A 57295-nucleotide genomic window follows, 5' to 3' on the forward strand; every position below is an offset into this window, starting at 1 on the left:
GCAAGTGCGCGGGGTGATGTTTTGCTCTTTGGCGTACTGCGCGGCGGACTTCTCGATCAGCGGCCGCAGCAGGGCGCGGTCCGATTGAATCCAGTCGCTGATCAGCACCCACTTCTCACCATCCCATTGCTGGAACTTGACCGCGCCGCCACCTTCGTGGTCCAGGCAGTCGAGTTTGATCGGCTGCATCAGCCCGCTAGCACCTAGCTCCTGCAAGCGCTTTTCGTCAATGTTGATGTGTTCGAAGCCCCATTGCGGCTCTTCACCCGTCAGCGCGCGGTTGCCGAACTTTTTCTGCGCTTCACGCACGGCCTCGACATGCAGGATGCCGTCCAGAATGCCCAGGTTGTAGTACACGCTGCCTACCCGTTTTGGGTCTTCCATGTTGCCGTGTTTACCGTTGCTGTACAGGTATTTGCGTACGTCTTGCAGCACCGGGAATTGGTCGCCGGAAGGGTGAGTGGTTGCCGATATGTAGCCCTTGGCAGCCTGGCCAGCCGGAATGGCATCCTCTTCGGAGTTGCTCCAGACGTTGCCGATAATATGGTCGCGCGGGAAGCCGGTCTGCTGGGCGTTTTTCAATGCCACCGGGTTCATCACGCCCCAGCCGCGCAAGATCACCCAATCGGGTTTGTCACGACGGATGTTTAGCCATTGGGATTTCTGTTCGTTGCCGGGGTGCGGTACTTCCACTTGCGTATTGATAAAACCGTATTTTTTGGCCAGCAAATCGAAGATCGGAATGGTCTCGGTGCCGTAAGGGGAGCCGTGATAAAGGGTGGTGATTTTCTTGCCCTTGAGCTTGTCCAGGCCGCCCTCGCGCTGGCCAATGTAGTTGATGATCGCCGATGCTTCGCTCCATGGGTTGAGGATCACCGGGAACACGAAAGGAAACACACGGCCATCGGTGGAGTCGGTGCGGCCGTGGTTGGGGGTAATGACCGGAATTTTGTCGGCGGTGGCGCGCTCAATCACCGCATAGGCGATGCCGACACTGAAGGGATTGAACGTGGTGGCTTCCTTCTTCAGGCGTTCATAGCACTCGACGCCGCGTTCGACCTTGTATTCGGTTTCGCACTCCGACCAGCTCAACTTAACCCCGTTGACCCCGCCGTCTCGGGCGTTGACCAGTTCCAGATAATCCACCAGACCGCCTACCTGCCCAGTCCCGCCTGCGGCGTAAGGTCCGACGCGATAACCGGCAATGGCAAAGTGTTGTGTATCGGCTGGGGCCGCCTGCGCGACGACGGGCGCCGCAAGGCTGAGCAACAGCGCGGCGCTGATCGCTGCCCGGTACGGGCTTAATTGTTCAAACATCAAAACGCTCCTGAATGATGAGGTGTCGTGTCCTCGGAGCAGGATCTATGCCGTGTTTTATTGCCTTGATTTAATGGGGGTTTTTGGTTTTTAAAGCAGTTGTCTGTTGCGTGCCGGACAGTGCTGTTGCATTGCTGGGGGATGAACAACAGCGGGCAGGCGCAGGTTTTTGATCGCGAACTGTTGGTGACGCAACAGATGTTCAGCACGCTGTGCTGGCAAGAGACAGCGGCGGGGTCATGAAAGTTATATAACTTATTGATAATAAACATATTTATTAAATGGCACGGACACTGCTATAGCCCCATTGATCCTTTTTCGATGGAAGCTTCACATGTCCCAGTCATTGCCCCAGGTGTTGTTGCAGCAGTCCCAGACCCGTGGCGCGCAGGTTGCCCTGCGCTACAAGCAACTCGGTATCTGGCAGACCCGTAGCTGGAGCGAGCTGGCGGTAGACGTCAGCCGTCTGGCCGGGGCACTGCATCAAAAAGGGTTTGGTACCGGCCATGATCTGTTGATCATCAGCCAGGCCAGGGCTGAAGCCCTGTTGCTGGCGCTGGCGGCGCATTGGTTGGGTGGCAGCGTCAGCCTGCTGGACCCGGCCGTGGACAATCGGGATTTGCTGGCGTCCCTGGCGCCTGACTTCGCGGTCGCCGAAGGTCTGGAGGCGGTGGTGCAGTTGCGCAGTGCGCCGCCGAACTTTTTGGTTTTTCTGGACAAGCGTGGGCTGAGCGACGCGCAAGACAAAGGTCTGATCGCCTACGCCGAACTGCTGGACGGTGTGCCCGCCGAACCTCCTCGCCCCGCCGCAGATGCCACCGCCACTGCATTCATATTCCCCACTCTGGACGGCGTATTGCCCCAGGTGCTGAGCCATCAGGATTTGCTCTTGGGTGCGCAACAACTGATAGACACCCAGGGGTTGGCAAGCCATGAGCAAGCGCTGGCCGCCAGGGTGTTTGCTGCCAGTGGTCAGGCGCGCTACCTCTTGGCGCCTTGGCTGGTGGCGGGCTTCTGCCTGAATTTCCCCGAGGGATTGAGCACCCGGGATAACGACCGTCGCGAGTTGGGCCCGACGCTGGTGCTGGGCACGCGCGAGTCGTATGCGCGGCTGGAGCTTTGGGCGCGTGAGCGTCAGCCGCTGCCGGGCAGTTTTAGTCACTGGCTTTATCAATGGGCCATGGCCCCGGCGTCCGATGTCTTGCGGCGCTGGCTGGGGCATTGGTTGATCCGTCGCCCGCTACTGGATGTGCTGGGCATGAGTCGCTTGAACAAACCCTTGCTGGTGGGCGAGGCGCTGACGCCACAGAGCGCTGCGTTCTTCAGTGCGCTGGGTATCCGGCCACGCCCGCTGAGCACCTTGGGCAATGCCTCGGTGCCGGTGGATTTGTCGGTGTCTACGTCCCCTCAACTTGCCTGATGAGCCTTTTTTTGATGAATGCAATTGCTCCTTCGACATTACTGACCCTGGACGACATCTCGCTGTCGTTCAAAGGGGTCAAGGCGGTCACGTCGATTAGTTTTTCGGTGGCCGCAGGGGAAATCTGCGCGCTGATCGGCCCCAACGGCGCGGGCAAGAGTTCGTTGCTCAACGTGATCAACGGCGTCTACCGGGCGCAGAGTGGCTCGATCAGCTACGCCGGGCAAACCCGACGCCGCATGCGTCCGCATCAGGCGGCTGAGGGCGGCATTGCCCGCACGTTTCAGAACATCGCCTTGTTCAAAGGCATGAGTGTGCTGGACAACGTGCTCACTGGCCGCAATCTCAAGCGCCGCAGTACCTGGCTGGAGCAAGTGCTGCGGCTGGGGCGGGCCCCGGCTGAAGATGACGAGCAACGCTGGCATGCCGAGCGGGTCATTGAGTTTTTGCGCATCAACCCCTGGCGCCACGCGTTGGTGGGCAAGCTGTCCTATGGCTTGCAAAAACGTGTCGAGCTGGCGCGGGCACTGGCGGCCGAGCCGCGTTTGCTGTTGCTGGACGAGCCAATGGCCGGCATGAACGCCGACGAAAAACTGGAAATGAGCCAGTTCATCCGCGACATCAACCGCGAGTTGGGTACCACGGTGGTGCTGATCGAGCATGACATCGGTGTGGTGATGGGGCTTTGCGATCATGTGGTGGTGCTCGATTACGGCCGCAAGATTGGTGATGGCACGCCGGAGCAGGTGCGCAATAACCCGGATGTCATTGCCGCCTATCTCGGCACCCGGCGCCCGCAATCGGCGAGGAGCCAATAAGTCATGGAGTTTTTCTTTGAAGTGTTGATCGGTGGGCTGTTGGCCGGGGTGATGTACTCGCTGGTGGCCATCGGTTTCGTGCTGATCTACAAGGCCTCAGGCGTGTTCAATTTTGCCCAGGGCGCCATGGTGCTGTTTGCCGCGCTGACGTTCGTCAGTCTGCTGGAGCGCGGCTTGCCATTCTGGTGGGCATTCCTTGCAACCCTGGCCAGCATGGTAGTGCTGGCGTTGTTGATCGAAAAAGTGGTGCTGCGGCCACTGGTCAACCGTCCACCGATCATCCTGTTCATGGCCACTCTCGGCCTGTCCTACATGATCGAGGGGCTGGCTCAGGCGTTGTGGGGCGCGCAGGTTCACGGTCTGGAACTGGGTATTCCAGATGAGCCGCTGGAAATTCGCGGCATGTTGCTGTCGCAGTTCGACCTGTTTGCCGCAGGCACCGCCGCCACGCTGGTCATTGCTTTGTCGTTGTTGTTCAACCGCACGCGCATCGGCCTGTCGCTGCGCGCCGTGGCCGATGACCCCCTGGCGTCGCTGGCCGTGGGTATTCGACTGCCGCGTATCTGGGCGGTGGTCTGGGCTGTCGCCGGGTTTGTCGGGCTGGTCGCAGGGCTGCTCTGGGGCGCGCGGCTAGGGGTGCAGTTTTCCCTGTCCCTGGTGGTGCTCAAGGCTTTGCCGGTGTTGATCATCGGCGGCTTTTCTTCGATTGGCGGCGCGATTGTGGGTGGCCTGATCATCGGCGCCGCCGAGAAGCTGGCCGAGATCTATCTGGGCCCCATCATCGGCAGCGGTATCGAAAACTGGGTGCCGTATGTGTTGGCGCTGTTGTTCCTGCTGGTTCGTCCCGCTGGCCTGTTTGGCGAGCGCGCGATCGAGCGCGTCTGATTTTCAATAAGGATTATTCCCATGCTTTATCGAGAAGCCGGACAGCTCGCGACCACCTACGCCGCCGAGCGCCGTATTTTTCGCCTGCGTCAGGACCGGATCGGGCTGCTTGTCTTGTTAGCCTTCGCGTTTATTGGCGTGCCGTTGTTGGGTAACGATTACTGGTTCAGCGCGATCCTGATCCCGTTTCTGGTGCTGTCGTTGGCCGGTTTGGGATTGAACCTGTTGACTGGCTACGCCGGGCAGTTGTCTTTGGGATCGGCGGCGTTCATGGCCGTGGGTGCATTTGCGGCCTACAACCTGCAACTGCGGATACCGGGGATGCCACTGCTGGTCAGTTTCGTCTTGGGCGGCGTGGTCGCGGCTGCGGTGGCGCTGCTGTTTGGTCTGCCCAGTCTGCGGATCAAGGGTTTCTACCTGTTGGTCTCGACGCTGGCCGCACAGTTCGTGGTGGAGTGGGTGCTGACCAAGTTCAGTTGGTTCACCAATGACAACGCATCGGGGGTCATCACCTCGCCGCCGTTGATCATTGCCGGCCTGAATTTCAGCTCACCTCAAGGGCGCTACCTGCTGACCCTGGGTTTGGTGGTGCTGTTGTTCTGGCTTGGCAAGAATCTGGTGCGCAGCGAGTTGGGTCGCAACTGGATGGCCGTCCGAGACATGGACACCGCAGCGCAGGTCATCGGCATCCGTCTGTTTAAGGCCAAGTTGCTGGCCTTCGCCATCAGCGGCTTTTATCTGGGGATCGCTGGCTCGCTGTGGGCGTTCGCGTATCTGGGCACGGTGGAACCTCATGGTTTTGACCTGAGTCGTTCGTTCCAGGTGCTGTTCATCATCATTATCGGTGGCCTGGGCAGTGTGCTGGGTAACTTCCTCGGCGCGGCGTTTATCGTTCTGTTTCCCATCTTGCTGGGCAATCTGAGTGCGCTGCTGCCAGTCGGTTTGATCGACTCCGGGCAGTTGGAAAATATTCAAAAAATGCTCTTCGGCGCTCTGATCATCGCGTTCCTGATCAAGGAGCCCGAAGGGCTGGCGCGCCTGTGGCAACGCTTCAGGCAGCGTGCGCGGGTGTGGCCGCTGCGTTACTGATCCATTGATTACCTACAACAAATACCTCTCTCAATCTTTAAGGAGTTTGCCGATGAACCACCGAAAATACCTGCGGCGTCTGGCCTTGAGTCTGGCCCTGTTGGGGCCGGGCCTTGTGGCAACGACACAAGCCGCCAACGAACAGTATTTCCCCCTGCAAAGTTATCGGGTGGGGCCTTATGCCGCTGGCGGCACCGGGTTTTTCGGTGGCTTTATCGATTACATGCAGTACATCAACGCCACTGGCGGGGTCAACGGCGTCAAGTTGACCTGGTCAGAATGTGAAACCGAATACGTGGTGGAGAAAGGCGTCGAATGCTACGAACGCCTCAAGGGTGGCCTCAATGGCGCGCCAGCCGCCGCCACCAATCCGCTGTCGGTGGGCATTGCCTACGCCACTCTGGAGCGTTCCACCGCTGACAAACTGCCTCTGATCACCATCAATCACGGGCGTACCGACTCCACTGACGGCAGCGTGTTTCCTTACGTCTTTCCACTGCAACTGAACCCGTATTCCGAGGTTTCGGCCATCGTCAATTACATCGGTCAGCGCGAAGGCGGTGTGGCGTCGCTCAAAGGCAAGAAAATCGCCGTTCTGTTCCACGGCTCGCCGTATGGCAAGGAAACCAATGGTGTGCTGGAAACCCTGGCGAAGAACTACGGGTTTGAATTGACCGCGCTGGAAGTGCCGCACCCTGGCAATGAGCAGCAATCGCAATGGCTGAACATCCGTCGCCTCAAGCCTGACTGGGTGATCCTGCGGGGCTGGGGTGTGATGAACCCGGTGGCGCTGAAATCGGCGCAGAAGGTGGGTTTCCCTGCCGATCACATCATCGGCAACATCTGGAGTAACTCCGAAGAAGACGTGATCCCTGCCGGTGCGGCTGCCAAGGGCTTCATTTCCATCACCACGCATCCGTCCGGTACGGATTTCCCGGTGCTTCAAAACATCAAGCAATCGGTGATCGATAAGGGCCAGGGCAATCTGACCGATGCCAAGCGCTTCGGCACCGTCTACTACAACCTGGGTGTGGTCAACGGGATTCTTAACGTTGAAGCGTTGCGTATCGCCCAGGCCAAATACGGTGACAAACCCCTGACTGGCGAGCAAGTGCGTTGGGGTTTCGAACACCTGAATCTGGACGACGCACGCCTGCAAGCGTTGGGGGCCAAGGGGCTGGTACAGCCGTTGAAACTGTCCTGTGCTGACCACGAAGGCGGCGGTGCGGTGCGTTTCCAGCAATGGGATGGACAGCGCTGGAACCTGATCAGTGACTGGGTGCAGGCCGACCGTGCCTTGTTGCGGCCGATCATCGAAGCATCCGCTGCGCAATACGCCAAGGAAAAAGGCATCACTCCTCGCGACTGCAGTAAGGAGCAATAAGCCCCGATGAGCCAGATCCCGCATGCAAACCTGTCTGCCCAAACGATTCTGTCGGTGGAGCAGGTCGAGGTGTTTTACGAGCAATCAATCCTCGCGTTGCGCGGGATCAGTCTGCAGGTTCGCGAAGGCCAGATGGTTGCGCTGCTGGGCGCCAACGGGGCAGGTAAAAGCACCACCCTCAAGGCGATTTCCAATCTCATACGCGCCGAGCGTGGCGAGGTGGTTAGAGGGCAGATCAACTACCTGGGGCAGTCGATCACCCGTTCTGACCCGGCTGCGCTGGTCCGGGCGGGGCTGGCCCAAGTGTTGGAGGGGCGACACTGCTTTACCCACTTGAGCGTCGAGCAAAATCTGCTGATCGGGGCCTTTGTGTCCAGGCCGTCGCGCGCTGAACTCAAGCTCCGGCTGGAGAAAGTCTATGGCTACTTTCCACGGCTACGGCTGCTGCGCAAGCGCTTGACGGGCTACACCTCCGGTGGCGAGCAGCAAATGGTCGCCATCGGGCGGGCCTTGATGTCCGAGCCGCGTCTGCTGCTGTTGGACGAGCCTTCAATGGGCCTGGCGCCGCAGGTGGTCGAGGAAATCTTCGAGATCCTTGCCCGACTCAACCGCGATGAAGGGCTGAGCCTGCTGGTGGCCGAGCAGAACATCAATCTGGCACTCGATTACGCGCAATTTGCCTATGTGTTGGAAAACGGCCGCGTGGCCGATTCCGGCACAGCCTCCGAGCTGGCTGCGCGTGAAGACATCCAGAACTACTACCTGGGCACGGCTGCGCATTGATTGCGCAGCTGTTCACCCAGCAACAGTGCTCAGGCAATTTGCTTTACAGAACAGTTGCCATACTTTCCTGATTTATCGTTAACACATTGTTTTTTAACGTAAAAAAATTACGGCACGGGCTGTGCAGTGAACACTTGAATGAAGTGTTCATTGCTTCGAACCGTTGCCGACAATCTGGAGTCAGTGCATGACTATTACACACACAACCCCGCCAAAGGCCCACGTCATAAGGTCCGACGCTGAAGCGATCGAGGTCGCCAACACACTGGCCAGCCGCTTTGCTGAAGAAGCCTCGGTGCGTGATCGGGATCGACGCCTGCCGGTGGCCGAACTCGATGAATTTTCCGCCAGTGGCCTGTGGGGCATCACCGTTCCCAAAGCCTATGGTGGCGCTGGCGTGTCCTATGTGACCGTCGCCGAAGTGATCAAGATTATCTCGGCCGCCGATTCATCCCTGGGGCAGATCCCCCAGAACCACTTGGGCGTGCTCGACATCCTGTTGCAGACCGGCACCGAGGAACAAAAGCGCTATTACTTTGGCAAGGCGCTGGCAGGTTATCGCTTCGGCAACGCCTTTTCCGAGTCCAAGAGCAAAAACGCCGGTGCGTTCCAGACGCGGATTCGCTTTGATGGCGAACACGCGGTGGTCGACGGCGAGAAGTTCTACTGCACCGGTGCCTTGTTCGCTCATATCGTGCCCGTGGTGGCAGTCGATGAACAGAACAAGGTGTTCATCGCGTTCGTTGAGCGCGACAACCCAGGGCTGAACATTATCGACAGCTGGGATGGTTTCGGGCAGCGCACTACCGCCAGCGGTGGCGCTGTACTGACGGCGGCTCAAGTCCCTTTGAGTGCGGTTATTCCTGCCCATCAGGCATTCGATCAACCTACCGCCGATGGCCCGATCTCGCAGATCATCCAGGCTGCCGTAGACACCGGCATCGCCCATGGAGCCTTTGCCGAAACCCTCAAGCACGCGCGCTTGGCACGGCCCTGGATCGACAGTCAGCAGGAGTTCGGCTGGCAGGACCCGTTCAGCATCGCAGCCATCGGCGATCTGCAATGGCGCCTGCATGGCACCGACGCGATTCTGACCAAGGCCGGACACGCCGTCGACGAAGCGCTGGCCGAACCGAGCGAAGCGAGCGTGGCCCACGCGTCGGTGGTTGTGGCCCAGGCCAAGGTGCTGTCAGCACAGATCGCCCTGCTCGCCAGCAGCAAATTGTTCGAGCTGGCCGGGACCCGTTCGGTTCTGGGCAAGCTCAACCTCGATCGCCATTGGCGCAATGCCAGAACCCACACCCTGCACGACCCGGCACGCTGGAAATATCACCTGATCGGCAATCGCGTCCTCAACGGGATCGCACCGCTACGTCATGCCTGGAATTGATCGAGGAATCACACCGATGACCCATTCAGTAATTACCGCGCAACTGGCGGTGGCCGCCGAAGACTTGCAGTTGGCCCGCCAAGGCTTGCAACACACCCTCGACTACCTGCGTGAGCAGGGCCAGCCCTGGGCCCTTAGCGGTGTGCAGAGCATCGTCGAAGACCCGTACGTGATCGGCAAGATCGGTGACCTGCACATTCGTCTTGAAGTTGCCGCGGCGCTTCTGGAACGCGCGCAAACCCTGACCGCCGAGCCCGAACCGCATCTGATAGCCAGCACCGAGGCGGTGATCGCCAGCGCCGATGCATTACAGGCGGTGGGCAATATTCAGCACGAGCTGACCGGCCAACGCCAATCGCTGCCACCACAGACCGGCCGTGAGCCGCTGCGCTGGCACTACCAGATTCTCGGCAACCATCGCCTGAACGGCGTGGTGCCACCCCAGCTTCAGGAGTAAATGAATGTCCCGTCAAATTCGTCTCAATGCCTTCGACATGAATTGCGTTGGCCACCAGTCTCCCGGTCTATGGGCGCATCCGCGTGACCGTTCCTGGCAGTACAAGGATCTGGAGTACTGGACCGATCTTGCGAAGATCCTTGAGCGCGGCAAGTTCGATGGCTTGTTCATCGCCGATGTGCTGGGTATTTACGATGTCTATCGGGGCAACGGCGACGCGGCGATTCGTCAGGCCACTCAGGTGCCGGTCAATGATCCGTTGCAGTTGATTACACCGATGGCATTGGTCACTGAGCATTTGGGCTTTGGCCTGACCGCTTCGTTGTCGTTCGAGCATCCGTACCCGTTCGCCCGACGCCTGTCGACCCTCGATCACCTGACCAAGGGGCGCGCGGGCTGGAATATCGTGACCTCGTATCTGGAGAGCGGGGCGAAGAATCTGGGACAAAAAGCCCTGACCGAACACGACGCCCGCTACGACCATGCCGAAGAGTACCTGGAGGTCTGCTACAAACTTTGGGAAGGCAGTTGGGAGGAGGGTGCGGTCCTGCGTGATCGGGAGCGCCGCATTTTCAGCGACCCAAGCAAAATCCACGAGATTGGCCATGTGGGCAAGCACTTCCAGGTCCCTGGTATTCATCTGTGCGAACCCTCGCCGCAGCGCACTCCGCTGCTGTACCAGGCGGGCGCATCGAGCCGTGGCAAACAGTTCGCGGCCGAGCACGCCGAATGCGTCTTCGTCGCGGCGCCGTCCAAGGTGTTGTTGAAAAAGACCGTAGCCGATATTCGTCGACGCACCGCCGAGGCGGGCCGAGACCCATCCAAGGTTCTGATCTTCAACCTGCAGACCGTGATTCTTGGCGAAACCGATGCCAAGGCCAAGGCCAAGTTCGAGGAGTACAAAACCTGGGTCAGCTATGAAGGCGCCATGGCGCTGATTTCCGGTTGGACGGGGATCGACTTCAGTCAGTTCAAGCCTGACGAACCCCTCAAGCATGTCCACACCAATGCCATCCAGTCTGCGGTCGAGGCGTTCTCCAGTGCTGACCCGAACAAGATCTGGACGCCTAAGGAACTGGCTGACTGGGTCGGTATCGGCGGCTTCGGACCGCTGTTTGTCGGTAGCCCGGAAACGGTCGCCGATTTGTTGCAGGAGTGGGTTGAGGAAACCGACGTCGACGGTTTCAACCTGGCCTATGCCCTGACCCATGAAACCTTTATCGACGCTGTCGAGTTGCTGGTGCCTGAGCTGCAAAAACGTGGGGTCTACAAAACCGAATACGCCCCCGGCACGTTGCGCGAGAAGTTGTTCGGCGCAGGACCGCGCCTAGGGGCTGATCATCCGGCTGCGGCCTTTCGCGATCTCGCTGCGCTCAACCGCAGTCGTCAACCCGAAAACGCTTGAAGCCTGAAGGCTTTCGAACAGGTGATGCCATGAGTGTGTATGAAATCAGACGGACCCAGCGCGACGACGCTGTACCCGATGCACTGGAGCGTTTGCGGCATTGGGCTCACGTCGCGCCGCTGGACATCGCACTGCGCCACAAGCGCCACGGTGACTGGTATGCGTGGCGCTGGATCGACGTGTTACATGATGTCGAACAGTGGGTGGATGGTTTGCGGTCGCAGGGTTTTGATGAGGGTTCGCGGCTGGTCTTGAGCGGCGCGTTCGAACCGGACTTCCTGTTGCTGGCGCTGGCTGCCCAAGCCAGCGGCGGCACGCTCGCGGTGGTGCCGGCACCCGCCAGCGCCGAGCAAGCCCGCCAGATTGTCGAGGCACAGCGACCGACTCATGGCTTCGTTCAGCGACGTCGCGAACTGGGGCTATGGCTCGACGCCGCCGATCAGAGCCCGGTGCTCGGTACATTGATCTGCGGCCAACAGCCGCTGATCAAAAGCACTGGCACAGCCATTATCAGCGTGGCGCAGCTGCGGTTAGCCGCCAGTGCGTCCTCCCAGGTACGCGCGCAACAGATACGCAGCAAGGGTATCGAGCAGTTGTGGACCGAGGAGGGCAGTGAATGGCAGGGCGGTTTCGCGGTGCTGCTGGAGCAGTGGCTGGGCACAGGTCAGGCGTTGGCATTTGCTGAGTGCCCAGGCTCGGTAGCGCGTGATCGACGTGATGTCGCCCCTTCTGGATTGGTGATGTCCGCTGAGCGTTTGCAGGTGCTGGCGGACGAAATTGAAAGCCGCCTGCCGCCACAGGGCAGTTGGCGCCGTCGCCTGTGCGATTGGACCATTGCCGATCCACAGCGCGGCGTGCGTCGGCTACTGCGCAATCGAGTCAAACGCCTGCTGGGTTTCGAGCATCTACGTTTTATCTGGCAGGCGCCCCATAAGGCGCCGTCGCCTCACCCGTGGGTCGGATCGTTTTCACGGGAAGTCGCATGAGCCAGGTCACTCCCAACATCCTTCAGGTTCGTGGTGTGTCCCTTTCGTTCAAGGGCGTCAAGGCCATCAATGATTTTTCGTTCGATGTGCGGCGTGGTGAAATCTGCGCGTTGATCGGCCCCAACGGCGCGGGCAAGAGCTCACTGCTCAACATCCTCAACGGCGTGTATGGCTTCGATGCCGGGCAGATCCTGTTCGAGGGCCATACCATGCGCCGTCTCGATCCGTTGCACGCGGCGCGTCAGGGCATTGGCCGCACCTTTCAGAACAATGCGTTGTTCAAGAAGATGAGCGTCATCGACAACGTCCTCACCGGGTTGTCGCGGCACACGCGCAGCACCTTCATCGAGCAGGCGCTGAAACTGCCCAGAGCCCGCCGAGAAGCGGAAAATTTTCGGCTACGGGCCCAAGGCATTCTTGAGTTCCTTGAGTTGCAACCGCAGCGCGATGTGTTGGTAGGTAATTTGTCCTACGGCCTGCAAAAACGGGTGGAGCTGGGACGCGCCCTGATCGCAGCGCCAGCGCTGTTGCTGCTCGATGAGCCCATGGCGGGGATGAATGCAGAGGAGAAGCAGGACATGGCGGCGTTCATCAAGGACATCAATCGCTCGCTAGGCACCACTGTGGTTCTGATTGAGCACGACATGGCGGTGGTGATGGAGTTATCCCATCACGTCGTGGTGCTCGATTACGGACGTAAGGTCGGCGACGGGACGCCTGCGCAGGTGCAAGCCAATCCCGAAGTTATTGCTGCGTATCTGGGGGTGGGACATTGATGTCATTTCTGGAAACCCTGATTGGCGGCCTGCTGGCCGGCACGCTGTATTCGCTGGTGGCCATCGGTTTTGTGCTGATCTACAAAGCCAGTGGCGTGTTCAACTTTGCCCAGGGCTCGATGCTGCTGTTTGCGGCGCTGACCTTCGTCAGTCTGCATGAACAGGGCGTGCCGTTCGCAGTGGCACTGCTGTTGACAGTAGTAGTCATGATCGTCGGTGCGCTGATCATCGAACGCACTGTGCTCAGACCGCTGGTCAATCGTTCGCAGATCACCTTGTTCATGGCAACCCTGGGTCTGTCGTTCATCATCGAGGGTCTGGCGCAAGGGCTGATGGGGGCGCAGGTACGGGCGCTGGACCTGGGTATCGACGATGTGCCGCTGTTCATCGGCGAGATCATGGTCAGCCAATTCGATCTGATCGCAGCTGGCGCTGCCGTGGTGCTGGTGGTGGTTCTGGCCCTGTTGTTCAACAAGACCCGCATCGGTGTGTCATTGCGCGCTGTCGCCGATGACACCACTGCCGCGCTGTCCATTGGCATCAACCTCAACCGTATCTGGCAGATCGTCTGGGCCGTGGCCGGTATCGTCGGCTTGTTCGCCGGGCTGCTCTGGGGCGCGCGTCAAGGTGTGCAGTTTTCCCTGTCTCTGGTGGTCCTCAAGGCCTTGCCGGTACTGATCATCGGCGGCTTCACCTCGATTGGTGGCGCCATTGTCGGCGGCTTGATCGTGGGTGCGGCAGAGAACCTGGCAGAGGTCTATATCGGCCCATTGATTGGCGGCGGCATTACCCCGTGGTTCGCCTACATGCTGGCCCTGGTTTTCCTTTACATCCGTCCGGCCGGCTTGTTCGGCGAGCGGGCGATCGAGCGAGTCTGATCATGAGCAAATCTACTTACAGCCTGCCCTTGGTCGATGAAACCGCGCCGGTACTGCTGCGTGAACGGCGTATACCCTGGGCGTTGCTGGTATTGCTGGCATTTGCCTTGGTTGTTGTGCCGTGGATTGGCAACGACTATTGGCTTAGCGCGATCCTCATTCCTTTTCTGGTGCTGTCGCTGGCCGGGATGGGCCTGAATCTGTTGACCGGCTATACCGGCCAGACATCGGTCGGGGCTGCGGGGTTCATGGCGGTGGGGGCCTTTTCCACTTATGGTTTTCTGTTGCGCCTACCCGAGTTGGGGCTGCCGGTTGCGCTATTGGGTGGTGGGATCATCAGTGCCTTGGTGGGGCTGCTGTTCGGCTTGCCCAGTTCCAGAATCAAGGGCTTTTACTTGATGGTCACCACGCTGGCCGCGCAGTTCTTTCTTGAGTGGTTGTTCGTCAAGTTTCCCTGGTTTTACAACTACGGCTCGTCCGGGACCATTTCCGCGCCGAAGCTGAGCCTGTTCGATCATGACTTGAACACTCCGGTTGGCCGCTATCTTTTGACGTTGGTGACCGTCCTGATACTGACCTGGGTAGCACTCAATTTGGTCAAGAGTCAGGTGGGTCGCAACTGGATGGCGATTCGCGATATGGACACTGCCGCTGCGGTGATCGGTATCCCGGTGGTGCGCTACAAGCGGCTGGCGTTTGCCATCAGCTCTTTTTACCTGGGCATCTCGGGAGCCTTGTGGGCGTTCGCCTATCTGGGCACCGCCAGCGCGGGCAGTTTTGATATCAACCGTTCGTTCCAGATCCTGTTCATCATCATTATCGGCGGCATGGGCAGCATCGCCGGCAACTTTGTCGGTGCTGCGTTTATCAGCCTGCTGCCGATTTTCCTCGACTATGCCGGGCAATCATTGTTCGGCGGCGCCGTGGATGCCGGGCAATTGCAGAACCTGCAAAAAATCATTTTTGGCGTGCTGATCATCGTGTTCCTGATCAAGGAGCCTGAAGGGTTGATTCGCCTGTTGAAAAACCTGCGAGACCGCTGGGCTCACTGGCCACTGCGTTTCTGACCTTCTCCTGACAACTTAACAATGAGCTATTTCATGCGTGCATTATTCAAGCGTTCCCTGATCGGTATGAGCTTAAGCCTTGCGTTGCTGGGGGCCGTCAGCCCTGCGGCCCAGGCGTCTTCTGACCAACAGTTTTTCCCGCTCGCTACCTACCGCATTGGCGCCTACGCCTCCAGCGGTGTGCAGGTCTGGGCCGGGATGATTGATTACCTGCGCTATATCAATGAAGTCGAAGGGGGTATCAACGGCGTCAAGCTGGTGTGGCAGGAATGCGAAACCGAATGGACGGCGGAAAAGGGCATCGAATGCTACGAGCGTTTCAAGAAAGGCCTGGATGGCGCGCCTGTCGCGGTGTATCAGCCTAATGGCGCACCGGCAGCCTATGCCTTGAGCGAACGCGCAGAGGTGGATCGGATTCCGTTGATCACCTTGGGCTACGGGCGTACCGAAGCCACTGACGGCAAGGTGTTTCCCTACAACTTCCCCGTGATGCTGACGTTCTACAGTGAAGCCTCGGCGCTGGTGAATTTTATCGCTCAGCGTGAAGGTGGTCTGGACAAACTCAAGGGCAAGAAAATCGCCACCGTTTACCACGACTCCGCTTACGGTCGTGAAACGCTCGGGCCGTTGAAGCTGCTGGCCGAGAAATACGGTTTTGAAAATATCCAGATTCCTGTAGCCGACCCAGGCAACGAGCAGTCGGCGCAGTGGCGGCAGATTCGCCAGCAGCAGCCTGACTGGGTGTTCCTGCGCACATGGGGCGTCTCGACGCCGGTTGCGGTGAAGACTGCTGCACGCTTTGGTTTTCCGGTGGACCACATTGTCGGCGACATCTGGGCCAGTTCCAGTGAAGACGTGATTCCCGCAGGCGATGCCGCCAAGGGCTATCTGGCGCTGACGCCCTATCCGTCGGGCACTGATTTCGAGATCCATAAGCGTCTGAAGCAGTACATCCTCGATACCGGTAAAAGCGATCTCAAGGACCCGAAAAACTTCGGTAGCGTTTATTACAACTCCGGCTTGGTCAACGCAGCCATCGCCGTCGAGGCGATCCGCACCGGACAGAGTAAATTCGGCAAACGCCCGCTCAACGGCGAGGAAGGACGTTGGGGGCTTGAGCACCTGAAGATCGATGATGCCCGGCTCAAAGACATGGGTTATCTGGGGTTGATGCAGAACCTCAAACTGTCCTGCGACGACCACGAAGGCGGTGGTTCAGCCCGAGTGCAACAATGGGATGGAAAGAATTGGACGTTGGTCAGCGAGTGGATTGCAGCCGATCGCTCGTTACTGCGACCGCTGATCGATGAGAAATCCGCGGCGTTCGCCAAAGAGAAAAATATCACGCCACGCGATTGCAGCCGTGACGAGTAAGCCGCAGTTCGCAATCGGCGCGTCTGCCCACCCGCGCAGACGCGCCCCACCAGACCATGAGGCGACAGCATGAGTGTTCAGCCGGTCCCACGCGCTGCGGCGCAAACCCTGCTGCATGTCGATGACATTGAAGTGGTTTACGATTCGGCGATCCTTGCGCTCGCCGGTGTTTCCCTGAGCGTGCCCGATGGCGCCATCGTCGCGCTGCTGGGGGCCAACGGCGCGGGCAAAAGCACCACGCTCAAAGCCATCTCAGGGCTGATCAAGGCTGAGCGCGCCGAGATCAGTCGGGGGGCCATTCGCTTCAAGGACCATGAGACATCGCGCAGCAGCCCTAATGAGTTGGTACGCGATGGCATGGTTCATGTGCTGGAAGGTCGCCATGTGTTTGCTCACCTGACGGTGGAAGACAACCTGCGCTCGGGCGGTTTCGTCCGGCGTTTATCCCGCCGGCAGATGGAGCAGGATCTGGAGCGGATCTACGCCTGGTTTCCAAGGCTCAAGACCAAATCCCGAACCCAGGCGGGGCTGACTTCCGGGGGCGAGCAACAGATGGTCGCCATCGGCAGGGCCTTGATGACGCGCCCGTCACTGGTCTTGCTGGACGAGCCATCCATGGGCCTGGCGCCGATCATCGTGGGGGAAATTTTTGAAATCGTCGCCCAGCTCAATCGCGAGGAAAACGTCACGTTTCTGATCGCCGAGCAGAACATCAACGTCGCTTTGAAATACGCCTCCCATGCCTATGTGCTGGACACAGGGCGCGTAGTGGCGCAAGGCTCTGCGCAGGAATTGCTGGGCCGCGGTGATCTGCAGGACATCTATCTGGGTAAACGCTGACACTCGGTCTGTTGCCGTTTCGTTGTCGCGGCGACAACGAAACGGCAACAGTCCCTGGCTGCAATGAATCGTGCCCTACGAATAGAAAGTCGGCTCGGGCAAGGCTCGATTCAACGCCCAATTGCCCAGTTCATTGAGTTTGTAATCCAGCGAGTCGTGCAGGCTCTGCGTGCGCAGATTGCGCCAGTGGCGATCCAGGCCCACTGAGGCATGGGTGGAGCGGGCGCCGGTGACTTCGAATACCTTGTTACAAATCTCCAAACCATTGCGGCTGGCAGCGACTTTCACCGTCGCGATGTCCACCGCAACATTGCCCCGTTCGGTCTCGCTCAATTGCGCCCCTTTGGCCCAGGCGGCATCCAGGTTGTCGACAGCCCGCTCGAACAACACGCGGGTGCTTTCAAGCCCTACCCAGAATTCACCGAAGTGGTTGAGGACATACGGATCTTGGTGACTGGTCGAGGCCGTGGATCTGAACCATGGGCGACTTTCCTCCAGGGTATATTTGCGTGCCTCCTCAAACGCACCTTCAGCGATACCTAAAAAGATATTGGCGAAGTGCAACTGGGCAATCAGCGGGCGAAGGCTGGCAAACGGCGTGCTCAAGGGGCCCGGATCAAGCAGCAGTTCCGACTCTTCGACCCGCACCCGCTCAAACGTCGCACTGCCGCTGTCGGTCTGGCGCTGGCCCATGTTTTCCCAGTCGTTATGCAAGGTAATCCCCGAACGCGCGCTGGGCAGCGCCGCGATCAGCAGTTTGCCGCCCGCTTGTGGGTCTACCGCCGAAGCAATGAGCATCTCTGAATTATTGGCACCGGAGCAGAAGCTTTTTTTGCCGGAAAACTCACGCCAGCCGCCCAGGTTTTTCACCACGGTGCGGGTATCCAGCGGGTTTAGCGCATTGCCCCAGAACCAGTTCTTGCGTGCGGTGAGTTCGAACCAGGGCTGCCACTGCTCGGGTTTGCCGAACAGGCGAACCGTGGCCAGCATCAGGTAGTGAAAGCCCAGCACATGGGCCACCGAGCTGTCGACCCTGGCCAGCTCACGCACCACTTCGAATGTTTCGCGCCAGGTCGCGCCCTGACCGCCGAATTGGCGCGCGATGCTTAATGACAAAAGGCCGCTTTGGCGTAAGGCATCACGCTCGGCGATAGGCGTACCGCCGCGATGATCGCGTTCGACTGCCGTAAGGGCGAATTCGGTCGCCAGTTGCCGTGCCGTTTCCAGGGGCGACACAGGCGTGCTTTGCAGGGGTGCAGTCATGAATAACCTCGAAGTTGCAGCGCCTGACGGGCAGTCTTCACGTCAGGCTTGGGTTCTGCAGGCGCGAATAAGCACCCAGGGCTGCGATGTCATTGTCCAATCTCAGCCTTTGCCAACGCCTGCAGTCAAGCGTCTCTGGGGCCTACTTCTGCGGCGGCAAATCGTTGGCGATCATTTCGCCGAACGGTCCGGTGAGGTTCGTGATGCCGCGTCCAGCCAGGCTGCGATACGGTTCAGGCAGCAACGGGAAGACCAGTTCGGCAAAGCGATAGGCTTCTTCCAGATGCGGATAACCGGAGAAGATGAAGCTCTCGATGCCCAGGTCTGCGTATTCCTTGATGCGCTCGGCCACTTCCTGCGCATTGCCCACCAAAGCCGTACCGGCACCGCCGCGCACCAGACCGACCCCGGCCCACAGGTTGGGGGCGATTTCCAGATTGTCGCGACGCCCGTCGTGCAGCGCGGCCATGCGGCGCTGGCCTTCGGAATCGAAACGCGAGAAGGACTTCTGCGCGGCGGCGATGGTCTCGTCACTGATGTGCTCGATCAATGTAGCCGCCGCTTCCCAGGCCTGTGCGCTGGTCTCGCGTACGATCACGTGCAGGCGGATGCCGAACTTCACGGTACGGCCCTTGCGTGCTGCGCGCTCGCGCACATCCTGTAGCTTGGCGGCCACTGCCGCAGGCGGCTCGCCCCAAGTCAGGTAGACATCGACCTGATCGGCGGCCAACTCGTGAGCCGCCTGGGAAGAGCCTCCGAAGTACAGCGGCGGGTAGGGCTTCTGAATCGGTGGATACAAAGCCTTGGCGTTTTGCACGCGCAGATGCTTGCCTTCAAAATCCACCGCTTCGCCTTGCAGCACACGGCGCCATATTTGCAGGAACTCATCGGTGACTTCATAGCGTTCGCTGTGATCGAGGAAGCTGCCATCGCCACGGTTTTCGTCCGGGTCGCCACCGGTCACCACGTTGATCAACAGGCGCCCACCGGACAGCCGGTCAAGGGTCGCGGCCATGCGCGCCGACACCGTCGGGGAAATGATGCCCGGACGGATCGCCACCAGGTATTTCAGGCGTTCAGTGAGCGGTACCAGCGCCGAGGCAATGACCCATGAGTCTTCGCAAGAGCGTCCGGTGGGAATCAATACCCCGTGGTATCCCAGATCGTCAGCGGCCTGGGCCACTTGTTTCAAATAATTCAACGTAACCGGTCGAGCGCCTTTGGTAGTGCCCAGGTAATGGCCGTCGCCGTGGGTCGGAAGAAACCAAAAAACATCCATGAAAAATCCTTCAAGCGTGGAAAGCGGGTTTGGAAAAGCATTGCCGCAAATACGGCTCATGCCTTGGCAAACGACTTGATATGCCTCGCCGATGCTGGCCCGCGAGACCAGCAACCGAGCAAGAGATGTACCACTTCCCAGGCCGCCTGTTCAGTGGCTTGAGGCAAGCGCATCGACACGGTGGCTGTTGTTTAATTGGCGCAATGTTGAACGAGTGTTTGTGCAGCAACAGTGTCTGGCTGGACAGTATTGAAATCGGTTTTCAGTGGAGCCCATCACGATGTTGCAGCTGCACTTGGCAACATGCAGCCTGCCCAAGCGCCGCTGCATCTGCCGCATTGCGGTTTGTCGATCAGCCCCCCAGACGGCCACGCCATTGCCGGGCAGGGTGACTGTCGGGCAACGTCGCACCCTTGGAAAACAGCTTTTCACGCAAGGTGCCGTCCCGGTATTGGCTCTGCATCAGGCCACGTTTTTGCAGCACCGGCACGACCTGATCGACGAAATCGGTCCACCAGCCAAGGGTCGTTACCGGCACGATATTGAAACCGTCGATGCCCAGGTCTGCATAGCGTTGCAGCTCATCGGCGATCTGTTCCGGCGTACCGGCAAAACGCCCGGAGATGGTTTCCTTGAGCAAGTCGCCGAACGTCACCACGCCCTCTGGGGCCGACTCGATGAAGCTGCGTACTGCGCCGCGTACATAGTTGGTGTTCTTCAGTTCATGCAGTGAGCGTGACGGATCGATGGTGGAAAGGTCGACGCCGATACTGGCACTCCAAAACGCTTGAAGGGCCTCGATGCTCAGCCACTCCTTAAGCTCGGCCTGCTTGCGCAGGGCTTCTTCCTCGGTTGCGCCAATGACCGGTGCAAACGAAGAAATAATCTTGAACTCATCGGCTGCGCGTCCCTGTTCCTTGACCCGCGCGCGCAGCGCCTGGACCTCTTTGGCGGCGCCAGCGAGCGAGCGGGGCATGACAAACGTCAGCTCGGCATTACGAGCGGCGAACGCTCGGCCAGCCTCCGAACCTCCCGCCTGGAACAACACCGGGGTACGTTGTGGCGATGGCTCGACCAGGTGAGGTCCTTCCACTGAATAACGCGGGCCGTGATGATTGATCTTGTGGACTTTCGCGGGGTCGGCGAACACGCCGCTCACAGGGTCTGCGACCCGCGCGTCATCCTCCCAACTGGCCTCCCAGAGCTTGAACACCACATCCACGTATTCGTCAGCCCAGCGGTAGCGTTCGTCGTGGTCTGGAAGCGCCTCCAGGCCAAAATTGCGCGCGGTGTTATCCAGGTAGGAGGTGACGATGTTCCAGGCCACGCGGCCCTCGGTGAGATGATCCAGGGTCGATAATTTGCGAGCGAATTGAAAGGGCGGCTCTTGCAGGACCGAACTGGTGACGGCAAACCCAAGGTGCTCGGTCACCAGGCCAAGGGCTGATACCAGGCTGGCGGGGTCCTGGCTGGGGAACTGCATCGCCGTGCGTATCGAGGTCTCCAGCCCTCCCCGGAAACTGCCGTAAACCCCGGCGACATCGGCCAGGAACAACGCATCGAACTTGCCGCGTTCCAGTGTTTTGGCCAGGTCTACCCAGGGTTGAAGGTGCTTGTAGCCCAGCTGTTGTCGGCCGTCGGGATGGCGCCAGAAGCCATGAGAATGGTGATTGGGGGTGACATGGGCAAAGGCATTGAAAACCAGTGGTTTGCGGCTCACGGCCAGGCTCCTTGGAAAGGGGGAAAACAGACAAGGAGCACAAGCTGTGCCATGCACGATAAGCCGGATTTACGCGGCCCGCGCAGGGAAGGCCCTGCGTTGTTGTTGGGCTGGCAACAGCGAATCGGCAAATTGTTCCACCGCGCCCTTCAGGCAGTCGCCGCTTAAGCCGTCCTGGGTGACCTCCTGTGCGGGCTCACCGTGGCTCAACAGGGCAACGGCACGGGCTGTCGAGTCTTATGCCTTTGCGTGGCGCGGTGTTGGGCACGGCCTGTGCACTGTGTTGCTCAGGATCATTACCTTGAGTCAGTGGAGTTACCCGAATGTCTGATGCTGTCCTCACTTCATCACCCGCCCGCCTGCCCGGAATCTTGCGCACGCTGGCCGTCAGTTTGTTCGCTGCAAGCCTTTGCATGACGGCGCACGCCGATGACGGCGAGGTTCCCTCGCTGGCAGGCAAACGTATTGCCATCAGCATGACCGGCACCAGCCATTACTTCGATATCAAGGCCTTTCAGGCTCAGGTCGATGAGGTCAAGCGTCTAGGGGGGACGCCGATTACCCTCGACGCGGGGCGCAACGACAAAAACCTGGTCAATCAATTACAGACCGTGGTGACACAAAAGCCCGATGCAGTGATCCAGACCCTGGGTACGCTAAGCGTCATCGACCCTTGGCTTAAGCGCATCAGCAAAGCGGGCATTCCGCTGTTCACCATTGATGCGCCGTCGCAATACAGCCTCAACAACACCACCTCCGACAACGCTGCCACGGGTAAGGCGTTGGCCGGGCAACTGATCAGCGATGCCGGTGGCAAAGGGAATGTGCTGGTGTTCAACGGGTTTTACGGCGTGCCGGTCTGCGCCATTCGCTACGATCAGCTCAAGCTGGCGCTCAAGGATCATCCAGAACTGAAAATCATCGAGCCGGAGTTGCGCGATGTCATTCCCAATACCGTCCAGGATGCCTATTCGCAGATATCGGCGTTGCTCAACAAATACCCCAAAGGCAGTGTCTCAGCGATCTGGGCGGCCTGGGACATTCCGCAGTTAGGCGCCAGCAAGGCACTGATCGATGCCGGCCGAACCGAGATCAAGACTTACGGTGTGGACGGTACGCCTGAAGTGCTCGAATTGCTCAAACGCGAGGATTCTCCGGTGGGCGCTGTGGTCGCACAGCAACCGGCGTTGATCGGTAAAACGGCGGTACAGAACGTGGCGCGCTACCTGGCCGGGCAACATGACTTGCCCAAGGAAACGCAAGTAGCAACCTTGTTGGTGACGGCCGCCAACCTTGAAAACGTGCAGCAACTCAGAGGCGATAAATAAACCCGCCTGCGGTTGTCGCTGAAAAAGGAAGACCCAGGTCTTCCTTTTTTATGCCTGAGATTTCCGGGCAGTCCCCGTGCCTGCTCATCCTGTTCATTCTCAAGAGCCCGTAGGACACGTCACGTTATTGCAGGACGTTTCCTCGTTTCTTTCGGAAAGCTCCTAACTCTTTTCACTCACAAAACCCTGAAAATTGCGCCCACTTAGGCCATCGGACATTGCTATCTCCGAGTTAGGCCCTTCAAAACACGTTGTCTGGATCAGCAACGTTAACGTGCCGTGGATGGAATCAGCATGTGGGTGTTACCTCTCAGGATGAGGTCGTTTTCTTTCGTTTCTTTCGTTTCTTTCGTTTCTTTGGTTTTATTGGGTTGCCTGATTGAGCTGAAATCTGCTTGGGCAGCGTCTTATCAGGCGCCGGGGGCTCAGGAGTTGATCCGCGAGCGGCAGGACCGGCTGTTGCAGGAGCAGCAACGCCGGCTGGAAGAGCTCAAGGCGTTGCCGGGTGAACCGCTGTCCCCTGCGGCCCCCGACATGCCTGTCGACACTCGCTGTTTCACTATTCGGCATATCGAGATCAAGGGCGCAGAGCAACTGTCCGACACCGACCGAGAACATCTGACCCGTCCATACCAACACAAATGCCTGGGCGTTTCTCAGCTCAACGAGCTGTTAAAAAGCATCACCCACCGCTATATCGATAGAGGGCTGGTCACCAGTCGCGCGTACTTGCCGCAGCAGGATTTGTCCGAAGGGTATCTGCAGGTGCTGGTGGTGGAAGGCAAGCTCGAAAGTTTAAAAGGCGCCGACACCAGCACCTTGTCTGAGCGCGAGCTGAGCATGGCGTTTCCGGGCCGCGACGGCGATCTGCTCAACCTGCGTGAAATCGAGCAGGCCGTCGATCAGCTCAACCGTTTGGCGTCCAATCAAGCGCACATGGAGTTGGCGCCCGGCAGCCACGTGGGTGGCAGCACGGTGCGGGTGAACAACACCTCGCAAAAGCCGTGGCGGGCCAGCATTTCGCGCAGCAACGACGGCCAAAAGAGTACGGGCGAGCAACAGTGGAGCACGGGTTTTGAATGGGATAGCCCGTTGGGGCTGGCGGATCAACTGATCCTGCGCGGCGGCCATGATGCTGTCAGCGACCACCGCAAAACCTCTAAAAGCGCGCTGTTTTATTACAACGTGCCCTGGGGGTGGTGGAACTTCAGTTATAGCTACAACCAGAGTGACTCTCGTTCGGTAGTCCAGGGCAACGGTTTCGATTTCAAGCTAACCGGCGACAGCCAAAACCACCAATTGCGCGCCGAGCGCGTGATCCATCGCGACGCCGTGAGCAAGACCGCCCTCAATGCCGGTTTGGCGCACCTGCGCACCAACAACTACGTCGAAGACACTTGGCTGAAAAACAGCAGCCATCGCCTGAGCGAAACGCAACTTGGCATTAACCACGGTCGACGCGTGGGCGGTGCATTTGTAAACGTTGATCTGGGCATGCAAAACGGTACCGGCGCCTTTAACGCCCAGCGCAATGACAGTTCTGCGCGTGGCGCTCCGGATTCTCACTACCGCAAATACACCGCCACGATCAGCTACCTGCAACCGTTCAGGTGGCGGGATGAGTCCTTCAGCCTCACTAGCCTGGTCACCGGCCAGCACAGTGAGGATCGGCTATTGAGCCCGCAACGTATGAGTCTGGGGGGCGCATCGTCGGTGCGTGGCTACAAGGATCAAGGTTTGGCGGGCGACGGCGGCTACTACTGGCGCAACGACCTGCGCTGGTCGCGCCCGGTGACGCTGGCTTGGTTGCGCCCGGCGTTCGGCGAGTACGGCGTCAGTGTTGGCTACGACCAAGGCGTGATTCGCCATGACCGTGACAGCGGTAAATCGCATGGCCGAATGTCCAGCAACTCGTTGGAGTTGTTCGCCCGGGGCCAATACGTGTCGACCCGCGTGACCTTTGCCCATTCCCTGGACCGCCCGGACGTGATTACTGAGCGCGAAGCGCCAATCTACGTGCGCATGGACTTCTTTCTGTAACTCAACGCGTTGTTGAATCGAGACACTTATATGGATATTCGCCAACACACCTTCCTGGCTTCCCAGCCTTCTGCTGTGCTGCAAAACCGAGAGCACTTTTGGGGGATACCCAGGCGCGGTCTCGCGCTGCTGTTGGCGAATGCGATGTTCTGGCAGCCGCTGCTGGCTAATGCCGATGGCATTGTGGCCAGTGGACCGGGCACTCGTCTGGACGCGGCCGGTAATGGCGTACCCATCGTCAACATCGCGGCCGCCAACGGCAGTGGTTTGTCGCATAACCAGTTCAAGGACTACAACGTTGGCGCCCATGGCGTCATCCTCAACAACGCCATCGACCGTACGCAGTCCACCCAACTGGGCGGGATCATCCTCGGTAATTCCAACCTCAGGGGCGGCGCGGCCCATATCATCCTCAACGAAGTCAACGGCGGCAGTCCCAGCCAGTTACGTGGTTACACCGAAGTGGCGGGCCAGGCGGCCAAGGTCATCGTCGCCAACCCTTATGGCATTACCTGTGACGGCTGCGGCTTTATCAATACACCCCATGTCACCCTGACCACCGGCAGACCCATCCTCGATAACGGTCGTCTGGACCGCTATCAAGTCGATGGCGGCGCCATCTCCATTGACAGCAGAGGGCTGGATGCCAGCAACATCGACCGTTTCGAAATCATCACCCGCTCGGCCCGGATCAACGCACAAATCCATGCCCGCCAGCTGACGCTGATTGCCGGTCGCAACGACGTCAACGCCCAGACCCTGACCCCCACGGCCCGCGCCGCCGATGGCAGCGCCACACCGGAGCTGGCCATCGACTCCTCAGCCTTGGGCGGCATGTATGCAGGTGCCATCAAACTGGTCGGCACCGAAGCGGGTGTGGGGGTGAAACTGGACGGCACATTGGCGGCCAGTGCCGGTGATATCCGGCTTGATGCCAACGGGCATTTGACGCTGGCGCACGCCACGGCCCATCGCGCCATCGACCTCAAAGCCGCAAGCCTGACCGCCCAGGGGCCGGTCTACGCCGGTACCGCGCTGAGCATGCAGACCCAGGGCGATCTCAATAACCACCAAACCTTGGCCGCCCGAGACCGCATCCAGCTCACCAGCGCTGGGCGTTTGACCAACCACGGCATCATCGAGGCCGGTATCAACACCGATGAGAGCCGCAATGCCACAGGTGATGTCAGTCTTTCAGCGTCCCACCTCAGAAACCTCAACAGCGTGGTTGCCAGCCGTAGCCTGGCGGTGACAGGCAAGCAACTGGACAACAGCGGCGGCAGCCTCAATAGCCAAAAAAACAGCGTGCTCACCCTGAGCGGTGATCTGGAAAACGCCCAGGGTCTGATCAGCAGCGCCGGTCAACTGAGCATCACCACCACCGGCGCGGTGGATAACCGAGGCGGACGCTTGGTCACCGACGGCGGCCTCGACCTGCGCAGCGCCAGTTTTGACAACCGCCAAAAGGGTGTGCTCAAAGCTCAGCATGCCGCCCAGATCAATACCGGCAGCCTAAGCAACCAGCATGACGGGCAGATCAGCTCAGACGACACGCTCGGTATTACGGCCGGTCAGTTGAACAATGGCGACGGTGGGCACATTACTGCGGCCCAGGCAGTCAGCGTCAGCGTTACCGGTCTGGACCAGCAGGGCGGTAAGTTGACCAGCCAAACTGCCCTGACGCTGGACGTCAATCGTGGCCAGCTCAACAACCAAAAGGGGCTGATCACCGGGCCGCTACTGGTCCTGAAAAACCTCAAGGACGTCAACAACCAGGGCGGGGAAATCTCAAGCAGCCAGGGCTTCACGCTCACCGCAGACAACCTCGATAGCAGCACCGGCAAGCTTCTGGGCAAGGATGCACTGACCCTGCGTATCAGCCAGGTCTTGACCAATACCCAAGGCCTGATCAGCGCCGCCACAGTGAATGCCCAGGCTGGCAGCCTGGACAACAGCGGCGGCACCCTCACCAGCCTGGGGGACGTCTCGCTCGATGTCGACGGCCCGTTGACCAACCAGGACAAAGGGCTGATCAACGCCGCCAATACCCTCAGGATCAACAGCGCGGCGCTCAACAACCAGCGAGGTTCGCTGCAGGGCCAGACCATTGCACTGGATTTTGGTAGCGCCACGGGCGACCTGAACAATACGGGCGGAGGGGTCAAAGCTGCCGACATCTTGAGCATCAGTCACCTGCGCGACCTCATCAACCACCAGGACGGCGAGGTCTCCAGCGCGCAAAGCCTGACCCTCAGCGGTCGTACCCTTGACAACAGCGGCGGCAAACTGATCAGCAACAAGGTGCTGACATTGAACGCCACGAGCCTGCTCAATCAGCGCGGCCTGATGTCCGGCTGGCAGGGCCTGAGCGTCAGCGGCGCGGACCTGGACAACCGTGACAACGGTAAACTCTCCAGCCTCTACGGCCACCTCGACGCCAACCTCAGTAACAGCCTGCTTAACCGCTCAGGTGGCACGCTGGTCAGTCAAAAAACGTTGAAGGTCACCACCGCCCACCTGGACAACAGTGACAACGGTGTTCTCACCAGCGGTGCCGGGCAAACCCTCACGGTCTCCGGGTTGCTCAACAATGCCCAGGGCGGCTTGATCGAAAGCGGTACGACGCTCGACGTGCGCGCCAACCGTCTCGACAACAGCGCGGGCACCGTCATCGGCAAAAGCACGGCGACCCTTGACCTGCTCGGCCCCCTGACCAACACCCATGGCACACTCACCAGCGGCGCCGCGATGCTGGTCAAACGCGCCGGCCAGATCGACAACCAGGGCGGCGAAATCGCCAGCCAGGGCCGGTTGACCTTGTTAACGGGCAGCCTGGATAACCGCAACAGCGGCACTTTGGTTGCCCATGACACATTAAGCGTCAACACCACAGGAGCGGTGCAAAACAGCAACGGCGGCAAGATCCATAGTCAGCACGCCGACGTCCGGATCACCGCTGCCAGCCTCGACAACACCAAGGGCACCGTACACAGCCAATCCTCCCTGGCGCTGGAGGTGAGCGGCGATATCGACAACCAAGGCGGTAAACTCATCGCCCACACGGGCGACCTCAAACTGACCGCCGCCAACCTCGACAACCGCGCCGGCACGCTCGCCAGCCTTAAAGGCACCCTCGATGCCGGGGTGACCGGCCTGCTTCGCAACAGCCACTCGGGCCTGACCCAGGGCCAATGGCTGAAGCTCAACAGTGACCGCATTGATAACAGTGGCGGGCGCATCTCGGCTCTAGCCGGCCATGCCCTGGTGACCGCCAGTCAGTTCGACAACCGCAATGGCGCCCTGTATGGCAAGGGCGCGGTCAAGGTCAGCGACTTCGACAACAGCGGTGATGTAGGCGGCCAAGTGGCCGGTGGTCAAATCGAACTCACCCTCAACGGCGTACTGAACAACCGCAAAGGCATCATCGAAAGCGACAGCACCCTGAGCGTCAGCGCGGGCAGTGTGGATAACCAGAGCGGGCAACTACGTGCGCTGGGGGATCGTGGTGAGACAGCGTTTCGGATCGGAGGGCTGTTTGATAACCGTCACGGCGTCCTCGAAGCCGCCAACCACGATTTTAGTTTCCAGGCGGCAAGCTTCCAGAACACCGACGGCAACGTATTGCACGTTGGCTCGGGCATTTTCGGCATGGCAATGGCCAACCTCAACGAGGCCGGCGGTAACCTCGTCACCCGAGGCAGCCTGACGGTCGATCAGGACACCTGGACCAACAGCAGTGCGATACAGGCCGGGCGTTTGACAGTCAACGTCAACACCCTCAACCAGACAGCCACCGGGCAACTTTTAGCGTCCCGGCACTTCACCGGCAGCGGCGTCAACTGGACCACCGACGGCTTGATCGCCAGCGAAGGTGATTTTGACCTGACCCTCAGCAACACCCTCAACGGGCGCGGGCGGGCCACCAGTCGGGGCGCCATGACGATACAGGTCGGGCAGTTGAGCCTGAGCGACAGCGCCAGTATCTCCAGTGGTGGCCCCGCCACGTTGAACGTACAAGGGCTGTTCAGCAACGCCGGGCGGCTTACCTCGGCCTCGGATCTGCACCTGTCCGCCGCGGGCATCAACAACTCTGGGACATTAGGCAGTGCGCAAACCCTCACGCTGACCACGGGGGCCCTGCTCAATGAGCAGGGATTGATCTTCAGTGGTGGCGACATGCACCTGCGTGTCGACTCGCTGACCAACAGCTACGCCGATATCTACAGCCTGGGCAATCTGGTGATTGACCGCGACGGTCAGGGCCGCCAGGCCCGCAGCATTATCAACCGCTCTGCACACATTCAGAGCGACGGTCATCTGAGTCTGGCGGCGAGCACGATTCAAAACATTCGGGCGGTATTGACCACCGAAAACCAAGGTGTCCATACCGCCAGGATCAGTGAGATTGCCTGTCTCGAAGGCGTTAACGCCGGCGATTGCAGCGGCAAACGAAACCACGTCTGGGAGATTGTTCAGCGCGACAAGGTTGAAGTCACCCAGGCCAGTGCGGCGTCCAGCATCACCTCGGGCGGTGATCTGACCCTCAACGGTGGCGACCTGCTGAACCAAAGCAGCACCATTGCCACCGCCGGTAATTTGGTCATCGCCGTCGATAACCTGACCAACAGCGGCATCGAGACCGGAGAGACTGAAACCACCCGAGTATTTACGTCGCAGCGGACCCGAAATGCCGGAGGCTGGCATAACGCGGCCAACGCCTTCACCCAAAAATACTGGTTCCAGAGCGCCCACTACACAGCCAATGACTTAAGTGGCCTGCCGCAAGCAATGAGCCGCTTTATCGGCACCACCGAGAGCGAGTTGCCGCAATTTACCACCACGCAAAAACGGGCCGAAGGCGACCAGCGTTACGCGGCGGTGATACAGGCTGGAGGCACTGTTAACGTTACTGTCGGCAACACTCTCGACAACAGCGTGGTGCGTGCGGGCTACACCTATATCGGCAGCGGCCCACGCACCGACACCCAGGCCTCCGGCGCCGACTTTGCGACCCGGATCACCCTCAACCAACAACTGCCACCGGACCTGGCCCAGCAACAGGTCAACCCGCTGACACTGCCCGGATTCACGCTGCCTTCCGGCCAAAACGGCCTGTTTCGTTTAAGTGGTAAGGGCGCCACCACGGCCACCCAAACGGCACCGCACACCTGGACCCTGGGTAGCGCAACCATCGACCACACCGAGCGTGATCGCGCAGCACCCGCTGGCCTGCGCCAAAGCACGGCGGCGGATTCGTTAACCGTCAACCGCGTACAAGGACTGCCTGACGCAAGCTTCATCCCGCACCCGCAAAAATACCTGATCGAAACCAACCCGGCACTGACCGACCTCAAGCAATTCATGGGCTCGGACTACCTGCTATCGAACCTGGGTTACAACCCCGACCAGAGCCAAAAGCGCCTGGGTGACGGGTTCTATGAGCAACGCCTGATTCAGCAAGCGCTCATCGCCCGCACCGGCCAGCGCTTTATCGACGGCCAGACCAGCGATGCCGCCATGTTCAAGCACCTGATGGACAACGCCGTCACCAGCAAACAGGCGCTCAACCTGGCAGTGGGCATCAGCCTGACCCGCGAACAGGTCGCGGCCCTGACCCACGACATCGTCTGGCTGGAAAACGCCGACGTCGGCGGCCAGCAAGTCCTGGTGCCCGTGCTCTACCTGGCCCAGGCCCACAACCGGCTTGCGCCCAACGGCGCACTGATCGCCGGCAACGACGTCAACCTGATCGCTGGCAAAAACCTCAACAACGTCGGCACCCTGCGTGCCACCAGCAACCTGACAGCCAGGGTCGGCAACCATCTGGTCAACAGCGGCCTGATTGAAGCTGACGACCGCCTGAACCTGCTGGCCAGCAATAACCTGACCAACACCGCCGGTGGCATCGTGGCCGGACGCGACATAAACCTCACCGCCGTCAACGGCGACATACTCAACGAACGCACCGTCACCCGCCACCACAGCAGCAGTGGCTACCGCACCGAACGCAGCGACGTTATCGACAACGCCGCACGCATCGAAGCCGCCAATAAACTCACCCTGCAAGCCGGGCGCGACATCAACAACGTCGGCAGCGTGATCAGCAGCGGCGTCGATACCGAGCTCAAGGCCGGTCGTGACGTCAACCTCATCGCCGCCGAACAACGCAACAGCCACACCGTCACCCCCCTGTCCCACAACGACAGCACCACCCAATACGGCTCCGTCATCGAAGCAGGCCGAGACTTCCAGGTCGTTGCTGCGCGAAACATCAGCGCCATTGCCAGCCAGATCCAGGCCAAACGCGACATCACCCTGGCTGCGGAAGGCGATCTGATCCTGGCCTCAGGCGCCAACGAACAGCATTCGTCGTTTCACAGCAAAAAGGTCAAGCGCCAGCAAGACCATGTCAGCCAGGTGTCGACAGTGGTCACCGCCGGTGGCGATGTGACGCTAAGTGCCGGACAGGACCTGGCGTTGATCGCCAGCCGGGTCGTGGCGGGGGATGAAGCGTATCTGGTTGCGGGTGGGAATCTGGGGCTGCTGGCTGGGCAAGACAGCGACTACTCGCTGTACGACATGAAGAAAAAAGGCGGCTGGGGGAGCAAGAAAACCCAGCGCGATGAAGTCACGGACGTGAAAAACATCGGCAGCGAAATCAAGGCCGGTGGTGATTTGACGTTGGTCAGCGCTGGGAATCAGCTTTATCAGGCGGCCAGGCTCGACAGTGGCCATGACCTGTCCATTGTCAGCGGTGGGGCCGTGACGTTTGAGGCGGTCAAAGACCTGCATCAGGAGAGTCACGAGAAGAGCGAAAGCGATCTGGCATGGACGAGCGCCAAGGGTAAAGGGCGTACCGACGAGACCGTGCGCCAGACTGAAATGATTGCGCAAGGCAGCCTCGCAATCAAAGCCGTCGACGGTTTGCATATCGATATCAAACACATCGACCAACACACCGTGAGCCAGGCCATCGATGTGATGGTCAAGGCTGATCCGCAACTGGCGTGGCTTAAAGAGGCCGAAAAACGCGGGGATGTGGACTGGCAACACGTGCAGGAAATGCATGACTCGTTCAAGTACAGCCATGCAAGCCTTGGGCAGGGAGCAATGCTGGCGATCATCATCATCGTGACGGTGTTGACGGCCGGTGCCGGTAGTTTGCTGGTGGGTAGCGTAGCCGGTGCAACGGCAAGTTCTGGAACCGTCATGGCAGCAGGTGGGATTGCGACCGCTGGGGCTTCTGCGGGCACTTTTGTGGCAGCGGGCTGGGGCAATGTCATGGCCACGTCCGCACTGACGTCGCTTGCCAGTGGCAGTGCCGTCAGCTTTATCAACAATGGCGGAAATATCGGCGCAACACTTAAAGACGTCACCTCAAGCAATGCCCTAAAAGGTTATGCCACCGCCGCCCTGACGGCAGGCTTCACGGCTGGAGTGCTGGACCCGGCGTTTGGGGTGTCGGGTGATAACGTCAATAAAGTCACGAAAGGCTTTGATCTCGGTTCTGCCAGCGACATTGGGCAGTTCCTTGCCTACTCGGGCGCCCAAGGCGTCGCCCAGGCCGGAGTCGGCACGGCACTGCAAGGCGGTAGCCTGAGCAAAAACCTGGGCACTGCGCTCACCTCGCAACTGCAAAGCACGTTGCAAGCCGTGGCTTTCAATGCGGTAGGCAAGTACTCGAAAGATCAGCAATGGGCTGATTCAAGGACGAAAAAAATTGCGTTGCATGCCTTGGTCGGTGGCCTGTTAAGCCAGGCGGATGGAGGAAGCTTCGCCACCGGAGCCCTTGCTGCGGGCGCTAACGAAGCGCTGATAACTACGTTGGCAAAAGCTGTGGAGGGCGAGCCAAATTTGTTGGTGGCGGCTTCGCAATTGGTCGGTATTGCAGCGGCGGGCGCGACCGAAGGCGATGTGCAGAAGGGCGACGAAATCGCGAAGAATGCGACGGAGTATAACTTCCTGGAGCACCTGCCACCCGGTTTGGCTGAGTATGGGCAAGCGGCAACGAGCCTTGCAGACGACATGCGGAAAAAGGGCGCCACTGTTGATGAAATAGCTCAGGCACAAGTAGCGCTTGCTCAAGGACAAGGATTTGACGGCGCCCAACCGGCTAATGAGTTCGTCAAAGCCTGGGGCATGTTCATGGCTGGCGAGCTCACTGGGGCGGGGCTGGTGGCGGTGATAGGACGGCTTGGGTTGTGGGGTGCAAAAGGAGTTGAAATACCTACTCTAGTGAACAAACCGTTAGGCTTGGGTTCGACGGGTAGATCTACGCCTGCTAACTTAAGTGAAAAGCTTGCAATGGAGCAGGCTATTTCAAATCCTGCTGCTGGTCGCCCACTGACGGTTCCGATGACTGATCCCCGATGGCCGGCAACTGATGGTTGGGTGAAATCGGCGCAAAATATCAATGGAATCGAAATTCACTATGTAAAAAACTCCATTACTGGAGCAATTGACGACTTCAAATTTAAGTGAGTAAACATATGCTTGCCTTATGCCAGGCTAATCTCGGTAGCGCTATCCCAGCAAAGGAACGCTATTTGGGTGAAGTTGATCAAACTAACTATTCTCCTTTGAGTGTCGGGGAGAATTACGTGGTGTATGCCCTGCTGTTTATTTTTGATAGGGTAGATTTTTTAGTGCGGGCTCCTGATCAACCACCTTTCTGGGTTCCGAGCTGTCTATTTCGCTTGGTTGACGCTAGAATTCCAGCTGGCTGGGAGTTTTGTATTACCCAGACACGCCCTGACTATAAGTGTCTTTTTGATGCGTTTAAAATTAGCCATGTGATGGGCTACCCGCTGCTAGTGAATGAGTATGAACATTATGTAGGGATTGTTGAACGGGACCCAGTAGAAGTACTGCGATTCATGGGGGACGAACTGGAGCACATATCAGACTGATTTAAAGGTTTGATGGTGCAAAAGGGGGCACGTTTGCAGGGAAAAGCATTGATAATTTATCGAGCGGGAAAACTGCTGAACCCCGCAGATAAGTCAGGGCAGCTTTCACTACAATTTTCTTCCCGGACGCAGCCATCTTAATGAGGGGATCGATCCTCAAAAACTGTTGAATGGTGCTCATGCGGGAGAGTTTCCTGTCGTAGGTTATGGTTCAAGAGGGCAGCCAATAGTTGATTTTGGCAAAAATATTGGTGTTGATGGCACATCAGGCTTGGCGACAAGATACGGAACAATACATTCAGGTAAAAGCGGAGCCCATATTGTTCCAACAAATCCTGCTACTGTCGGAGTGAACCCATGAACACTTTCCCAGATTGGTTGGTCTTATGTGTTTGGCGTGCTCTGATTGGTGAGATATATCCTGCAATAAGGGCGATTGCTATTTCACTGTCAGATGATGGAACATTACTTATTCGTTACTATCTTGATAGGCCGCCTACAGACTTTGACTGGGAAAGCTTAGAGGTTGTTGCCACAAATATTTCAGCCTCAATTGGTCAAGACAAAATTTATCACATAGATTTAGATTGTAAATTTGTGCTTGGTTCAATAGGGCGTCTTGAGTGTCTCGACGGCTTCATCTACTGTCGCAGAGAATATGATTTGTAGGTCCAAAAGGAGTAGTTCAATCTGAAAAAGGCACAGGCGATTGGGCAAAACTTAGTGGTCGGCTCAGTGAGGCTTCGAAAGGTAAAGGTAATTTCGGCATTGGGTCAGGTACAAGAGAACAAGCTGAGGTTATGGGGAAGGCTTGGGTTGGCGATGGGTATAAAATTGCTAGTGATGGAAAAACCTTAGTTAGTCAGGATGGCTTAAAACAATATAGGCCACCTACTTACAAGCCATATCAACAGGGGGCTCAGGCTAACTTTGAGCAAAGGTTTCCTGGGCAGGAGACAAAGAGGTGGCAGTCAAATGGTCATTGGGATATCACGGACTAAACTATGAGCGCGAAATTAAAATGGCTTCATAGCCCCGACATTTACAATCTTGAAAATTACCAACCGGAATGCGACAGTTTTTGCTTTCTTCTTCAGGCTATGATTGGCCCCGAAGGTGAGGAAGGCGAAGAGTCCTTTGATATAGAGGTTTGCACTCCGAAATGGATTGAAAAAAATCTCGGGTTGGACGAGGCCCTTGTCGGGCAACATTACCTTATTGTCCGTGACTACAATTATCAAAAAATTGTTCATTCCATTGAGAAATTTCTACAAGGCTGTTCGGGTAAAGATTGGAATGAAGTTTCAAGAAAGGTATCAAGATTAGGTTTGTGGGAATTCGAGGGATACGAAGATGGAAGCGTTTGAATTAGGTGTTTAATGGCCTTGTACCACTAACACCGGCCCTGTGCCGGTGTTGTTTTTCTGCTTACTGCAAAACTTCCCTTCTTTCACTGCTCGCTTTGGTCGTTGCCTGAACGATCAAGGCATCCAGCATCTGCGCAACAAATTTCTGCTGAGTCTTAGGTAGCTGATCAATGGCTTCCAGTTGCTGTTGCCATTTCGGAGCAGGGCCACGCTTACGCACAGTGGTTTCCTGCTGCTGACCAAACAGCTCTTCGAGTGTGATTGCAAGCAGTCGGGCCAGCTCTGGCAACGCCGCTACCTGGATACGCCGCTTGCCGGACTCATAGGCTGGGATAGTCTGCTGGGACACGCCCAGCCGTTCGGCCAGTTGAGTTTGGGTGATGCCGTGCATGCCTTGGTGGCCTGTTAAGCCAGGCGGATGGAGGAAGCTTCGCCACCGGAGCCCTTGCTGCGGGCGCTAACGAAGCGCTGATAACTACGTTGGCAAAAGCTGTGGAGGGCGAGCCCAATTTGTTGGTGGCGGCTTCGCAGTTGGTCGGTATTGCAGCGGCGGGCGCGACCGAAGGCGATGTGCAGAAGGGCGCCGAAATCGCGAAGAACGCGACGACGTATAACTTCCTGGAGCACCTGCCACCCGGTTTGGCTGAGTATGGGCAAGCGGCAACGACCCTTGCAGACGACATGCGGAAAAATGGCGCCACTGTTGATGAAATAGCTCAGGCACAAGCAGCGCTTGCTCAAGGACAAGGATTTGACGGCGCCCAACCGGCTAATGAGTTCGTCAAAGCCTGGGGCATGTTCTTGGCTGGCGAGCTCACTGGGGCGGGGCTGGTGGCGGTGATAGGACGGCTTTGGTCGTTGGGTGCAAAAGGCGGAAGTGCAGTAGCGGATGATTTCTTTGCAGGTACGAAATACACAGATAAAGTGTTAGGTCAGATCAAGACTGGCGATCTTCATGGCTTCCCGGAAAGTGTCACAACTTTCCAAGGGGCCAGACAGGTGACGAAGATCACAGGGGGAGATGGTGTGGTAAGAGATATGCTGAAAATTCCAGGTGAGTATCGTGGGAAGCAAGGCGTTTTCGAGTTCATAAAGGAGTCGGATGGGTCAATCAATCATCGACTATTCAAACCGACCCCGGCGGAGTGATCTATGAGTATTATATGGACGGAGCAAATTGATCCTATTCTAAGTCGAGGGATATCTCTAGATCATTTGGGGGTGCGGAACTGGGCCCTAGGTCGTGATGACGCTTTACGTGCTATTTATGAACTCGAGGCTTTCGGAATCGCGATTCTTGGAGGAGATGTATATCAATTGGTTGGAGAGAAAGCTGAGCAGACGTACGACAGTTGGTACTGCGACCAAGGCTCCGATGAGTCTTATTCTGTTTTTTTAAAGCGCAGTTCAGATAAGGCAAAGAGTTATATTTGCAGCTACTTAATGCAGGAGGGGCTTTTTGCGCTAGTGCCTAAAATTTGATGGTGCAAAAGGCATTGAGCTGCCTTTTCAAGTGCACAAACCATTAGGCTTGGGGTCGACGGGCAGATCTACGCCTGCTAGTTTGGTGGGCGCACTGTGCAGCAAATCGTCCCCGAAGGTCAGAAGCTGGCTCGGTTTCCGGGTGTTGGTGAGACGGGGATCGACGATCTTTATAAGGTCAATCGCCCCGATGTCGACTATGTGGTTATCGAGTACAAGTTTGTCGGCGACAACAAGAAGTCCGGTTCGTCAGGGCTGGGTAATACCCGGGATGGCAAGCAGGGCTCGACATCATGGATTCTTGGAGGTGATCGTCTGGAGCGCGCCGTGGGTGAGAAACATAGCCTGGGTATGCAGACCGCCCTGGAAGCAAATCGTACTGAAACCTGGGTTGTGAGAACCCGGCCAGATGGCTCCACGGAAGTCGAGGTGCTTGACGCGAATTGTAAAGTCAAAGCGATAGATACTTCTAAAATATTACCATCCACCAACTTGAAGGGAGTTCTTCCATGATTCGTGCAACTTTGGGAGATAAGCAGTATTGGGACGACTGTGAAACAATGGACATGCAATGGATTGAGCGCGCCAGTAAAATTATTTCGGAGCCTTCAGCTAATCCCGTGTACAGGGCGCAATTTACATTCGACTTTGCCAAGCACCACTTACGTGTAGCTATAAGAATTTACTCCAATGGTGGCAACATTCCAGAGATGGCTAACTATTTCCCTGGAATTTTAGATTACTGGGAGCTTTCCAATCGAGAGTCCGACAAGATATGTGCCGAGAACAATCTTCAAACTTGCCGAGATTGGGTCTTTGAACTGACTGATTTAAACCATTACCTCTGGTGTTTCTGGTTGGTAGGGTTAGCGCTTGTACTTGAAATTCCCGACGACCAGTGGCTTCGACTGATCGCATTAATCGGAGAGGGTGGGCACGACGTTCTGCTTGATCGGGTCATTGCATATCGTCAGCCGGATCGTGTTATCGGTCAGACATTACTGCACACAAAGCCATACGCACGGTTGCTCAAGGCCATTGATGCGCCGCAAGAACGGCAGGCAGGTCTGTTGTTGGCATTCGTAGCGCATTGGTATCCAGAACTAAACCGGCGGGGTAGGCAACAACCGTGGTGGTACATTTATGGTGATCCGATAAAACACCCGCTTGAAATGGGAAGTTACTTCGGCCGCTGGTGTTTTGAAGCTGCCGCCGCCGTTAAAGTATTTGGGATCGACGATAGCAATTGCATCGGACACGAACACTATCCTGGTGATTTGCTGCACCCCAGTGAAGTGCTTATTACACCCCCTTGTGCAAGTGCCAAGCCTCGGTGGTGGTCGAGGTTTATGGGTAAATAGTTAAGGCGAAGGGATTTGCTCGCGGTACGTTGTCATCCCTGCCAATCAGGTGTGATGTCCCTTTGCGCAGGTCCCGCATCCGGATCATGCCCCTCAGGAAATTTGCCTTTCAGGTGCCAGGCAAAGGCGATGATTTCAGCGATGGTCAAGTACAGTGCCTCGGGGATGCTGTCGCCCAGTTCCATGCGCGCGAGCATCTTCACCAGTTCGGCGTTTTCGTAGATGGGGACTTTGTACTCGCGGGCGATGGCCAGGATCGCTTCGGCCAGCGCGTCGTCGCCCTTGGCGGTGAGCGTTGGGGCTTGTTGGCCGTCGTAGTTGAGGGCGACAACTTGACGGGGAGGGGCGTTCGGTGCGGTCATCAGGCGCTCTCGTCGATCCAGCGTTGTTCCAGTACGGTACGCGCGCCTTGTGGGGGGACGCCGATGTTGCACGCCAGTTCGCCTACGTTCAAACCGCAGGCCACCAGTCGCGCGCGTAAATTGCCCAGCTCGCTGTCAATCAGTGCTGCACTGGTGGTGCGTTCGGCCCACATCTGGCTCGACAAACTGCCACCCACCAACTGTGCTTGCACTTGCAACGGTCCGAGCGGTTCGAGGTCGAACGCCAGCTCGACGCGCCAGAGTTTTTCTTTCTCCTTTACCTCGCGTTCGTCCTTCGCGTCCTCTCGTTCAGGCGTGTCCTCGCGCTGCAGTTTGACCTGCAACGGCACCACGTCATGGGCGTTGCGCATGGGGATTTCAAGCTGCCAGGTGGTGATCTGCGTGCCATCGGCGGCGGTACGGGTCTGTTCCAGTCCGCCGAGCTGATGGCTTTGCAGGCGCGATACGGCGGCGGCGGCGAGCTTAAGCAGCGTTTCCAGGTCGTCCCCGTTTTCTGGGCTGCCGAGCAATCGTGTCGGCAGCGGGAAACTGCTCGGTGACGTGCGAGCGGCGACTTGGCCCAAGGTGCCCAGTGCATTTCGAATCATGTTGGGCATCGCGCGCGCGAGGGTGTTGGCCGCAGCCGCAGCGTCGTAGCTCATGTTGTCCAGGCCGGGAAGGATCTGTGAAATCAGACGAAGCAGGTTGGCCTTCATGTCTGGCATCAATGTCGGATTGAACCCCGCCAACAGCCGCGATTCCATGAACAGTCCACTGCCGTTGAGCGCTTGGGCGACGCCTTTGGGCGTGGTCATTTGCTGAATGTCTGGCAAGTCAGCCAACAGTTGGTCGATGCTTGCGCGCAACGATGCCGGCAGGCTGTCGCCGGAATCCGGCAGACTTTGCAGCACCACCAACAACCCCTGCAGCGAACCCTGACGACTTTGTTGCGTGGACAACTGCTGCGCCAAGGCCAATTGATCGAAACGATTGGGCAACGCTACGAAATTCAGCGCTTGGCTGTTCTGTACCTGCGCACTGAGCAAACTGCCAGCGGCCAGCGGCTGTGGGCTTTCGACGACTAGATTACTGCCAGCCAGCGCAGTGTTGAGCAGGGTGACGATCGAGCGATATGCAGTGGGCTGATCGGCGTTCGCCGGCACTGGCTGACCTGTGACTTGGCTGATCAGTTGCGAGGTCAGCACCTTGCCCTGTAACAATGTGCCCACTGGCAATTGACGGGTGTCGATACGGGTCAGGCTGTTGGTAATGGCTTTTTGCAGTTCCGCGAGGCTGATGGTCAGGGTATCAGCCGAACCTTGCGCGACGTTAACGCTGGTGCCTGGCGACAACGGCAGCGAACTGGTCACCGGAAACGTGGTCTGCCGACCGTTGTTCAGTGTCAGCTTGAGCAGCAACTGGAAGTCTTGATCGATCTGCTTGAGGCTCACCACTTCGGCGTCGGCGGTCTGCCCGGCAGCCAACAACCCTTCACGGGGTTGCAGCAACTTGAGCACCTCTGCCGGCGCAACACCTGCGCGCAACAGCGTCGCTGCGGTGTTTACCGAAGAAAGATGGGGGATGTCGCCTGTCATCGAATACCGACCTGTGAAGAATTTGCCATCTTGATACCTGAAGATGGCATGTATAATCGCGCCGGTCGTCCACTGGGGCCACCGGGTGAGTCTGCATCAGTATAACGGCCATCGGAAGGGCGACTTGAACCGCTGGTGAATACCTCCGATCAGAAAAAGAAGGTTCGCATGCCGATCCCTGTTTTAGCTGCCTCGGCGCTTGCTTGCGAGCGCGACTGGCGAATGCTCTTCGAGAACCTCGATCTGTGTCTGACAGCCGGCGACATGCTTCAGGTCAGCGGGCCCAACGGCAGTGGCAAGACCAGCTTGTTGCGTTTGTTGGCTGGGCTGATGCAGCCCACGGCGGGCGAGGTGCTGTTGCACGGCGAGCCGCTGAGCCAGCAAAAAAGCGAGCTGGCACACAACCTGTTGTGGATCGGCCATGCGGCCGGGATCAAGGATTTACTGACGCCAGCGGAGAATCTGACCTGGCTCTGCGCGCTGCACCGAGCCGCCGACCCCGAGGCGATCTGGCAGGCCCTTGATGCAGTAGGCTTGCGTGGCTTTGAAGACGTACCTTGTCATACGCTCTCGGCAGGACAAAAGCGCCGCGTTGCCTTGGCCCGTCTGTATTTACCAGGTCCTTTGCTGTGGATTCTCGACGAGCCGTTTACCGCCCTCGATAAACAGGGTGTCGCGCAACTGGAGCAGCACTTGGCCGAGCACTGCGAACGGGGCGGCATGCTGGTGTTCACCACCCACCACACACTGAGCCGCGTGCCCGCCGGTTACAAAGACATCGATCTGGGGCAATGGGCCGTATGAGTCATGTGTTTACCCTGCTGATCGCCCGCGAAGCACGGCTATTGTTTCGCCGCCCTGCCGAACTGCTCAATCCGTTGGTGTTCTTCGCCATTGTCATCGCGCTGTTTCCGTTGGCGGTCGGGCCCGAGAGTCAATTGTTGCAAACCTTGTCTCCCGGATTGGTCTGGGTCGCGGCGTTGTTGTCGGTGCTGCTTTCATTGGATGGGCTGTTTCGCAGTGATTTCGAAGACGGATCACTTGAGCAGTGGGTTCTTTCATCACATCCTTTGGCGCTTCTGGTATTGGCCAAGGTGATGGCACACTGGGCATTTTCCGGGTTGGCGTTGGTCTTGCTGGCACCGTTGCTGGCGATGATGCTGGGCTTGCCGAGTGAATGCCTGCCGGTGCTGCTGCTGTCATTGTTGCTGGGCACACCCGTGTTAAGCCTGCTGGGTGCGGTCGGCGCAGCGCTGACCGTCGGGTTAAAACGCGGCGGTTTATTGCTGGCATTATTGATTCTGCCGCTGTATATCCCGGTGCTGATCCTGGGCAGTGGCGCCTTGCAAGCGGCCCTTCAAGGGATGCCTGCGACCGGTTATCTGTTTTGGCTTGGCAGCCTGACGACGCTGTCGGTAACCCTGACACCTTTTGCAATTGCTGCTGGATTGAAAATCAGTGTCGGCGAATAATCGGGCTCTGACTGAGCTGACACATTTTCCCTCGTCACACTCTGGACGCTTCAGCTAAAAGAAGCGCTTTGGATAAAATACCGTGATCAAAGGCTGCGTGATGAACACAAGCGCCAACGCTAAAAGCGGCATCAGTTGGGTCTGGTTCCACAAACTGGGTTCTCCGAAATGGTTCTACGGCATCAGCGGCCGTCTGCTGCCATGGCTGAGCATCGCCGCTGTCTTGCTGATTGTCATTGGAGTGGTCTGGGGCCTGGCCTTCGCGCCGCCGGATTATCAGCAAGGCAACAGCTTTCGCATCATCTACATTCATGTGCCTTGCGCGATGCTGGCCCAGTCCTGCTACGTGATGTTGGCCGTGTGCGGGGTAGTCGGGCTGGTATGGAAAATGAAAATGGCTGACATCGCGCTGCAATGCGCCGCGCCTATCGGTGCCTGGATGACCGCCGTGGCGCTGGTGACCGGGGCTATCTGGGGTAAACCGACCTGGGGTTCGTGGTGGGTGTGGGATGCACGCCTAACGTCCATGCTAATCCTGCTGTTTCTGTACTTCGGACTCATTGCGCTGGGCAATGCCATCAGCAATCGTGACAGTGCCGCCAAGGCCTGTGCGGTGTTGGCGATTGTGGGGGTGATCAATATTCCGATCATCAAATACTCGGTGCAGTGGTGGAACACCTTGCACCAAGGCGCGACCTTCAGCCTGACCGAGAAACCAGCGATGCCTGCGCAAATGTGGCTGCCGTTGCTGTTTACCGTGCTGGGCTTTTACTGCTTTTTCGGCGCGGTGCTGCTGCTGCGCATGCGTCTGGAAGTGCTCAAGCGCGAAGCCCGCGCCAGTTGGGTCAAGGATGAAGTATTGAAAAGCCTGGGTAAGGCGCCGCTCCAAGGAAATGCCTCATGAGTTTCGGCTCGTTCAGCTCGTTTGATGAGTTCCTCGCCATGGGCAAACATGCCCTGTTTGTCTGGACCGCCTATGGTATTTGCCTGTCGGTGCTGGTCATTAATGTGGCGTTACCCGTGTTGGCGCGTCGGCGCTACCTGCAACAAGAAGCGCGTCGTTTACGCCGGGAGCGCGCGAAGTGAACCCGCTGCGCAGAAAGCGACTGTTGATCATTGTGGCGATTCTGGCCGGTGTTGGCATCGCCGTAAGCCTTGCCCTAAGCGCCTTGCAGCAGAACATCAACCTGTTTTACACCCCCAGCCAGATCGCCAATGGCGAAGCGCCCCACAACACGCGGATACGCGCCGGCGGTATGGTCGAAAAGGGTTCGCTGGAGCGTTCCGGCGACTCGCTTGACGTCAAGTTCGTGGTCACCGATTTCAACAAGTCAGTCACCATTACGTACCGCGGCATTCTTCCGGACTTGTTCCGGGAAGGGCAGGGTATCGTTGCTCTCGGCAAGCTCAACGCTGATGGCGTAGTGGTGGCTGACGAAGTGCTGGCCAAACATGACGAGAAATACATGCCACCAGAAGTCAGCAAAGCATTGAAAGACAGCGGCCAGTCGGTGCCGGGCTCGTCTGCCATGCCTGCTAAACAGGGTTGAAACGATGATTCCTGAACTCGGCCATTTGGCCATGATTCTGGCGCTGTGCTTTGCCGTTGTGCAGGCCATCGTGCCGTTACTCGGTGCATGGCGTGGCGATCGCCTGTGGATGGGGCTGGCGCAACCGGCTGCATGGGGGCAGTTTGCGTTTCTGCTGTTTTCGTTTGGTTGCCTGACCTACGCGTTCATGGTCGATGACTTCTCGGTCGCTTACGTCGCCGAAAACTCCAACAGCGCCTTGCCGTGGTACTACAAATTCAGTGCCGTGTGGGGCGCCCACGAGGGTTCGTTGTTGCTCTGGGCACTGATCCTCGGTGGCTGGACGTTCGCTGTATCGGTATTTTCCCGCCAATTACCGCAAGTGATGCTGGCCCGTGTGCTGGCGGTGATGGGCATGATCAGCATCGGCTTTCTGTTGTTCCTGATCCTGACCTCCAACCCGTTCAGCCGCATCCTGCCGCAGATTCCGCAGAACGGGCGTGACCTCAATCCGTTGCTGCAAGACATCGGTCTGATTGTTCATCCACCCATGCTGTACATGGGCTACGTCGGGTTTTCGGTAGCGTTTGCCTTCGCCATTGCCGCGCTGCTGGGTGGGCGTCTGGATGCGGCGTGGGCGCGCTGGTCGCGGCCATGGACCATTGTCGCCTGGGCGTTCCTGGGTGTGGGCATCACGCTGGGTTCGTGGTGGGCCTATTACGAGCTGGGCTGGGGTGGTTGGTGGTTCTGGGACCCCGTGGAAAACGCCTCATTCATGCCTTGGTTGGTCGGCACTGCGTTGATTCACTCGCTGGCCGTGACCGAAAAGCGCGGGGTGTTCAAAAGTTGGACCGTGCTGCTGGCGATTGCCGCGTTTTCCCTGAGTTTGCTGGGCACGTTCCTGGTGCGTTCCGGCGTGCTCACCTCGGTCCACGCGTTTGCCTCGGACCCTGCGCGAGGGGTGTTCATCCTGATCTTCCTGTTGCTGGTGGTCGGTGGTTCGCTGACTCTGTTCGCTATCCGTGCTCCGGTTGTTAAAAGCCACGTTGGCTTTGGCCTGTGGTCGCGGGAAACCTTGCTGCTGGGCAATAACCTGGTGCTGGTGGTCGCGGCATCGATGATCCTCTTGGGCACGCTTTACCCGCTGGCGCTCGATGCGTTGAGCGGGGCGAAGATGTCGGTCGGGCCGCCATATTTCAACGCTTTGTTCGTGCCGCTGATGGCGCTGCTCATGGCGGTCATGGCCATTGGCGTGCTAGTGCGCTGGAAAGACACCCCACTGAAATGGCTGCTCGGGATGCTGGCGCCAGTGCTGGTTGGCAGTGCAGTGCTGGCGGTGATCGCAGCATTCGCCATGGCCGATTTCCACTGGGCGGTGCTCGCCACCTTCATGCTCGCCGCCTGGATACTACTGGCCGGTGTGCGTGATCTGTTGGACAAGACGCGGCACAAAGGCTTGATCAAAGGCGCACGCTCACTGACCCGCAGTTATTGGGGTATGCAAGTGGCGCACATCGGCATTGCCGTGCTGGCCTTGGGCGTGGTGTTGTCGAGCCAGAACAGCGCCGAGCGCGACTTGCGTCTGTCGCCGGGCGAGTCGACGGAGTTGGGCGGCTATAGGTTTGTGTTCGAGGGCGCCAGGCACTATCAGGGCCCCAATTTTACGTCTGATCGCGGCACGATTCGGGTGTTCGAAGACAGCAAGGAAATCACTGTGCTGCATCCAGAAAAACGTCTGTACACCGTGCAGCAATCGATGATGACCGAGGCTGGCATCGACGCCGGTTTCACCCGCGATCTGTATGTTGCGTTGGGCGAGCCGCTGGACAATGGCGCCTGGGCCGTTCGCGTTCACGTCAAACCGTTTGTGCGCTGGATCTGGTTTGGCGGATTGATTACCGCGCTCGGCGGTTTGCTGGCCGCGCTGGACAAGCGTTATCGGGTCAAGGTCAAAAGCCGCGTGCGTGACGCGTTGGGTTTGTCGGGAGCTGCGGTATGAAGCGTTGGGTGTTGTTGATCCCGCTGGTGTTGTTTCTTGGCATGGCGGCGTTTCTTTATCGCGGGCTGTACCTGGACCCGGCCGAGCTGCCCTCGGCGCTGATCGACAAGCCGTTCCCCGAATTCTCGTTGCCAGCGGTGCAAAGCGACAAGCTGTTGACCCGTGCCGATCTGCTGGGCAAACCGGCGCTGGTCAATGTGTGGGGCACCTGGTGTGTCGCCTGTCGGGTTGAGCACCCGGTGCTGAACAAATTGGCGCAGCAGGGCGTGGTGATTTACGGCATCAACTACAAGGACGTCAATGCCGATGCCCTGAAGTGGCTGAGTGAATTCCACGACCCTTATCTGATCAATATCCGCGACGAAGCCGGCAGCCTGGGTTTGAATCTGGGCGTGTACGGCGCGCCGGAAACCTTCCTGATCGACAGCAAGGGCATCATTCGCTACAAACACGTCGGTGTGATCGACGAAACGGTCTGGCGCGACAAGCTGGCCAGCCAATATCAAGGGCTGGTCGATGAGGCTAGGCAATGAGGCGCTTGCTCGCGATTGTTGTATTGAGCCTTGGGCTGACGAGTATTGCCCACGCAGCCATTGATGCCTACGTGTTCAAGGACGAAGCCGAGCGCGCCCGCTACAGCGAGTTGACCAAAGAACTGCGTTGCCCAAAATGCCAGAACCAGGACATCGCCGACTCCAACGCCCCCATCGCCGCTGACTTGCGCAAAGAGATCTACCGCATGCTGGGCGAAGGCCAGAGCAACCAGCAGATCATCGATTTCATGGTCGACCGCTATGGCGAGTTCGTGCGCTACAAACCTGAGCTGAACGCGCGGACCTGGCTGCTGTGGTTTGGTCCTGCCGGGTTGCTGCTGGGCGGGGTGTTGGTGATTGTCGTGATCGTCATACGTCGTCGCGGCAAACGGCCCGCAGACAACGATGCGCTTTCTGACGAGGAGCGTCAGCGCCTCGCCCACCTGTTGGATAAAAACCGCGAATGATTGATTTCTGGCTAGCCGCTGGCCTGCTGTTGCTGGTCGCCCTGGGTTTTCTGCTGATCCCTGTCTTGCGTGGTCGTCGCGTGCAACGCGAGGAAGACCGCACTGCCCTCAACGTTGCGCTGTATCAAGAGCGTGTGGCCGAGCTGCAAAGCCAGCAACAAGAGGGTGTCTTGTCCTCAACGCAGATGGACAGTGGCCGTGCAGAAGCGGCGCGTGAATTATTGGCGGACACCGAAGGCGTTGGCACTGAACGTGTCTCGCGCCTGGGTAAACCCTTGCCATTGCTGGCCGCACTGTTGGTGCCGGTGTTGGGTTTTGCGTTGTATCTGCATTTTGGTGCCAGCGACAAGGTCGAGTTGACCCGTGAATTCGCCCAGCCGCCGGGCTCGCTGGTGGAAATGACCAGCCGTCTGGAGCGGGCAGTCAAGGCCCAGCCGGATTCGGCCGAGGGGATTTATTTTCTTGCACGAACTTATATGGCACAGGACCGCCCGGCCGACGCCGCCACAATGTTTGAGCGCGCAGTGAACCTGGCCGGACGTCAGCCCGAATTGCTCGGGCAATGGGCGCAGGCGCTATATTTTGCGGGAGACAAGCACTGGTCGCCGCAGATTCAGGCGTTGTCGGATGAGGCTTTGAAGCTTGATCCCAAAGAAGTCACCAGCCTTGGATTGAAAGGTATTGCCGCGTTCGAGGGGCAGCGTTATCAGGAGGCTGTCGATTACTGGAAGCGCCTGCTGGCAACGCTGCCTGCCAATGACCCTTCGCGCTCGGCACTGGAAGGCGGCATTGCCAGGGCCAGCGAAAAGATTTTGGAAAACGGTGGCAGGTTGGCCGACACGCCTGTGGCAGTGATTCAGGGTGCGGTGCTGAGAGTCAGAGTGAGTCTTTCCGCTGATCTGCAAGCCAAGGTGTTGCCTGGCGACAGCGTATTTGTGTTTGCACGCGCAGTGTCCGGCCCGCCAGCACCCTTGGCGGTCAAGCGTGTGACGGTCGCCGATCTGCCCGTGGATGTCGAACTGACCGATGCCGACGCAATGATGCCGCAGTTGAAACTGTCCAACTTTGCCGAAGTCCAACTCGTTGCCCGGGTATCCCGCGCAGGCCAGCCCACCACAGGTGAGTGGATCGGTCGCAGTCAGCCGCTGCCCAGCAACGTGACTGCCCGTCAGGCCTTGACCATCGACAGCCCCGATCAGTAGAGAACTCTTATGTATCGCGTTGCACGTTTTGCCTTGTTGAGTGTGATGGTGGGCTTGAGCGCTGCCTGCGCTGTTCAGCACCCCGGCCCGCAAAGTTCTGAGCCGATTCCGAGCATTCCAGGTGCGCCGTCACCCACGCCACAACCGGGAACCCCGCGCACTACACCGCAAACGCCAGCGCCCAAGCCGGGCCCTAAAACTTCGTCGCACTTCGCACCGCCGCCGGGTGGCAACAGCCATTGGGATGCAAGTTTAGGCGTGCATGTCCTGGATAACGTGCCCAATACGTTCTATCGCCAGCGCACTTATTACCGCTGGAACAACGGTTGGAGCTGGGCCACTTCGCCAAGCGGCCCATGGCAGGAAACCGACTCCAGCGGCGTGCCACCGGGGTTGAGCAAGCAGTTCGGGAATTGAGTTGATCGAGACGATTTACCGCGAAGTGTTAGCACATCCGGCTAAGTGCGTTCTAGATGATCACATTTACCGACTTTGCTACCTTCTCGCGGTAGATCGCGTGCAAACAACGTTCCCAAGGCCTGCGGGCGGAATCAAAGCTTGCGCGTAACATGCTGCAAATACAGATGGCAAAAAAAACGGCGACCTCTTCAGGTTGTCGTTTTCATTTTGCATTTTTTCTACTTCGCTAAATACATCTGGTCGACACGCCCTTTTATGCACGTAGGAAAGTATTACCCAGGTTGGAAGTCCTTTTCTGAATATGCACAAACCATCCTGATTTGAACTGCGCAAGCCAGACATATGATGGCGGTCTCCCTATATTTCGGTTTTGTGTTTCTCAATAGTGAGGCTGAAATATGTCACCGGGCGTGTTCGTGAAAATTGATGATATGCCGAGTAAAACGCTAGAGGCCGGGAATAAGGTTTGGACTGAAATCCTCGGTTATAACGTGGATTGCCAACAGCCGGAATACAGTGATGGCACAGGCTGGGGCCTGGGTGAAGTCGTATCGGTAGGTGGTGAATATGGAGGTGAGTATTTATACAGGGCTAATGAACAATGAGGGAATTGGATGCTGGCTTGGTTGCCCTTCTGATTATGGTGCCGTTTGTATTGAACGCCGTGTTTTTGTTAGGTGTTGCGATTTTATATGTTGATGAGATTGAAGAGCGATTGGGGAACAGTAAGTTGATTCGCGAGAGCCGAGCCATGTTCGTGGGATTTGGATTTTGGAGTGTGTGCATACGGGTTGGACTTGCTGCGCTAGTGTTGACAGGTTCAAGTCGCTGCGTAAAAAGAGGACTGGTTAACGTCGATGATATTGACCAATTTCCACGTGGTCTACGGCTGCTCATTCAGATTCCTTGGGCTTTGGAACTCATACTCGCTTTTGCGCTTTTGGTGTTTTACGGGTGGGCAACCATGCGCTAATGGCTATACGAACGTCCTTGGAATGAGATATCTGGATCAGGCACAAAAAACGGCAACCTCTTCAGGTCGCCGTTTTTGGTTTTACGGGTTACTTACTTGGCCGGATAAATCTGATCAAACACGCCGCCATCGTTGAAGTGGGTCTTCTGCACGGTGCGCCAGTCGCCAAAGGTCTTCTCTACCGAAAGAAATTGGACTTTCGGGAAGCGGTCGGTGTATTTCGCCAGCACTGCCGGATCACGTGGACGCAGGTAGTTGGCGGCGGCAATTTCCTGGCCTTCTGGCGACCACAGGTATTTCAGATAGTCTTCTGCCAAGGCGCGCGAGCCTTTCTTGTCGACGACTTTATCCACCACGCTTACAGGTGGCTCGGCCTCGGCGGACACGCTTGGGTACACCACTTCGAACTGATCGCGACCGAACTCGCGTGCGATCATTTCGGCTTCGTTTTCGAAGGTGATCAGCACGTCGCCAATCTGGTTGGTGATGAATGTAGTGGTTGCACCACGGCCACCGGTATCGAGCACGGGTACGTGTTTGAACAACTCACCGACAAATTTCTTGGCCGCTGCTTCATCGCCGCCGTTCTTCAGGGTGTAACCCCAGGCCGAGAGGTAGGTGTAGCGACCGTTGCCTGAGGTTTTCGGGTTCGGCACGATGACTTCGACGCCGTCCTTGACCAGGTCATTCCAGTCTTTAAGCGCTTTAGGGTTGCCCTTACGCACGATGAAGACTGTGGCGGAGGTGAACGGCGCGCTGTTGTTCGGCAGCCGCGTGACCCAGTTGTTGGGCACTAACTGGCCATTGTCGGCGAGGGCGTTGATGTCGGTGGCCATGTTCATGGTGATCACGTCAGCCGGCAGGCCATCGATGACCGAGCGCGCCTGTTTGCTTGAGCCGCCGAAGGACATCTGTACGGCGACGTCTTCCTTGTGCTCGGCTTGCCAGTGTTTCTGGAAGGCGGCGTTGTAGTCTTTGTAGAAATCGCGCATGACGTCATAGGAGACATTGAGCAGGGTCGGCGCAGCTTGGGCGGCGCTGCCAAAAGCCAGTCCTGCGGCGAGCAGAGAGGCGGCAAAGAGTTTGTTCACTGCGAATTCCTTTTGATAGTTAGCGATTGTTCTTATAGAGAGGGGGTGGCTAATTGCCCGCGACTATAACCAAAGTCCGTTAGGCATTTAAAGATTAAAAAATCATGTGCTTATGTCGTGTTCGTTGGATGTGCTGACGGCGATACGATCGACCTTTGGAAACAGAGCATTGCCACAGCGTGAGCAAAACGCTGCGGCAGGCTCATGACTGTCCTTCGAGCACACCGGGCAGTCATGCAACAATTGCGTGCCGCGCATGGCGTTGCTCAGCTCTGCGGTGAATATTCCCGTCGGCACGGCGATGATTGAATACCCCATGATCATCACCAGTGAGGACAGTACCTGGCCCAACGGCGTTTTCGGCACAATATCGCCGAAGCCCACGGTGGTCAGAGTGACAATCGCCCAATAGATGCCTGTTGGAATACTGGAGAAGCCATGCTCCGGGCCTTCGATGACGTACATCAAGGTGCCAAACACAGTCACCAGCGTCGACACGGTCAGCAGGAATACGGTGATCTTTTGTCGGCTGCCGCGCAGAGCCGAAAGCAGGTAGTTGGCCTGTTTCAGGTAGGGGCTGAGTTTCAGTACGCGGAAGATCCTCAGCATACGCACCACACGCACGATCATCAGGTACTGCGCATTGGCGTAATAGATCATCAAGACTCCCGGCAATATCGCCAGCAGGTCGATCAGGCCATAGAAGCTGATGGCGTATTTGAATGGCGTCGGCGAGGCATACAGGCGCAGCGCGTATTCGACGGCGAAGATGAAGGTGAATCCCCACTCCATATAGTTGAGGACTTGACCATAATCGCGATGAACCGACTCGATACTGTCGATGACCACGATGAACAGGCTGGCGAAAATCGTCATCAGGAGGATTTTATCGAAGCGCCGCCCAGCGTCGGTGTCGCTCTGAAGGACGATGATGCGCAGCTGTTCACGCCGGTCTTTGCTGTCCATGGGCATTTCCGCTTATTAGATCGGCTGAGCCTAGAAGCTTTCCGTTCAGGAGCGCAACTGGTGATCGATTGCCGATCAGTACAGGCCCTGGCAAGGCCAGGGACAGATTGATTTTCGCGGCGTGTTGAAAATAAACCAGTCCCCCATCCCCATAGGGCTTTTACGTTTCAGCCCGCTTGTGTCTACACCCGAAATTGCCTCAACAATCCATTCAGTTGCTCACTCAGGTCTTTCAGGTGAACGCTGGCGGCCGTCGACTGCTGCGCCGCCAATGCTGTGTTTTGCGACAGTTGTGCCGCTTGGGTGACGTTTTGGTTGATGTCCTCGACCACGTGAGATTGCTGCAGCGTTGCGCTGGCGATTGATGCATTCAGGCCGTTGAGGTTGCGCAGTGCCACGCTGATAGACGTCAGGCTTTTACCTGCCAGGTGCGCTTGTTCAATGGTCAGTTGCGAGGCGCGGCTGCTGTCGCCGATGACCTTCACTGCCGCGTCGGAATGCGATTGCAAGCGTTCGATCATGACCTGAATTTCTGCGGTGGATTTCTGCGTGCGTTGCGCCAGTAAGCGAACCTCGTCAGCCACCACCGCAAACCCGCGTCCCTGATCGCCTGCACGCGCGGCCTCAATGGCCGCGTTGAGGGCGAGCAGGTTGGTTTGTTCGGCAATCGAACTGATCACCTCCAGTACGCTGCCAATTTGTGTGCTTTCGCTGGACAGCGTACGGATGACTTCGACCGCCTGATTGATGGTGCCTGACAAGTGATCGATCTGCTTGAGGCTGCTGTCGATGTTGGCCTGACCTTGCTGTGCCTGGGATTCGGCGTCACGCATCTCGCTGGCTGCATGCTCGGCATTCCTGGCGACATCCTGCACGCCGTAAGTCACTTCGTTGACCGCTGTCGCCACCAGTTCCATCTGCTGCGATTGCTGCTGGCTGCGCAGCTGTGCTTGATCGGCGTTGCTGCCCAGATCTGTCGAGGCCTGACCGAGCCCTACCGCAGAAAGCTGCAACTGCGTGATGACGTGGCGCAGTTTTGTGGTGAAGGCATTGAAGTGTCGGCCCAGTTGTGTGACTTCATCGTTGCCATCGGTTTGCAAGCTATGGGTGAGGTCGCTCTCGCCGCTGGCAATATTGGCCATGGCCTGGACAGTGGCATTGAGCGGCCGAACGATGCTGCGGGCAATCCCGATCAGCAGCAAAGTCATGATCATGACAATACCGGCGCTAATCGCCGCAGCCTGCCATACCTGCTGCCGGAATTCGACCTGCACGTCGTCCACGTATATGCCTGAGCCGATGATCCAGCCCCACGGCGTAAATAGCGTGATGTAAGAGGTTTTCTCGACGGCCTCGGTGGCGCCCGGTTTTGGCCAGCGGTAATTGACAGTACCGGCACCCTTGGCTCTGGCCAGGGAGACCATTTCGTTGAATACCTGGAAGCCATCGGGGTCCTTGATGGCAGAAAGGTCCTGACCCACCAACTTCGGACTGGCCGGATGCATGATCATCACCGGACGCAGGTCGTTGATCCAGAAGTAATCGGTTTGGTTGTAGCGCAGGCCACGAATGGCATCCATCGCCTGTTTTTGCGCCTGATCGGTGCTGAGCGTGCCTGCGGTTTCCAGGCCGTGGTAATAGTCCAGCAGGCCGCTGGCGGTCTGGACCACGTGCATGGTTTTTTGCGCCTTGGCGTCGTACAGGTCGTCATGGATCTGTTTGAGCATGACCACGGCCAGGATAAAGAGCATTAGCACGGCGACGATGAGGATCAGCCATAGTCGCCGACTGATCGAAAAGTTGCGCATATTCATAACCGTCACTCCGTTTGTTTTCTTGTTGTGCCAATGGCTCGGACGATGGGTGTCCAGGTTTGGCATTGTTTGTACAACCCGCTGCGTCGTATCGGTTTGCTCTCTATAGGCTTTCGGCTTTGCGGCAGCAAACGTGAGGTCGTGGAGCGGGTTTTTGCACTTTTTCGTCACTAATGGCAGAACTGCCCTACAAGCTTCTCGGAAAGATCTTCGGTATGGCGAAAGGCTTACACGAAGACGAGAAGTTCGCTCTATGGCGCGCGTCGGCAAAGCAGTAGATTTGGATCCATCAACTGCAGCGAACGGATTGCTGCGGGATCAAGGATGATCGGCCATGGCCCCGGAGGGCTACCGACAGGATGTTGGGATGGTCTTGGAAAAACCCGCTTCGGCGGGTTTTTTGTTAGCGCTGAAAAGTGGATTTTTCAGACGTCGCCTACCTGCCGGTAAGCCGCGTCATTCATGACCCTGTCACAACCCTTTCAGCTGATTGTCATCAGGCAATGGAATTTCCTGACATTCTGCCGCTCACAGTACGGACACCATCGGAGTCCATAAAGCAGCCGAGCGGGCCGGTAATGGGAAGTATTTATTGTGAATTCCACGTCAATAGCGGCACTACAGCAGAACAAAAGACTCATTCTGGTCGTTGAAGACGAGTCGATCATTCGCGATTTCGTGTGTGAAATCCTCGGCGACGAAGGTTTTATAACGTATGCGGTTGGCAGTGCCGATGCCGCCGCGAAATACCTCGAAGAACACGCGGACGCTGTGTCGCTATTGCTGACAGACGTTCTCATGCCCGGCTCAATCAACGGCGCCGACCTCGCCAACTTGTCAGGCGACAAGTGGCCACAGATCCCAATCCTGATTATGTCGGGCCACGAAACACCGGAAAGCTCAGGCGTTACCCACAACGTCACGTTTATTCGCAAACCGTGGAGCTTTGGTCAGTTGCTTGACGGCGTCGAACACGCGCTGCAGATGCATAAAACGGGTTGAGCTTTCAGGCGTCAGGCTCGCACCCTTTAAGCACCAGACGAATAATGGTGTTGGCGGCGGCTTCGTAATCACTGTCGTCCAGCTTCGCTTTGCCGGTGACCGTGGAAATCTGCCAGTCGAAGTCGGCGTATGTCTGGGTCGCAGCCCAAATGCTGAACATCAGGTGGTGCGGATCAATGGGGGCGATCAGGCCGCTATCGATCCAGCCCTGAATGCATTCGATGTTGTGCCTGGCCTGACCATTCAACTGCTCGACTTGATCTGCGCTCAGGTGCGGCGCGCCATGCATGATTTCGCTGGCGAACACCTTTGAGGCGCAGGGTAGGTCGCGTGAAATACGGATCTTTGCGCGGATATAGCCACTGAGTACTTCAGCTGGAACACCGTCCTGATTGAATGGCGTCGAGGCTTGCAGGATTGGCTCGATAATGCTTTCCAATACCTCGCGATAGAGGTTTTCCTTGGATTTGAAGTAGTAATAGACGTTGGGCTTGGGTACACCGGCGTTGGCGGCGATGTCGCGGGTCTTGCTGGCGGCGAAGCCTTTATCGGCGAATTCTTCACTGGCCGCGCGCAGAATCAGTTCTTTATTACGCTCGCGAATGCTGCTCATAAACCGAAATGTTCCTTGCCTGTACGGCGGTGGCGCATGGTAGCACCGGGCTCGCGGCAGGCTCAAGATTGCGGGCATGGGCAGACCGGCGACGCTCCACGCGCTATGCTCTGCATCATTTACCGCAGAGAACAACCCATGGCAGGAAGTAGTTTACTGGTCTTGATCGACGACATCGCCACTGTGCTGGACGATGTCGCGCTGATGACCAAAATGGCAGCGAAGAAAACCGCTGGCGTACTGGGTGATGATCTGGCGCTCAATGCGCAGCAAGTTGCTGGCGTGCGTGCCGAGCGCGAATTGCCCGTGGTGTGGGCGGTTGCAAAGGGTTCGTTTCTCAACAAGCTGATCCTGGTTCCGACCGCGCTGGCGATCAGCGCCTTTGTGCCCTGGGCTGTCACGCCCCTGTTGATGGTGGGCGGTGCTTATCTGTGTTTTGAGGGCTTTGAAAAACTCGCTCATAAATTCCTGCACAGCCGTTCTGAAGACGACGCTGAGCATGCACAGTTGACCGAAGCCGTTGCCGATCCGGCAGTTGATCTGGTGGCCTTTGAGAAGGACAAGATCAAAGGCGCGGTGCGCACGGATTTCATCCTATCGGCGGAGATCATCGCCATCACCCTCGGCACCGTGGCCGACGCGCCATTGTTGCAGCAAGTGATCGTGCTCTCGGGCATTGCCATCGTCATGACCATTGGTGTGTATGGGTTGGTGGGCGCCATCGTGAAGCTCGACGATGGCGGTCTTTACCTCAGCCAACTTGAGGGTAAGAGCATTGTGCGGCGTGCCCAGCGGGCACTCGGGCGCGGTGTACTCAGCGCCGCGCCCTATATGATGAAAGGCCTGTCGGTGATTGGCACGGCGGCGATGTTTCTGGTGGGCGGTGGCATCCTCACTCACGGTGTGCCAGCGGTGCATCACTGGATTGAAGGCGTCACCCAAACGACGGCGGACGCGATTGGCGGCTTTTCGGCGATCATGCCGATCATCTTGAACGCGGTGGCGGGCATCATCGCCGGTGCCGTGGTCTTGCTGTTGGTATCGGTGGCTGGAAAAATCTGGCGCAGTATCAAAGCCTGAGCAGAACCTTGGAATGGCGAGGTTGGACGCACATGAACAGCAAAAATAGCCCTTTGTTTTCCAGCGTGGTTGCCTATGCCCAGCATTGCGAGCGCCAACTGGTAGAAATCCTTCATCGGCGGCCCACGCTGGAGCGACAACAGGTCATGACCTGGGTCGATGAGCAAAGTCATGCGATGAAGGACCGTGATCCGCTGGACCTGCTGCGTTCGATCAACGCGAAAGTGCGTGCTGGCAAGCCGCTGCCGTGGGAGCACGATTAGCTGTGCCGATCCTCACATTGGGCGGTCATTGAATCAGTAGGTGACTTGCTCTTCGATGAGCGCCTTGGGCTTGCGGTTATACATCATCGCAATCCCTACCAGTACCACCAGGATCGATAACAGCACCATCGATGAGCCTATCGTGCCGAAATCCAGGCCGCCTTTTTCATGGGATTTGGTCAGCATGTCGCCCAGGGTCGCGCCAAAAGGACGGGTCAAGACGAAGGCAATCCAGAACAACGCCACCGACGAGAGCCGTGTCGTGTAGTGCAATAGCACGATCACTGCGATGGCGCTGCCGATCAGTAACGCACCGCCCATGAAGCCAAGCCCGGAATCATCAGCCAGGAAGTCGCCCAGAGCCGTGCCCAAGGTGTTTGAAAACAGAATCGCGAACCAATAGAACAACTCGGCCTTGAGCGTGGTGACGCTGCTCACCGACAAGGTTTTTTCACTGAAATACCAGGCTGTAAAGATCGCCAGCAGGATCACTATCAGGATTGCCGAACCCGTTGCGTACCCCAGGCCCAGGGTTCTATCCATGAAGTCGGACATGGTAGTCCCGGCGGTGCTGGTCGAAAGGATCACGATCCAATACAGCATGGGGTGATAGCGTTTAGCGCTCAGTTGCATGATGAGCGTGACGACAAAGGCACTGATCAAAATCAACGAACTGATGGCGTAACCCACGTCCAAGGTCATGGAGAGTAGATCGCCGGCGGTTTCGCCCAGCGTGGTAGCGCAGATCTTCATCACCCAGAACGCCAGTGTGATCTGTGGAAGTTTGTTCATTTTGTTTTTCCGGAAAGAGTAGAGCAGGGATGTTGTTATTACCGTCCTGCGCAGTGCCGACGATGGCCTATGATCCGGGAGTGGAAGTCAAAATTAAGTTGAACGGAAATGAAAACGTCATGAATTCGCGATGGCGCAGAACGCAGCGTTGTTGTTTGGCATTTGAATACAACGTTGTTGCCGGACCTTGCGCTGCCGCTGCTCGGCGTGCAATTGGCCAAGCAGAGCCAGCCCAGGCGCTTTTACTTTGGCCGGCCCGGCCAAGCGATCAGAAGAACACTTTCACCAATAAACTGGCGGTATTCTGATCCGTATCAAAATAGCGGGTGTCATTGATCCCGTACTTGTTGCTCCAGTAGTCATACTCGATCCCCACATACAGTTGACGCTCCGGCAAGTTGATGGCCTTGCCCAGGTCGTATTTGATCTGTGGGTTGAAGTGAACGTTGGAGTGGTAGTCACCCTGTTTGGTCGATGATTTGTTATCCACCACCCAGTCCATGAAGCCGTCGATCAGGATGTCTGACTTACCCACGGGAACGGTGTAGGACCAGACCGGGGTGATTTGCCAAGCGCCATAACCGGCACGATGCCCGTCGTTATAGCGTTTGTAGAAGTTCAGTTGGAAGTAGTCGAAGCCCGGAATGCTCAGGTCAAAACCTGGCCCAATCAGGTACGACTCCACATCGCCTTCGCCGAACTCGTAAGTGCCCGCCAGCAACACATCCTTGATCGGGCCGAGTTCAAGTTTTTGGTCGAAAATCTTGCCCATCGACAGGCGTGGAGAAAACTCTCCGTACAGTGTGTTATTGCCTACACCCGCGTCTTTCTTGCCGTTGTAGAAGATGTTGTCGACAAACAAAAAGTTGTCCCCGTACTTCCAGCCATCGGCATGTTCGAACGTAAACGTCTGCTGCGTCTCAGGGTTTACGGCAAAGTTTTTGCCGTAGAGATACGTCAGGCTGTTGCTCTGCCATTGCAGTAGATCGGCGGCCATGATTGGCCCAGCCACCGACAGACCGCCAGCGGCGACCAGGCTGGAAAACATGCGACTCATGCGGTGCTCCCTTGGGTAACGTTGTCTGTTTTTTCTGTGGTCGACGCTCTGTTCCGGCGTCTTATGTAAGGCTTACATTTCTGTCTATATGGTCAACTTTGTATGCAAAGCAAGCTCTACGCCAATACCTTGGAAAAAGACAAAAAAATACCCACTGCGCGTTGTGAAAACCTGCGATCAGGATGTTTTGCTGTTTAGGTCCAAGAGCTGTCGGTGGATTGCTTAACTGTCCGATTGGTCAATATATGTCGAGCGAAAAATCTGTCCCGGTTTCGAACGGCGCCGGAGGATACCGACACGCAACGCAACCCTCAAGTGCTCTGCGACAGAGCACTGCTGACTAAAAAGGGGCAAACGAAACCCAGCGTAGCGTTCAACGGCCGTGGACGGCCCCGGCGGCCGGGTCCAATCAGTTTGTTTGCGCGCCCTTGTCAATCCACTGCCCGA

56 protein-coding genes (1 of these 56 cut by a window edge) are annotated in these 57295 nt (G+C 57.8%); 41 read left to right on the forward strand and 15 right to left on the reverse strand.

Annotated elements, in window-relative coordinates; translation table 11 throughout:
- A partial coding sequence (locus tag VGC62_RS11355; RefSeq protein ID WP_331187177.1) for an ABC transporter substrate-binding protein occupies window positions 1–1317 on the reverse strand: 1317 nt, incomplete at its 3' end.
- Window positions 1318–1651: 334 nt separating this feature from the next.
- On the opposite strand from VGC62_RS11355, the gene VGC62_RS11360 reads away from it, so the two are divergent.
- From VGC62_RS11360 to VGC62_RS11430, 15 genes are all read left to right on the forward strand, one after another.
- Window positions 1652–2737 (forward strand): AMP-binding protein, encoded by a 1086-nt coding sequence (locus tag VGC62_RS11360; protein WP_331187178.1) that lies wholly within the window; start codon window positions 1652–1654, stop codon window positions 2735–2737.
- A gap of 14 nt (window positions 2738–2751) precedes the next feature.
- Window positions 2752–3555: an ABC transporter ATP-binding protein gene (locus VGC62_RS11365; RefSeq protein ID WP_414705785.1), complete on the forward strand. Its 804-nt coding sequence runs from the start codon at window positions 2752–2754 to the stop codon at window positions 3553–3555.
- Between the two features lie 3 nt (window positions 3556–3558).
- A complete protein-coding gene (locus tag VGC62_RS11370; RefSeq protein ID WP_331187179.1) occupies window positions 3559–4440 on the forward strand; it encodes a branched-chain amino acid ABC transporter permease in 882 nt (293 codons plus the stop codon).
- 21 nt (window positions 4441–4461) lie between these two features.
- The gene (locus VGC62_RS11375; RefSeq protein ID WP_331187180.1) at window positions 4462–5529 is read left to right on the forward strand and encodes a branched-chain amino acid ABC transporter permease; all 1068 of its coding nucleotides are present in this window, start codon (window positions 4462–4464) and stop codon (window positions 5527–5529) included.
- 52 nt (window positions 5530–5581) lie between these two features.
- Complete coding sequence (locus tag VGC62_RS11380; protein WP_331187181.1) at window positions 5582–6913, forward strand: ABC transporter substrate-binding protein; 1332 nt, start codon at window positions 5582–5584, stop codon at window positions 6911–6913.
- Between the two features lie 6 nt (window positions 6914–6919).
- Window positions 6920–7696, forward strand: a complete 777-nt coding sequence (locus VGC62_RS11385; RefSeq protein ID WP_331187182.1) for an ABC transporter ATP-binding protein — start codon at window positions 6920–6922, stop codon at window positions 7694–7696.
- 187 nt (window positions 7697–7883) lie between these two features.
- Window positions 7884–9086 carry an SfnB family sulfur acquisition oxidoreductase gene (locus tag VGC62_RS11390; protein ID WP_331187183.1) on the forward strand — a complete coding sequence of 401 codons (1203 nt, stop codon included), beginning with the start codon at window positions 7884–7886 and terminating at the stop codon, window positions 9084–9086.
- 16 nt (window positions 9087–9102) lie between these two features.
- Window positions 9103–9543: an acyl-CoA dehydrogenase gene (locus VGC62_RS11395; protein ID WP_331187184.1), complete on the forward strand. Its 441-nt coding sequence runs from the start codon at window positions 9103–9105 to the stop codon at window positions 9541–9543.
- 4 nt (window positions 9544–9547) lie between these two features.
- Window positions 9548–10948 carry an LLM class flavin-dependent oxidoreductase gene (locus tag VGC62_RS11400; protein ID WP_331187185.1) on the forward strand — a complete coding sequence of 467 codons (1401 nt, stop codon included), beginning with the start codon at window positions 9548–9550 and terminating at the stop codon, window positions 10946–10948.
- Between the two features lie 29 nt (window positions 10949–10977).
- Window positions 10978–11934: an acyl-CoA synthetase gene (locus VGC62_RS11405; protein WP_331187186.1), complete on the forward strand. Its 957-nt coding sequence runs from the start codon at window positions 10978–10980 to the stop codon at window positions 11932–11934.
- The gene (locus VGC62_RS11410) at window positions 11931–12710 is read left to right on the forward strand and encodes an ABC transporter ATP-binding protein (protein WP_331187187.1); all 780 of its coding nucleotides are present in this window, start codon (window positions 11931–11933) and stop codon (window positions 12708–12710) included. The genes VGC62_RS11405 and VGC62_RS11410 overlap by 4 nt, the downstream gene beginning before the upstream one ends.
- Entirely contained in the window at window positions 12707–13588 is an 882-nt protein-coding gene (locus VGC62_RS11415; RefSeq protein WP_331187188.1) for a branched-chain amino acid ABC transporter permease, read from the forward strand. Before VGC62_RS11410 ends, VGC62_RS11415 begins: the two co-directional genes overlap by 4 nt.
- Before the next feature lie 2 nt (window positions 13589–13590).
- Entirely contained in the window at window positions 13591–14655 is a 1065-nt protein-coding gene (locus tag VGC62_RS11420; RefSeq protein WP_331187189.1) for a branched-chain amino acid ABC transporter permease, read from the forward strand.
- 33 nt (window positions 14656–14688) lie between these two features.
- Window positions 14689–16029 (forward strand): ABC transporter substrate-binding protein, encoded by a 1341-nt coding sequence (locus tag VGC62_RS11425; protein WP_331187190.1) that lies wholly within the window; start codon window positions 14689–14691, stop codon window positions 16027–16029.
- Between the two features lie 69 nt (window positions 16030–16098).
- The gene (locus VGC62_RS11430) at window positions 16099–16869 is read left to right on the forward strand and encodes an ABC transporter ATP-binding protein (RefSeq protein WP_331187191.1); all 771 of its coding nucleotides are present in this window, start codon (window positions 16099–16101) and stop codon (window positions 16867–16869) included.
- Between the two features lie 75 nt (window positions 16870–16944).
- On the opposite strand, the gene VGC62_RS11435 is transcribed toward VGC62_RS11430, so the two are convergent.
- The 3 genes from VGC62_RS11435 to VGC62_RS11445 all read right to left on the reverse strand — a co-directional run bounded on the left by VGC62_RS11435 (window position 16945) and on the right by VGC62_RS11445 (window position 21131).
- A complete protein-coding gene (locus tag VGC62_RS11435) occupies window positions 16945–18132 on the reverse strand; it encodes an acyl-CoA dehydrogenase family protein (protein ID WP_331187192.1) in 1188 nt (395 codons plus the stop codon).
- A 142-nt stretch (window positions 18133–18274) separates the two neighbouring features.
- Window positions 18275–19411, reverse strand: a complete 1137-nt coding sequence (gene ssuD / locus VGC62_RS11440) for an FMNH2-dependent alkanesulfonate monooxygenase (protein ID WP_331187193.1) — start codon at window positions 19409–19411, stop codon at window positions 18275–18277.
- A 352-nt stretch (window positions 19412–19763) separates the two neighbouring features.
- Window positions 19764–21131, reverse strand: coding sequence for an LLM class flavin-dependent oxidoreductase (locus VGC62_RS11445; RefSeq protein ID WP_331187194.1), 1368 nt, complete (start codon window positions 21129–21131; stop codon window positions 19764–19766).
- A 323-nt stretch (window positions 21132–21454) separates the two neighbouring features.
- Here VGC62_RS11445 and VGC62_RS11450 point away from each other — a divergent pair, with 323 nt between their 5' ends.
- The 4 genes from VGC62_RS11450 to VGC62_RS11465 all read left to right on the forward strand — a co-directional run bounded on the left by VGC62_RS11450 (window position 21455) and on the right by VGC62_RS11465 (window position 33408).
- Window positions 21455–22459 (forward strand): sugar ABC transporter substrate-binding protein, encoded by a 1005-nt coding sequence (locus VGC62_RS11450; RefSeq protein WP_331187195.1) that lies wholly within the window; start codon window positions 21455–21457, stop codon window positions 22457–22459.
- A gap of 294 nt (window positions 22460–22753) precedes the next feature.
- Entirely contained in the window at window positions 22754–24499 is a 1746-nt protein-coding gene (locus VGC62_RS11455; RefSeq protein ID WP_331187196.1) for a ShlB/FhaC/HecB family hemolysin secretion/activation protein, read from the forward strand.
- A gap of 30 nt (window positions 24500–24529) precedes the next feature.
- Entirely contained in the window at window positions 24530–32980 is an 8451-nt protein-coding gene (locus VGC62_RS11460; RefSeq protein WP_331187197.1) for a DUF637 domain-containing protein, read from the forward strand.
- Between the two features lie 65 nt (window positions 32981–33045).
- Window positions 33046–33408 carry a hypothetical protein gene (locus tag VGC62_RS11465; protein WP_331187198.1) on the forward strand — a complete coding sequence of 121 codons (363 nt, stop codon included), beginning with the start codon at window positions 33046–33048 and terminating at the stop codon, window positions 33406–33408.
- Window position 33409: 1 nt separating this feature from the next.
- On the opposite strand, the gene VGC62_RS11470 is transcribed toward VGC62_RS11465, so the two are convergent.
- The gene (locus VGC62_RS11470) at window positions 33410–33589 is read right to left on the reverse strand and encodes a hypothetical protein (protein WP_331187199.1); all 180 of its coding nucleotides are present in this window, start codon (window positions 33587–33589) and stop codon (window positions 33410–33412) included.
- Between VGC62_RS11470 and VGC62_RS27695 the strand changes: the two genes are divergently transcribed.
- From VGC62_RS27695 to VGC62_RS11480, 3 genes are all read left to right on the forward strand, one after another.
- Window positions 33575–33769: a polymorphic toxin type 50 domain-containing protein gene (locus VGC62_RS27695; protein WP_414705786.1), complete on the forward strand. Its 195-nt coding sequence runs from the start codon at window positions 33575–33577 to the stop codon at window positions 33767–33769. The genes VGC62_RS11470 and VGC62_RS27695 overlap by 15 nt on opposite strands.
- Window positions 33766–34077, forward strand: coding sequence for a colicin (locus VGC62_RS11475; RefSeq protein WP_331187200.1), 312 nt, complete (start codon window positions 33766–33768; stop codon window positions 34075–34077). Before VGC62_RS27695 ends, VGC62_RS11475 begins: the two co-directional genes overlap by 4 nt.
- Before the next feature lie 335 nt (window positions 34078–34412).
- Complete coding sequence (locus VGC62_RS11480) at window positions 34413–34775, forward strand: immunity 8 family protein (protein WP_331187201.1); 363 nt, start codon at window positions 34413–34415, stop codon at window positions 34773–34775.
- 61 nt (window positions 34776–34836) lie between these two features.
- Here the strand turns inward: VGC62_RS11480 and VGC62_RS11485 are convergent, their stop codons facing one another.
- Complete coding sequence (locus tag VGC62_RS11485; protein WP_331187202.1) at window positions 34837–35166, reverse strand: helix-turn-helix transcriptional regulator; 330 nt, start codon at window positions 35164–35166, stop codon at window positions 34837–34839.
- 89 nt (window positions 35167–35255) lie between these two features.
- Here VGC62_RS11485 and VGC62_RS11490 point away from each other — a divergent pair, with 89 nt between their 5' ends.
- The 4 genes from VGC62_RS11490 to VGC62_RS11505 all read left to right on the forward strand — a co-directional run bounded on the left by VGC62_RS11490 (window position 35256) and on the right by VGC62_RS11505 (window position 37618).
- Complete coding sequence (locus VGC62_RS11490) at window positions 35256–35924, forward strand: VENN motif pre-toxin domain-containing protein (protein ID WP_331187203.1); 669 nt, start codon at window positions 35256–35258, stop codon at window positions 35922–35924.
- A gap of 3 nt (window positions 35925–35927) precedes the next feature.
- Window positions 35928–36257 carry an Imm40 family immunity protein gene (gene imm40, locus VGC62_RS11495; RefSeq protein WP_331187204.1) on the forward strand — a complete coding sequence of 110 codons (330 nt, stop codon included), beginning with the start codon at window positions 35928–35930 and terminating at the stop codon, window positions 36255–36257.
- 96 nt (window positions 36258–36353) lie between these two features.
- Window positions 36354–36770 carry a hypothetical protein gene (locus VGC62_RS11500; protein ID WP_331187205.1) on the forward strand — a complete coding sequence of 139 codons (417 nt, stop codon included), beginning with the start codon at window positions 36354–36356 and terminating at the stop codon, window positions 36768–36770.
- Window positions 36767–37618 (forward strand): PoNe immunity protein domain-containing protein, encoded by an 852-nt coding sequence (locus VGC62_RS11505; protein ID WP_331187206.1) that lies wholly within the window; start codon window positions 36767–36769, stop codon window positions 37616–37618. The genes VGC62_RS11500 and VGC62_RS11505 overlap by 4 nt, the downstream gene beginning before the upstream one ends.
- Window positions 37619–37650: 32 nt before the next feature.
- On the opposite strand, the gene VGC62_RS11510 is transcribed toward VGC62_RS11505, so the two are convergent.
- Complete coding sequence (locus VGC62_RS11510) at window positions 37651–37980, reverse strand: EscU/YscU/HrcU family type III secretion system export apparatus switch protein (protein WP_331187207.1); 330 nt, start codon at window positions 37978–37980, stop codon at window positions 37651–37653.
- Complete coding sequence (locus tag VGC62_RS11515) at window positions 37980–39575, reverse strand: flagellar hook-length control protein FliK (RefSeq protein WP_331187208.1); 1596 nt, start codon at window positions 39573–39575, stop codon at window positions 37980–37982. The genes VGC62_RS11510 and VGC62_RS11515 overlap by 1 nt, the downstream gene beginning before the upstream one ends.
- A 168-nt stretch (window positions 39576–39743) precedes the next feature.
- On the opposite strand from VGC62_RS11515, the gene ccmA reads away from it, so the two are divergent.
- From ccmA to VGC62_RS11575, 12 genes are all read left to right on the forward strand, one after another.
- Window positions 39744–40379: a cytochrome c biogenesis heme-transporting ATPase CcmA gene (gene ccmA, locus VGC62_RS11520; protein ID WP_331187209.1), complete on the forward strand. Its 636-nt coding sequence runs from the start codon at window positions 39744–39746 to the stop codon at window positions 40377–40379.
- Window positions 40376–41047 (forward strand): heme exporter protein CcmB, encoded by a 672-nt coding sequence (ccmB, locus tag VGC62_RS11525; protein WP_331187210.1) that lies wholly within the window; start codon window positions 40376–40378, stop codon window positions 41045–41047. The genes ccmA and ccmB overlap by 4 nt, the downstream gene beginning before the upstream one ends.
- Before the next feature lie 100 nt (window positions 41048–41147).
- Complete coding sequence (locus tag VGC62_RS11530) at window positions 41148–41951, forward strand: heme ABC transporter permease (protein ID WP_331187211.1); 804 nt, start codon at window positions 41148–41150, stop codon at window positions 41949–41951.
- A complete protein-coding gene (gene ccmD, locus VGC62_RS11535; RefSeq protein WP_331187212.1) occupies window positions 41948–42133 on the forward strand; it encodes a heme exporter protein CcmD in 186 nt (61 codons plus the stop codon). The genes VGC62_RS11530 and ccmD overlap by 4 nt, the downstream gene beginning before the upstream one ends.
- On the forward strand, window positions 42130–42597 hold the full coding sequence (gene ccmE / locus VGC62_RS11540; protein ID WP_331187213.1) for a cytochrome c maturation protein CcmE: 468 nt from the start codon (window positions 42130–42132) through the stop codon (window positions 42595–42597). The genes ccmD and ccmE overlap by 4 nt, the downstream gene beginning before the upstream one ends.
- 4 nt (window positions 42598–42601) lie before the next feature.
- Window positions 42602–44575 carry a heme lyase CcmF/NrfE family subunit gene (locus VGC62_RS11545; protein WP_331187214.1) on the forward strand — a complete coding sequence of 658 codons (1974 nt, stop codon included), beginning with the start codon at window positions 42602–42604 and terminating at the stop codon, window positions 44573–44575.
- On the forward strand, window positions 44572–45108 hold the full coding sequence (locus VGC62_RS11550) for a DsbE family thiol:disulfide interchange protein (RefSeq protein ID WP_331187215.1): 537 nt from the start codon (window positions 44572–44574) through the stop codon (window positions 45106–45108). Before VGC62_RS11545 ends, VGC62_RS11550 begins: the two co-directional genes overlap by 4 nt.
- Entirely contained in the window at window positions 45105–45575 is a 471-nt protein-coding gene (locus tag VGC62_RS11555) for a cytochrome c-type biogenesis protein (RefSeq protein WP_331187216.1), read from the forward strand. The genes VGC62_RS11550 and VGC62_RS11555 overlap by 4 nt, the downstream gene beginning before the upstream one ends.
- A complete protein-coding gene (gene ccmI, locus VGC62_RS11560) occupies window positions 45572–46777 on the forward strand; it encodes a c-type cytochrome biogenesis protein CcmI (protein ID WP_331187217.1) in 1206 nt (401 codons plus the stop codon). Before VGC62_RS11555 ends, ccmI begins: the two co-directional genes overlap by 4 nt.
- A 9-nt stretch (window positions 46778–46786) precedes the next feature.
- Entirely contained in the window at window positions 46787–47194 is a 408-nt protein-coding gene (locus tag VGC62_RS11565) for a hypothetical protein (protein ID WP_331187218.1), read from the forward strand.
- 419 nt (window positions 47195–47613) lie between these two features.
- On the forward strand, window positions 47614–47802 hold the full coding sequence (locus VGC62_RS11570) for a hypothetical protein (RefSeq protein WP_331187219.1): 189 nt from the start codon (window positions 47614–47616) through the stop codon (window positions 47800–47802).
- The gene (locus VGC62_RS11575) at window positions 47799–48170 is read left to right on the forward strand and encodes a hypothetical protein (protein ID WP_331187220.1); all 372 of its coding nucleotides are present in this window, start codon (window positions 47799–47801) and stop codon (window positions 48168–48170) included. Before VGC62_RS11570 ends, VGC62_RS11575 begins: the two co-directional genes overlap by 4 nt.
- Window positions 48171–48262: 92 nt before the next feature.
- Here VGC62_RS11575 and VGC62_RS11580 read toward each other — a convergent pair whose 3' ends face one another.
- The 3 genes from VGC62_RS11580 to VGC62_RS11590 all read right to left on the reverse strand — a co-directional run bounded on the left by VGC62_RS11580 (window position 48263) and on the right by VGC62_RS11590 (window position 52041).
- Window positions 48263–49261, reverse strand: a complete 999-nt coding sequence (locus tag VGC62_RS11580) for a sulfate ABC transporter substrate-binding protein (RefSeq protein WP_331187221.1) — start codon at window positions 49259–49261, stop codon at window positions 48263–48265.
- A gap of 102 nt (window positions 49262–49363) precedes the next feature.
- Window positions 49364–50227, reverse strand: coding sequence for an ion transporter (locus VGC62_RS11585; RefSeq protein WP_331187222.1), 864 nt, complete (start codon window positions 50225–50227; stop codon window positions 49364–49366).
- A gap of 182 nt (window positions 50228–50409) precedes the next feature.
- A complete protein-coding gene (locus VGC62_RS11590; protein ID WP_331187223.1) occupies window positions 50410–52041 on the reverse strand; it encodes a methyl-accepting chemotaxis protein in 1632 nt (543 codons plus the stop codon).
- A 594-nt stretch (window positions 52042–52635) separates the two neighbouring features.
- Here VGC62_RS11590 and VGC62_RS11595 point away from each other — a divergent pair.
- Window positions 52636–53043, forward strand: coding sequence for a response regulator (locus VGC62_RS11595; RefSeq protein WP_331187224.1), 408 nt, complete (start codon window positions 52636–52638; stop codon window positions 53041–53043).
- Window positions 53044–53047: 4 nt separating this feature from the next.
- On the opposite strand, the gene VGC62_RS11600 is transcribed toward VGC62_RS11595, so the two are convergent.
- Window positions 53048–53656, reverse strand: a complete 609-nt coding sequence (locus tag VGC62_RS11600) for a TetR/AcrR family transcriptional regulator (protein WP_331187225.1) — start codon at window positions 53654–53656, stop codon at window positions 53048–53050.
- 138 nt (window positions 53657–53794) lie between these two features.
- Between VGC62_RS11600 and VGC62_RS11605 the strand changes: the two genes are divergently transcribed.
- Together VGC62_RS11605 and VGC62_RS11610 are read left to right on the forward strand one after the other, a co-directional pair.
- Window positions 53795–54736: a DUF808 domain-containing protein gene (locus VGC62_RS11605; RefSeq protein WP_331187226.1), complete on the forward strand. Its 942-nt coding sequence runs from the start codon at window positions 53795–53797 to the stop codon at window positions 54734–54736.
- Window positions 54737–54768: 32 nt separating this feature from the next.
- Complete coding sequence (locus tag VGC62_RS11610; RefSeq protein WP_331187227.1) at window positions 54769–54999, forward strand: hypothetical protein; 231 nt, start codon at window positions 54769–54771, stop codon at window positions 54997–54999.
- A 33-nt stretch (window positions 55000–55032) separates the two neighbouring features.
- Here the strand turns inward: VGC62_RS11610 and VGC62_RS11615 are convergent, their stop codons facing one another.
- The 3 genes from VGC62_RS11615 to VGC62_RS11625 all read right to left on the reverse strand — a co-directional run.
- Window positions 55033–55791: a hypothetical protein gene (locus tag VGC62_RS11615; RefSeq protein ID WP_331187228.1), complete on the reverse strand. Its 759-nt coding sequence runs from the start codon at window positions 55789–55791 to the stop codon at window positions 55033–55035.
- A 268-nt stretch (window positions 55792–56059) separates the two neighbouring features.
- On the reverse strand, window positions 56060–56848 hold the full coding sequence (locus tag VGC62_RS11620) for an outer membrane protein OmpK (RefSeq protein ID WP_331187229.1): 789 nt from the start codon (window positions 56846–56848) through the stop codon (window positions 56060–56062).
- A gap of 409 nt (window positions 56849–57257) precedes the next feature.
- On the reverse strand, window positions 57258–57295 hold the 3' portion of the coding sequence (locus VGC62_RS11625) for a urate hydroxylase PuuD (RefSeq protein ID WP_331187230.1). The gene runs 1267 nt beyond the window's last position; the window shows 38 of its 1305 coding nt (coding positions 1268–1305); its start codon lies beyond the right edge, outside the window; the stop codon is at window positions 57258–57260.

This window comes from Pseudomonas sp. (genome assembly GCF_036404235.1).
Classification (GTDB): Bacteria; Pseudomonadota; Gammaproteobacteria; order Pseudomonadales; family Pseudomonadaceae; genus Aquipseudomonas.

Bases quoted from the DNA above. Each gene is read 5' to 3' on its own strand.
- VGC62_RS11360 (WP_331187178.1), top strand. From the start codon at position 1,652: ATGTCCCAGTCATTGCCCCAGGTGTTGTTGCAGCAGTCCCAGACCCGT.
- VGC62_RS11365 (WP_414705785.1), top strand. From the start codon at position 2,752: ATGAATGCAATTGCTCCTTCGACATTACTGACCCTGGACGACATCTCG.
- VGC62_RS11370 (WP_331187179.1), top strand. From the start codon at position 3,559: ATGGAGTTTTTCTTTGAAGTGTTGATCGGTGGGCTGTTGGCCGGGGTG.
- VGC62_RS11375 (WP_331187180.1), top strand. From the start codon at position 4,462: ATGCTTTATCGAGAAGCCGGACAGCTCGCGACCACCTACGCCGCCGAG.
- VGC62_RS11380 (WP_331187181.1), top strand. From the start codon at position 5,582: ATGAACCACCGAAAATACCTGCGGCGTCTGGCCTTGAGTCTGGCCCTG.
- VGC62_RS11385 (WP_331187182.1), top strand. From the start codon at position 6,920: ATGAGCCAGATCCCGCATGCAAACCTGTCTGCCCAAACGATTCTGTCG.
- VGC62_RS11390 (WP_331187183.1), top strand. From the start codon at position 7,884: ATGACTATTACACACACAACCCCGCCAAAGGCCCACGTCATAAGGTCC.
- VGC62_RS11395 (WP_331187184.1), top strand. From the start codon at position 9,103: ATGACCCATTCAGTAATTACCGCGCAACTGGCGGTGGCCGCCGAAGAC.
- VGC62_RS11400 (WP_331187185.1), top strand. From the start codon at position 9,548: ATGTCCCGTCAAATTCGTCTCAATGCCTTCGACATGAATTGCGTTGGC.
- VGC62_RS11405 (WP_331187186.1), top strand. From the start codon at position 10,978: ATGAGTGTGTATGAAATCAGACGGACCCAGCGCGACGACGCTGTACCC.
- VGC62_RS11410 (WP_331187187.1), top strand. From the start codon at position 11,931: ATGAGCCAGGTCACTCCCAACATCCTTCAGGTTCGTGGTGTGTCCCTT.
- VGC62_RS11420 (WP_331187189.1), top strand. From the start codon at position 13,591: ATGAGCAAATCTACTTACAGCCTGCCCTTGGTCGATGAAACCGCGCCG.
- VGC62_RS11425 (WP_331187190.1), top strand. From the start codon at position 14,689: ATGCGTGCATTATTCAAGCGTTCCCTGATCGGTATGAGCTTAAGCCTT.
- VGC62_RS11430 (WP_331187191.1), top strand. From the start codon at position 16,099: ATGAGTGTTCAGCCGGTCCCACGCGCTGCGGCGCAAACCCTGCTGCAT.
- VGC62_RS11435 (WP_331187192.1), bottom strand. From the start codon at position 18,132: ATGACTGCACCCCTGCAAAGCACGCCTGTGTCGCCCCTGGAAACGGCA.
- ssuD (WP_331187193.1), bottom strand. From the start codon at position 19,411: ATGGATGTTTTTTGGTTTCTTCCGACCCACGGCGACGGCCATTACCTG.
- VGC62_RS11450 (WP_331187195.1), top strand. From the start codon at position 21,455: ATGTCTGATGCTGTCCTCACTTCATCACCCGCCCGCCTGCCCGGAATC.
- VGC62_RS11455 (WP_331187196.1), top strand. From the start codon at position 22,754: ATGTGGGTGTTACCTCTCAGGATGAGGTCGTTTTCTTTCGTTTCTTTC.
- VGC62_RS11460 (WP_331187197.1), top strand. From the start codon at position 24,530: ATGGATATTCGCCAACACACCTTCCTGGCTTCCCAGCCTTCTGCTGTG.
- VGC62_RS11470 (WP_331187199.1), bottom strand. From the start codon at position 33,589: ATGAGCACCATTCAACAGTTTTTGAGGATCGATCCCCTCATTAAGATG.
- VGC62_RS11475 (WP_331187200.1), top strand. From the start codon at position 33,766: ATGAACACTTTCCCAGATTGGTTGGTCTTATGTGTTTGGCGTGCTCTG.
- VGC62_RS11480 (WP_331187201.1), top strand. From the start codon at position 34,413: ATGAGCGCGAAATTAAAATGGCTTCATAGCCCCGACATTTACAATCTT.
- VGC62_RS11485 (WP_331187202.1), bottom strand. From the start codon at position 35,166: ATGCACGGCATCACCCAAACTCAACTGGCCGAACGGCTGGGCGTGTCC.
- imm40 (WP_331187204.1), top strand. From the start codon at position 35,928: ATGAGTATTATATGGACGGAGCAAATTGATCCTATTCTAAGTCGAGGG.
- VGC62_RS11505 (WP_331187206.1), top strand. From the start codon at position 36,767: ATGATTCGTGCAACTTTGGGAGATAAGCAGTATTGGGACGACTGTGAA.
- VGC62_RS11510 (WP_331187207.1), bottom strand. From the start codon at position 37,980: ATGACCGCACCGAACGCCCCTCCCCGTCAAGTTGTCGCCCTCAACTAC.
- VGC62_RS11515 (WP_331187208.1), bottom strand. From the start codon at position 39,575: ATGACAGGCGACATCCCCCATCTTTCTTCGGTAAACACCGCAGCGACG.
- ccmA (WP_331187209.1), top strand. From the start codon at position 39,744: ATGCCGATCCCTGTTTTAGCTGCCTCGGCGCTTGCTTGCGAGCGCGAC.
- ccmB (WP_331187210.1), top strand. From the start codon at position 40,376: ATGAGTCATGTGTTTACCCTGCTGATCGCCCGCGAAGCACGGCTATTG.
- VGC62_RS11530 (WP_331187211.1), top strand. From the start codon at position 41,148: ATGAACACAAGCGCCAACGCTAAAAGCGGCATCAGTTGGGTCTGGTTC.
- ccmD (WP_331187212.1), top strand. From the start codon at position 41,948: ATGAGTTTCGGCTCGTTCAGCTCGTTTGATGAGTTCCTCGCCATGGGC.
- VGC62_RS11545 (WP_331187214.1), top strand. From the start codon at position 42,602: ATGATTCCTGAACTCGGCCATTTGGCCATGATTCTGGCGCTGTGCTTT.
- VGC62_RS11550 (WP_331187215.1), top strand. From the start codon at position 44,572: ATGAAGCGTTGGGTGTTGTTGATCCCGCTGGTGTTGTTTCTTGGCATG.
- VGC62_RS11555 (WP_331187216.1), top strand. From the start codon at position 45,105: ATGAGGCGCTTGCTCGCGATTGTTGTATTGAGCCTTGGGCTGACGAGT.
- ccmI (WP_331187217.1), top strand. From the start codon at position 45,572: ATGATTGATTTCTGGCTAGCCGCTGGCCTGCTGTTGCTGGTCGCCCTG.
- VGC62_RS11565 (WP_331187218.1), top strand. From the start codon at position 46,787: ATGTATCGCGTTGCACGTTTTGCCTTGTTGAGTGTGATGGTGGGCTTG.
- VGC62_RS11575 (WP_331187220.1), top strand. From the start codon at position 47,799: ATGAGGGAATTGGATGCTGGCTTGGTTGCCCTTCTGATTATGGTGCCG.
- VGC62_RS11585 (WP_331187222.1), bottom strand. From the start codon at position 50,227: ATGGACAGCAAAGACCGGCGTGAACAGCTGCGCATCATCGTCCTTCAG.
- VGC62_RS11590 (WP_331187223.1), bottom strand. From the start codon at position 52,041: ATGAATATGCGCAACTTTTCGATCAGTCGGCGACTATGGCTGATCCTC.
- VGC62_RS11600 (WP_331187225.1), bottom strand. From the start codon at position 53,656: ATGAGCAGCATTCGCGAGCGTAATAAAGAACTGATTCTGCGCGCGGCC.
- VGC62_RS11605 (WP_331187226.1), top strand. From the start codon at position 53,795: ATGGCAGGAAGTAGTTTACTGGTCTTGATCGACGACATCGCCACTGTG.
- VGC62_RS11610 (WP_331187227.1), top strand. From the start codon at position 54,769: ATGAACAGCAAAAATAGCCCTTTGTTTTCCAGCGTGGTTGCCTATGCC.
- VGC62_RS11615 (WP_331187228.1), bottom strand. From the start codon at position 55,791: ATGAACAAACTTCCACAGATCACACTGGCGTTCTGGGTGATGAAGATC.
- VGC62_RS11620 (WP_331187229.1), bottom strand. From the start codon at position 56,848: ATGAGTCGCATGTTTTCCAGCCTGGTCGCCGCTGGCGGTCTGTCGGTG.